The sequence below is a fragment of the Lamprobacter sp. genome (assembly GCF_034860625.1).
In the GTDB taxonomy this organism is placed as follows: domain Bacteria; phylum Pseudomonadota; class Gammaproteobacteria; order Chromatiales; family Chromatiaceae; genus Lamprobacter.
Genome location: NZ_JAYESN010000011.1, coordinates 1 through 55,955, shown reverse-complemented (window position 1 = coordinate 55,955; position 55,955 = coordinate 1). Strand labels below are relative to the sequence as shown.

The window sequence follows — 55,955 nt, the reverse complement described above, 5'->3', positions numbered from 1 at the left end:
ACAAGGAGGAGTTCGGTGTGCCGATCGCCAGCGTGCAGGAGATCGTGCGCGTGCCCGAGGAACTCACCCATGTGCCCAAGGCGCCTGCCTTCGTCGAGGGGGTGATCAATCTGCGCGGCTCGGTGCTGCCGGTGATCGATCAGCGCCGACGCTTGGGTCTGCCCAGGGTCGAGCGCAATGATCGGCAACGCATCATGGTCTTCCTGCTCGACGGCGTGCGGATTGGTTTCATCGTCGATGTCGTCGCCGAGGTGCTGAAGATCCCTCATGCCGCGATCGAGCCGGCGCCGCAGTTGTCCGCGGAGCAGGCGCAGTTGATCACCCGTGTCGCCAATATGCAAAAGCAAAAGCGCCTGATCCAGTTGCTCGACCCGACGCACCTGATCGCCCGTGAGCAGCGCCAGGAGCTGGCCAGCTTAGCCGATCAGGCCGAGGCTGAACCGCCAACAGCATGAAGGCACGGCCGTGATCAAGCTGCTGATCGTCGATGACTCGGCGCTGATGCGCCGACAGCTCAAGACCCTCTTCCAGGCCGAGGGCGACTTCCAGATCGAAGTCGCGCGCAATGGCGAGGAGGCGGTGGAGCTGAACAGCCGCTTCGAGCCGGATGTCATCACGCTCGACATCAACATGCCGCAGATGGATGGCCTCACTGCGCTGTCGCTGCTGATGGCCGAGCGTCCGGTGCCGGTGGTGATGGTCTCCTCGCTGACCGAGAAGGGCGCCCTCTCCACCTTTGAGGCGCTCAATCTTGGCGCCGTCGACTACATCCCCAAGCCCGATGGCACCATCTCGCTGTCGATCGCCGAGATCGAGCGCGAGATCATCGCCAAGGTGCGCGCCGCCGCTGGGGCGCATCTGAAGAAGTCGCGCGGGTTGGCGGCCCGCATCCGCGGCGATCTGAGCGTCTCCAAGGCGACGCAGCCGATGACACCGAAACGCTCACCACTGGTGATCGATCAGACCGCGAGCCGCGATGGGCTGGTGATCATCGGCGTCTCCACCGGCGGCCCGCGCACGCTCGAGGACATCCTGCCGAAGCTTCCGGCCAACTTTCCCTGGCCGGTGTTGGTCGCTCAGCACATGCCGCCGAGCTTTACCCGCCCGTTCGCCGATCGGATGAATGGCCTGTGCGCGCTCGAGGTGTTCGAGTTGCAGCGGCCGCAGCTGCTGGAGGCCGGACAGATCTGCATCGGCCGGGGTGGCGCGGATATGGTGGTGGTGCGCCGGGCGAACCGGCTGATGGTCAGCTCGCGCCCGGAATCCGCCGAGCATCTTTGGCATCCCTCGGTGGAATTGCTCGGTGAATCGGTGCTCCAGCATTGTGATCCGCAGCGCGTTATTGGCGTGCTGCTCACCGGCATGGGCTACGATGGGGCCGAGTCCTTCGCCGAGCTCAATCGCCGCGGCGCCCGCACCATTGCCGAATCCAAGCAATCGGCCGTGGTCTTCGGCATGCCGGCAGAACTGATCAACCGCGGTGGTGCCACCAAGGTGCTCTCGATGGAGCACATCGCCGAACAGATTATTCAGTGGGTCAACGCCGGCTAATCACACGAGACCAGCCAACACAGACCATGGGACTCAAAAAAGGCAAACCGACGCCGGCGACCGATGTGCCCGGCGAGCGTCAACAGGCGCGCGATCTGGACGGACTCTTGCACGCCCTGCAAGCTGAGGATCCACTCACGCGGCGCTGGGCGGCGCGTGATCTTGAGGCCCATCCAGAGGCCGCCGCCGCCCTGCTGACCCAACTGCGGCGCGAGCCGGAAAACAGTGTGCGCCAGGTGATCCTGACCGCACTGACCGGCATCGGCAACGAGACGGCGATCCAGGGCCTGATCGACTGTCTCTATCTCGAAGATGTGATGCTGCGGAATGCCGCGATCGAGGTGTTGAAGGAATTACCCGATCAGGTCGCCCCCTTCATGGGGCGGTTATTGAAGGACGCCGATCCCGATGTGCGCATCTTTGCCGTCGATGTGCTCGAATCCCTGCGGCATCCGCGCGTCGAGGAATGGCTGATCGAGGTCATCAGCGAGGACCCCCATGTGAACGTCTGCGCCACCGCGGTCGATCTGCTCGGCGAGGTTGGCAGCGATCAGGCCAAGGCTGCACTGGCATCCCTGAAGCAGCGCTTCGCCGAAGAGCCTTACATTCAGTTTGCCGCTGATCTCGCCCTCAAGCGCATCGAGGCCGACGAAGCCTGATGCTGAATCAACCGAGGATCAGCGACGAAGATTTCCAGAAGTTCAGGGAATTCTTCTATCGCAAGACGGGCATGCTGTTCGAGGACGGCAAACGTTACTTCGTCGACAAACGCCTGCTCGAGCGCATGGCGGCAACCGACAACGAGACCTTTCGCGGTTATTTTACCCTGCTGCGCTTCCAGGCCTCGGGCGCCGAATTGCAGGCGCTGATCAACCTGATGACGGTCAATGAGACCTACTTCTTTCGCGAGGAGTATCAGTTTCAATGTCTGGTCGGCTCGATGCTCACCGAGATCGTCGCGCGGCGCACCTCGACCAAGCCGATTCGGATCTGGTCGGTGCCATCGTCCTCCGGCGAGGAGCCCTATGGCATCGCCATCTACCTGCTCGAGCACTGGCCGCTACTGCGGCAGTGGGATGTCGAGATCATCTCCTCGGATATCGACACCCAGATCCTGAAACAGGCCAAGCAAGGTCTGTATAGCGATCGCGCCGTACAGCATGTACCGGAACCGCTGTTGAAGAAATACTTCCAGCGCGTCGGCACGCAGTATCAGGTACGGCAAACCTTACGCGAAGCAGTAGAATTCACCCAGGTCAATGTCAGCGATAGCGCCGACATGCGCAGCCACCGGCACTTTGATGTCATCTTCTGTCGCAATCTGCTGATCTATTTCGATGACATCTCGCGCAAGAAGACGGCAGAGTCATTCTTTGATGCCCTGAACCCCGGTGGCTTCATCTGCCTTGGGCACTCCGAGGCGATGAGCCGTATCTCGCCGCTGTTCGACATCCGGCGGTTTCCCGAAGCGATCGTCTATCAGAAACCCCTGGAGGCGCGATGAAACGCATTCTGGTCATTGATGACGCCGCCACAGTGCGCCTCTATCACCGTGAAATCCTTGAAAAAGCGGGGTTTATGGTCGACGAGGCGATCAACGGGCTGGAAGCCCTGGAAAAGCTCGAACAGGCGCCCTTCGATCTGTACCTGGTTGATGTCAATATGCCGAAGCTCGACGGCTATGGCTTCTTACGCGCACTGCGCCAGTTGGATGTACCTCAGGTCCCAGCGATCATGATCTCGACCGAATCCTCTGCCAGTGATCGCCACACCGCTCTGGTTGCCGGCGCCAATCTCTACATCCTCAAGCCGATCAAGCCTGAACAGCTGCTGGCCCATGTGCAAGGCCTGCTCGGGGAGTGGCAAGACTGATGACTCCATTACTGGAACAGTTCCTCAGTGAGTCGCGTGATGCCATCCAGTCCATTGGCGAAAAGCTCATGCAACTGGAGACCCGGCCCGATGACCAGGCGCTCATGGGCGAGTTGTTCCGGCTGGTGCATACGCTCAAGGGCAACAGCGGCCTGTTCGATCTGCCGGAGATGATCCGGGTCCTGCATGCGGCCGAGGACCTGATGGATACGGTCCGGGCCGGGCGCGCGACCTACTCGCAGGCGCTCGCCGACCAACTGCTCGAGGCGATGGACTTCGTCTTGGCCGTGCTCGACGAGATCCAGCAGGCCGATAGCGACAACCTGCCGGCCAATGCCGACCGCTCGGCGGCCGCCGTCGATCTGGCGCGCTCATTGCAGCAGCTCAAGCCCGATGATGACCCGTCAGAAGCCACCGCTGCCAGCCAAGTCCCGTCGACGGGCCAGCCTGCTGGTGCCTCGACCAGCGACTCGACCAGCCCGTCAGGGGCTGGGGCAGGAACCGGGCCAGCCACTGCTTCGGGGTCAATCCCGTCGGCAAACTCGGATCTCAGCGCCGCGCTTGCCCGGGTGCCGGAAGCCCTGCGCATGCAGCTGTATCGACAAACGCTCGCCGGCGAGACCTTCTTCTGGATCTGTTACGAGCCCGAGGAAGAGTGTTTCTTCAAGGGCGAAGACCCCTTCTTCCAGATCATTCAGGTCGACCGGCCGTTATGGCGCGCATTGAGTGCTCGTGAGCCCTGGCCAGATCCAGAGACCCTGGATGCCTACCGCTGTCTGCTGCGCTTCGAGTGCATCACTGCGATGGACCGCGACAGCCTTGCCGAGCATTTTCGCTATGTGCCCGATCAGGTCCAGGTCCGACCGATCACCCTAGAAGTCTTGCCGATCCCGACCGGCGCAGAACACGACGGCGTGCCCGTCGCCGATTATCTGCAGACTGCCAGCGAGCAGCTCGCGCAGGGCGACCTGCCGAGCCTGATCCAGAGCAGCCGTGTGCTGCTGGAGCTTGCAGCACCTGGCTTGCGCATCGCCTCGGCCATGCGCTGGCTGCTGCTGCTACTGGAAACGCAGCCCGAGGATCAGGCGCTGCCTGAAGCCTTGTTGGCGCGCATCCGCCAACTGGAGGACCCGATGGCGATGGCGGCGCTGCCGTCGGATTCGACGGCAGGCGCTCCGCCAGTCCAAGCGTCAACCCAGGCTGAAGCGCGACCAGAAGCGCAACCAACAGCCGATCAGCGAGACAGCCGCACCCCAGCAGAACAGCAGACCGGACGCTTGTCGATCGGCGAGCCCCTGGCCGGTATCCTGCAAACCCAGGCCGAGATCCTGGCGTTGGAAGATCACCCGGACTGGCTTCAGGGTCGCCTGCGCGCGGTTGCCGCCAGCCTGCGTGCGGCCTTCGGCAGCCTTGGCGATGAAGCCGCGTTGACGACCCTCCAGACGGCGCTGGAGCAGGCGCTGGAGCAGGACAGCCCGCATCCCTTGCGCGACTGGATTGAGGGACAGGGCACGCCTTACCTGGCCGCCATCGCCGAGGCCCCCGCTGCTGCCGATGCCTCCAGCCTGTCCGCTGCTTCCGCGTCGCTCGCCGACGCCGCCTCGTTCGAGACTTCAGCGACGCCTGCTTCCGCTGATGCCCCCTCGGCGACCGGGGTCAGCAAAGCCGCCGGCGCGGCCTCAAGCGTTCCAGGTGGCACCCAGGCCAGCAACACTGCAAGCGCCCCCACAGGTGCTCAAGCCGCGCCGCGCAAATTTGGCCGTCGGCTCGAGGACAACTACGCCGCACCCAGCGCGATCAAGGTCGATCAGGTCAAGATCGACACCATGATGAGCCTGATCGGCGAGATGATCGTCGCCAAGAATGCCCTGCCCTATCTCGCCGCCCGCGCCGAGAAGGTATTCGGCGTGCGTGATCTGGCGCGCGAGATCAAGGGCCAGTACAGCACCATCCATCGCATCGCTGATGAGATGCAGGACGCGATCATGCAGATCCGTCTGCTCCCGGTGTCCTTCGTCTTCCAGCGCTTCCCCCGGCTGGTGCGCGATACAGCGAAGAAGCTTGGCAAAGAAGTCCATCTAGTGATGGAGGGTGAATCGACCGAGGCCGACAAGAATGTCATCGAATCCCTGGCCGATCCGCTGGTGCACATCATCCGCAACAGCCTCGATCACGGCCTGGAGACAGCCGATGAGCGCCGCGCCGCCGGCAAGCCAGCGGCCGGGCAGCTGAGCATCCGCGCACGCTCGGAGTCGGATCGGGTGGTGATCGAGATCGCCGATGATGGTCGCGGCATCGATCCCGAGACCATGCGGCGCAAGGCCTACGAGAAAGGCATCATCGATGAGCAGACGCTGGAACGGCTCAGCGATCAGGAGGCGGTGAACCTGGTCTTCGCAGCGGGATTCTCGACCGCCGCCAAGGTCTCTGATCTCTCCGGGCGCGGGGTCGGCATGGACGTGGTGCGCAACGCTGTGGCACAGGTCAACGGCAGCATCGACCTGAAGAGCGAGCCCGGCAAGGGCACGCTCCTGCGCCTCTCGCTGCCGCTGTCGATGGCGGTGAGCAATGTGATGATCATCCAGTCCGCCGGGCAGCGCTTCGGTGTCGCCATGGATGCCGTCGCCGAGACCGTGCGCGTGCCCGAGACCAGCATTCAGACGATCAAGCAGCAAAAGACCACGGTCTTGCGCGGACGGGTCATGCCGCTGATGGCGCTCAACGATCTCTTGGGCCTAGGCGAGCCGCAGGTCGCCAATGACGACCGCGAGTTGGCGGTCTTGGTGGTGCGGATCGAGAACGATTTTCTCGGTATCATCGTTGACGACTGCCTCGAGACGGTGGATATCATCCTCAAGCCCCTCGCCGGTTTTCTTGGCAACATCAAGGGGTACGCCGGCTCCGCCCTGCTAGGCGATGGCTCGGTGCTCTTGGTCATCAACCCCAGAGGTCTACTGTGATGGGCATGGATATCCATGGAAATACCCTGGTTATTAGCGATATCCTAGGCGTCGAGGAGGCCGAGCCCTTGCTGGAGTGGCTGCTCGAACATCGCGATGGGCAGCTCGACCTCAGCACCTGTCACCATCTACACGCCGCCAATCTGCAGGTGCTGATGGCGCTGCGGCCAACCATCACATCCTGGCCGGATGATCCTGCACTCTCGGATTGGCTCAAAATCGCATTCGATGAAATGGAGTCTAACCATGCCTAAGACCATTCTCGTGGTCGATGATGCCGCCACCATGGTCATGAGCCTGAAGGCCAGTCTGGAGATCGCCGGCTTCAAGGTCGAGACCGCCAACGATGGTGTTCAGGCCATCGACAAGCTGAAAAGCGGCGTTAAGCCCGACCTCATCATCACCGATATCAATATGCCGAACATGGGCGGCATCGAGTTCATCGGTAAGGCACGCGCCCTGCCCGGCATGCGCTTCGTGCCGATCCTGGCGCTGACCACCGAGAGCCAGCAGGCCAAGCGCGATGAGGCGAAGAAGCTCGGCGCCACCGGCTGGCTGCTCAAGCCGACCAGTGGCGCGGATCTGGTCAAGGTCATCAAGCAGGTGCTGCCGGGTGCTTGAACGGCTATTGCGCAGGCTGCGCGACGCCGCAGCCGCGCTGCAACTCCCCGAAGACGCATCTCGCATAGAGCGCTTGCGCCGGTTGCAGCTCATCACTGCCGCGGCCATTGGGCTTGGCACGCTGCTGCTCGCGCTGTTGGTCTATGTCGGCCATGGCTGGCCACAGCAACTGGCGCAGAGGCTGCCGATCAGTGAGGCTGCGGCCCTCACGCTAACCCTTGCTGGGCTCTTGCTTATCACCCATGCACTTGCCGCCCTTCTGTTGTTTCGCGCCAGCTCCGGCATCCTCAACCGCGAGCAAGGGATGGTTGACCGCCAGCTCGAGAGCACCCAGCAAGCACTCAGCGCCAGCGCCGGCATCGACCAGGCCTTGCAAGACTATCTCGCGTTATCGGTGCGCGACAGCGAATCCTCGACCCTGACCCTGATCACCCGGGTCGACCAGTTGAATACCTCCGCGCAGAAGCTGCTCGACTACCTGCAGCACTCCGACAGCAATGCCAGCGACATGGCAACGGATATTCGCGAGGGGGTCGACGAGATGAACAAGATCGCCAGTTTCGTCCAAGAACTGCCGGACAAGATTCGCCAAAACAATCAGGCGGTGGAAAGCATCTTTTCAGAGATCAAGCATCTCGAGGGACTGGCTGGATCGATCAAGTCCATCAGTCGGCAGACCAACATGCTGTCGATCAATGCCGCCATCGAGGCCGCGCGGGCGGGCGAGGCTGGGCGTGGTTTTGCTGTGGTCGCCGCCGAGGTGCGCTCGCTGGCCAACCGCTCCGCAGAGGCCGCAGACACCATCCAATCCGGCCTTGATCACGCCTTGGGCGCGGTGAAGAAGAGTCTGAACGAGAGCGATCTAGCCAATGCCAGTCATGAGCTGGAACAGGCCAACCAGGTGGCCGTGGCCTTCGAGAAGCTGCAGCACAGCTACGAAGACATGCGTCAGTTCTACAAGACGCTGTTCACCGTAGTAACACGACACAATACCGAGCTCGCCGAGCAGATCGCCGACATGCTCGGGCTGTTGCAGTATCAGGATGTCGAGAGTCAACGGCTCAATCGCATCAAGGATGCACTGATGCAACGGCAAGAGCTCTATCTCGCCTTCGCCCAGCTCGCGGCCTCTGACGCCAAGCTTGACGACCAGCCAGACGACGCATCCGACGAAAAACTGCCACACTTGTCACAAGCCTTGCAGGCGTTGCTGGAGCAGTACCTGATGAAGGAGTCGATGCACAGCCATCCGGATCATGCCACCGAGGACAGCGAGGCCGACACGGGCCCCCGCATCGAGCTGTTCTGATAGCGCACCAACCTTATTGCCGTTCAACCGCCGCCACAGGACCCTCTATCATGACGCTGTCTCTTTCTCAGGTCCTCAGCAGCCATCAGGATGAACTGCTCAATCAGTGGTTGCACGATCTCTCCCAAACCGCTGCAGATTCGGGCTTAAACCCTGCGCATCCGGAGTTGATGGAGCCGCTCCGCGCGCTGTTCTGGGCCATCATCGCGCAACTCAACCAGGAACCTGCCCAGCAACCTATCCAGGCGCCATCTCAAGCATCGGCGCATGCGTCCGATCAGCCGGCACCGCTTCCGAGCGAACGCAGCGAACAGCAGGCGGCGCTAAAAACGGAACTGCAACAACTGATCGCCAAGCAGGCGCGCCTGCAGCGCAACCTATCCGATACCCTTGGCTTCCTGCTGCACCTCAAGCATCTGCTGCTGAAGGCACTGCTCGCCAACGAGGCGCAAGACCCAGCGGATCGCAGCATCCTCTGGCTGGACCAATGTTTCGAGCAGATCGCACGCCAGGCCTTCGACAGCGCCCTCGCCGAGCGCGATCGCTATATCTCCGAACAAAGCCTGTCGATCATGGAGCTGTCGACGCCGGTGCTGCGGCTCTGGCATCAGATCCTGCTGCTACCGCTGGTCGGCGTCATCGATACCGGCCGCGCGCGCCAGGTCACCGATCATCTACTCGAGGCGATCGCCAAATACGAGGCGCGGGTCACCGTCATCGACCTCACCGGCGTGCCGATCATCGACACCAGCGTCGCCCAGCACATCATGAAGACCGTGGATGCGGCGCGCCTGCTCGGCAGCCGGGTGGTGCTCACCGGCATCAGCCCGGAGGGCGCGCAGACCTTGACCAAGCTCGGCATCCGCTTCGGCGATGTCATCTCCCGCGCCAGCCTGCGCGCTGGGATCGCCGAGGCGCTGCTGATCACCGGTAAGCGCATCTCAGCGATGGACGGTGGCGCACGATGAAGATCCCGATCCTGCGCCTCGGCCGCATCCTGCTGGTCTCGATCCAGGAGGATCTCACCGATAACGAGGCGATGCAGTTCCAATCGGATCTGGTCAACAAGGTCGCCGAGATCGAGGCGCTTGGCGTCGCCGTCGATATCACCGCGCTGGATGTGGTGGACTCCTACATGGCGCGCGTCATCAACGACACCGCCAGCATGGTGCGCCTGCTCGGTGCCGAGGTGGTGATCTGCGGGGTGCAGCCCTTCGTCGCCATGACCCTGATCGAGATGGGCCGCGACCTGATCGGCGCCGACTGCACCTTCAATCTCGATCAGGGGCTCGAACAACTGAAAACGCGCATCGCCGGTCGGGGTGACATTCGTTTCGCCGGTGACGAGGATGAATGAGCCAGCGTCGATCGAGCGTATCCCCATCCGCACCCATAACGACATCGTCACCGCGCGCCATGCCGCGCGCGAACACAGTGCCCGGCTTGGCTTCGGCCGCGCCTATCAGACCCGGCTCGCCACCGCGGTCTCGGAACTCACCCGCAACGTCATCCAGTACGCCGGCGAGGGCTATTGCCTGATCGAGGATCAGGTCGACGCCCAGGGCTGCCGCATCCAGGTCACCGTCGAGGATCAGGGTCCGGGCATCCCCGATCTGGCGCTGGCGATGGCCGATGGCTTCAGCACCAGCGGCGGGCTTGGCGCTGGCCTCCCCGGCACCCGTCGGTTAGTCGACCATTTTCAGATCAGCTCCGAGCCAGGGCTTACCCGTATTGTCATCAGCATCCACAAAGCACTCTGAGATGATCGGCCAGCCGGCCTTGAATGAGACCTTGAATCGGGCCTTGAACGGGACCGCCGGCCGTCTCTTTTCGATCCGCACCGAGGCCGATGTGATGGAGGTTGCGCGCGGTGCCCGACAACTTGCCGAGCGTCTCGGCTTCAGCCAGGTGCATGCCTACCATCTGGCCATCGCGACCTCAGAGCTGGCAACCAACTTGGCGGTGTACGCAGGCGGCGGCACCGTGCGTCTGCGAGTCCTCGACGACACCGAGCAAACCGCCCGCATCGGCATCGAGCTGTCGGTCGAGGATCAAGGCCCTGGCATCCCCGACCTCGCGCTGGCCATGACCGAAGGCTATAGCACCGGCGCGCGTCTGGGCTGCGGCTTGCCCGGCGCCAGTCGGCTCATGGATGAGTTCAGCATCGACTCCTCGACACATCAGGGCACCCGGATTCGGGCGGTGAAATGGCGCCAGCCTGCGCCCAGGTTACCTGCGCATGCATCAACCGCGTCAGCAACAGCCGCACCCGCATCGACTGCGTCAGCGGCGATCGCATCCGCACCAACCGCGTCAGCAGGGACTCAGTCCAAGCGCACAGCACCCGGTCGGCAATCGTCGCCACGGACAGACCGATGAGCAGCCTTGTCGCCAATCTGGGCTTGGCCCTGCGTGCGATGCCTGGCGAATCCGTCTGCGGCGATCAGATCGGCGTCTGGCCACAGGCCGAGCACCGGCTCCAGCTCGCCTTGGCCGATGGCTTGGGACATGGCCAGGGTGCCCATCAGGCCGCCTGCAACGTCATGCGGCTGCTTGACGACCTGCAACCGCTCGCCATCAGCAGCCGCTTCCAATACTGCGATGAGGGCTTGCTGCACTCTCGCGGCGTGGCCTTGGCGATGGCCGATATCGATCTCCAAGCGCACTGCCTGACCCATGCCGCGGTCGGCAACATCCGCTCCCTGTTACTGCGTCATGGCAAGGTCAGGCGACTCGGCGCGGCGCGCGGCATCGTCGGCGCAGGCTACCGCGATCTCTATCCCGAACAGCATGACTTTCAACCCGGTGACTGGCTGGTGATGTTCTCCGACGGGATCAACGAGGACGCGCAGATCGCCGACGCCCTCAGCGGGGCCGAGCCCAGCGGGGCCACCCGGCAGGCCAGCAGCCAGGTCGCCGGGCGGACCAGCACCCAGGCCACTGGTCAAGCCATCGCCCAAGCCCTACTCGAACGCTGGGCCAGCGCGCACGATGATGCCTCTCTGCTCCTCTATCAGCATGTCTAACGCCGCTGATCAAGACCGAGGCGATGGCTGTTTGTGAAGCTGCAGCCCTCATCCGCTACCCCGATGCCTGACACCCCCGCTCAAACGCCCGCTGTGCCAGACGCGACGGACAGCATCGCCGAACGCTACGCGCGCGTCTTGCATCGGGCCGTGCTCGGCGCTGATCCGCTGGTGATCGAGACCGCCCTCGCCGAGGCCGCCGAGCTTGGGCGCGAGATGATGCGCGCCGAGATCACGCTGGAAGAGGTCAGCGAGATCCATCACGATGCCCTGGTCGCGCTCGCCCAAGCGCATCCGCAGTTGATCCTGGCGAAGGTTGCCAGCCGGATCACGGCGCCGCTGATGGAGGCCTACATGGCCTACAGCCTGACCTTTCGCGAACAGCTCGAGCATCGCACCAACGCCATTCTCAACGCCCGCATCGATCAGCTGCGGCGGCTGGAATCGATCGGCACCCTGGCGGCCGGCGTCGCGCATGAATTCAATAACATCCTCGGCAGCATCATCGGCTTCAGCGAGCTGCTGACCGATGAGATCGAAGCGGACGCACCCGGTAGCCAATACCTCAAGCACATCCTGCAAGCGAGTTTTCGGGCGCGCGATCTCACCGCTCGCCTGCTGACCTTCGCCCGTGACATGCCGGAGGTGCGCGAGCCGGTCGATGTGGTGGCGGTCGCCGCCGAGACCCTTGAGCTGCTGCGCGCGACCCTGCCGGTTAGCATCCGCCTGACACTCGAGGCCTCGGTCCCACAGGCTTGGATCATGGCCGATGCGAGCCAGATCCAGCAGATCATCATGAATCTCTGCATCAATGCCGCCGATGCGATCCAGGTTCGCGACGGTCGCATCCGCATCGGCATCGAACCCCGGATGCACGGCGCCCCGACCGAGCACCGGAGCGATCCACCGCTCGAACCCGCCCAGCCCCTCGTTCGCCTCAGCGTCAGCGACAACGGCGAAGGCATGACGGCAGAGACCAGAGCCCGCATCTTCGACCCCTTTTTCACCACCAAGGCGCCCGGCAAGGGCACCGGCCTCGGCCTCTCGGTCATCCATGGCCTGGTGACCAGCATGGGCGGTACCATCAGCTTGGAGAGCACGCCCGGCCTCGGCAGCCGCTTCAGTATCGATCTGCCAGCCTTGAGCGGATCACTCCAGCCGGCGGTACGAGAACCGGCGGCGCTTGATGAGAACGCGCCCGCAGCGCGCAATGAGAACGCACCCACGGTGCGCGATGAGAACACGTCCGCAGCGCGCAATGAGCACGCGCCTGCGGCGCTCAGCACAGCGACGGAAACCAACCACCATGACGACGATCCTGATTGTTGATGACGACGAACTCTTCCGCACCATGCTTGAGGCCATGCTGCGCAAGGAAGGCCATCAGGTACTCAGCGCGGTCAATGGCAGCGAGGCCTTGGCGCTGCTGCAATCCCAGTCACCAGACCTGATCATGACCGATATCCTGATGCCCGATGGCGACGGCATCGAGCTGATCACGGCGCTCAATCAGCAGCAACGCGGCATCCCGATCATCGCCATGTCCGGTGGGCGGCGCAACATCAGCCTCGAATTCAACCTGGAATCGGCCACGCTGATGGGCGTGAAGGCCACGCTGCCAAAGCCGTTCACCCGCGACAGGCTGCGCCAGGTGCTCGCCGACGCGCTGCAACCATGACCACCACCGCGAGCGCTGGCGAGACGCTTGGTCCCAGCGTCCTGGCGGTGGCGAATCGCAAGGGCGGCACCGGCAAGACCACCACCGCTGTCAACCTGGCGGCCGCCTTCGCCGCCGCCGGCAAACGCACCTTACTGATCGATCTGGACACCCAAGGCCATTGCGCCTTCGGGCTGGGTCTGCAGCCAACACCGGGGCAGCTCAGCGCGCATCACCTGTTTGCCGAGGCACCACCGACGCTGACCGAGCTATGCTGCAGCACGGCTTGGGACGGTCTGGACCTGGTGCCCGCCAGCACCGACTTTCGCCACGGACGCATCCGCGATGATGACCAAATCCTCGCCCGTGCCCTCGCCGAGCCGGCGATCACCGAGCGCTATGATCAGATCCTCATCGATTCGCCACCCTCGCTCGATCACCTCCTGTTCAACGCCCTCTCAGCCGCGCACTGGGCGATCATCCCGTTCGTCCCGCATCCTCTGGCTGGCGAAGGTGTCAAGCAGCTCTCACGGGTCTTCTTTCAGGTCGCCCTGCGCACCAACACCCGACTGCGCCTGCTCGGCGTGCTGCCGGTGATGCTCGACACGCGGATCGGACAGCACCGGCTGATCCGCACCCAGGTCGCGGGGCAATTCGGCGAACAGCGCGTCTTAGGCGGCATCCGCAACGACATCAAGCTCGCCGAGGCCTTCGCCGCCGGCCAGCCCGTGCGTGTCTACGCCCCGCGCAGCCGCGGCCAACAGGATTATCAGCAGGCGTTTGAGGCGATCGCGGCCTGTCTCCGGAATCCATCAATCGCCTGTCCGCGGGACGGCAGAAGCACTCGCCCGCAGCAGGCGTCTGAGCAATAGCACCGCAAGCGAGATCACCACTAGGATGACCAGACCGATGATCGCTTCGACCAGATTCTGCTCGAGCATGGATTCCCCAAGCAGCACGAAACCGGCGCCATAAGCGCCTGTGAGCAACATCGAGACCCCAAAATGTAGCTTCAGCGGGATGCCGGAAAAGCCAAGCAGATAGTTCTTGATGAACAGCGGCACACCGGGCGTGATCCGCAGCAGCAAGGTGAACTGCAAGGCGCTGCGCTGACGACCGTCAAACGAGGGCAAGCGGTAGCGGGTACTCGCCAACAGGCGTTCCAGATACGGACGCAGCCCGCTATGGGCGATCCAGTGGCAGAGCAAGAGGTTTGCGGCCAAGGCCAGGAGCGAGCCCAACAGTCCGAGCGCGGTTCCAAACAAGGCGCCGGTCAGCACGAAGAGTGGCGTGATCGGGAAACCGAGGGCCGGTAGCACGGCCATCAGCAGGAAGAAGGAGAGCGGGTCGGCCTCACGTTTCCAGTCAAGGATCAGCTCATAGTTCCAGAACAGCCAGAGCGCCAGCAAGAGCGCGATGATCAGCGCCGTCGTCAACAGCACCGCACCGAGCAGTGAGCGGTTGCCCCACCAGGATGCGCTAAGCCGTTTCATCCCAGGCCCTGTTGCTGATCAAAGCAGCGATTCGACTGCACATCGGTCCGCCGGTCTTCGACATCATGAGCAGGCTCAGAACGCTTAGCGTCGCGCTTGCGGGCTAGTCGGGTCGATGACGATAGACGGACTTATCCAGATGCTTCACCAGGTAGTAGCCGCCGATCAGCGTTGCGAGCAGCGCCGCCATGCCAATCATGTACATGGCCGGGTCACCCTTACCCTCAAGGTCCAGGACCACCACCTTGCGCGAGAGCGCCGTAATCGCGATCAATAGCATCATCTCCACATGCACCGACTTATCGACCATGTACATGTAGATGCTGGCCATCAGCTCGACCGCGATGAGCACGATCAGGAACATGCCGAAGACCTCGAACAGCTCGTTGAGACCGAGCAGGAAACCGTCGGTGCTGATCAGATCCTGATAGAGGATGAAACAGAGCTCGATCAGCGCGATCACCGAGACTAGGGCAATCAATAGCAGCAGCACAAAGGCGAGACTGCGCTCGAAGTAATGGAAGAGCGCATGCAGAATTGGATGCTTAGGCTTAGGCCGGGCGACACCAAACAACTCCAGCGCCGGCAGTGACGCAGCGCCGTCATCGACCGCCCCTGGCGCCAGCTCGGACTGAGTATCCAAGCCATCGCCACCGGCAGGAACGATGCGGACCAAGGCGCCAGCCTGGGCAAAAGCGGCATGCAAACGGGCCGCAAGCGCACCATCGATGCCGCGCTTAATGGTGACAGCGCTACCGCTAAAGAGCTGTGCAACCGCGTCGTCGGTCAGCTTGAAGAGTGCCTTGACGCGTGCACGGGCCTTTTTAGGGTCGGTGCCGGGGGTCAGCTCGCCGGCAAACTCGAGGTCGAATCGCGTTCCGCTCATGCTGGCCACATCAACCCTGCGGGCGCATGTGCGGGAACAGCAGCACGTCGCGGATCGACGCCGAGTCGGTAAACAGCATCACCAAGCGGTCGATGCCGATGCCCTCACCCGCGGTTGGCGGCAAGCCGTGCTCCAGCGCACAGATATAGTCGGCATCGAAGTGCATGGCCTCTAGATCACCGGCGTCCTTCTCGGCGGCTTGCTGGCGAAAGCGCTCGGCCTGATCCTCGGGGTCATTCAGCTCGGAGAAGCCATTCGCGATCTCGCGGCCAGCGACGAAGAACTCGAAGCGATCGGTCACGAACGGATCAGTGTCGCTCTGCCGAGCCAACGGCGAGACCTCGGTCGGATAGGCCGTGATGAAGGTGGGCTGCATCAACTTCGACTCGACAGCCTTCTCGAAGATCTCGGTCTGCAGCTTACCGAGACCATAGCTGTCTTTGACATGGATGCCGAGGCGCTCTGCGACAGCTCGGGCGCGCTCCAGGGAGTCGAGATCCTCGCCACTCAGGTCCGGATTGAACTGCAGGATCGACTCGCGCAGAGTCAGGCGCGCGAATGGCTGCGCGAGGTCGTAGGTTTCGCCCTGATAGCTGATCTGAGTGGTCCCCAACACGCGCTCGGCAAGCGCTGGCAGCAGGGTCTCGGTCAGGTCCATCAGCTCATGGTAATCCGCATAGGCTTGATAGAGCTCGAGCATGGTGAACTCCGGGTTATGACGCGTCGAGAGGCCTTCGTTACGGAAGTTACGATTGATCTCATAAACGCGCTCGAAGCCGCCAACCACCAGGCGCTTCAGGTAGAGCTCGGGCGCAATGCGCAGGAACAGCTGCATATCGAGCGCGTTGTGATGGGTGACGAAGGGCCGCGCGACGGCTCCGCCTGGGATCGCCTGCATCATCGGCGTCTCGACCTCGAGGAAGGCGCGCTCATTCAGGAAATCGCGGATCGCCTGCACCAGCTGCGTGCGCACGCGGAACGTCTCGCGCGTGACCTCGTTCATGATCAGGTCGAGGTAGCGCTGCCGATAACGGCTCTCGGTATCAGCCAGCCCATGCCATTTCTCGGGCAGTGGCCGCAAGGACTTGGTCAGCAGCCGCAGCTGATCGACCTTGAGCGACAGCTCGCCGGTCTTGGTCTTAAATAGCTGGCCGGAGGCGCCGACGATATCGCCAATATCCAGCTCCTTCTTGAACCAGGCGTAGTCATCGGTACCGAGTAGATCACGCTGCACAAACAACTGGATGCGCCCGCTCATGTCCTGCAGATGGGCAAAGCTCGCCTTGCCCATCACCCGCCGGCTCATCAAACGGCCGGCAACCTTGGCGCGCACGTTGCGTGTCTCAAGCTCGCTGCCCTCCATCTCGGCATACTGCGCATGCAGCTCACCGGCCACCAGGTTGCGGCGGAAATCGTTCGGGAAGGCGATGCCCTGCTCGCGGATGGCGTTGAGCTTCTCGCGCCGTTGGGCGATCAGCTTATTTTCATCCTGCTCCAACTGCGCGGACGCCTCGTGGCGGTCATTTGGCTGCATCTGGCTCATAGCTCCAACACTCTCTCAAGGGCAACCGCAGCAGCCCGATTTCAAAGCCCACTCTTCAGGCTCGCTTCGATGAAAGGATCAAGCCCTCCATCAAGCACGGCCTGGGTATTACCGGTCTCGACATTGGTGCGGAGATCTTTGATCCGGGATTGATCCAGCACATAGGAGCGGATCTGACTGCCCCAGCCGATATCGGACTTGCTCTCTTCCAGCGCCTGCTGCTCGCTGCGGCGCTTCTGCATCTCCAGCTCATAGAGCTTGGCCTTGAGCTGCTTCATCGCCTGGTCCTTATTGGCGTGCTGCGAGCGGCCATTCTGACATTGGGTGACGGTGTTGGTGGGGAGATGGGTGATGCGCACTGCGGATTCTGTCCGGTTGACGTGCTGTCCACCAGCGCCTGAGGCACGATAGACGTCGATGCGCAGATCCGCGGGATTGATCTCAATCTCAAATGAGTCGTCGATCTCCGGTGAGACGAACACCGCGGCAAACGAGGTGTGGCGTCGATTACCAGAATCAAACGGCGACTTGCGCACCAGTCGATGCACGCCGGTCTCGGTACGCAGCCAGCCGAAGGCGTGATCGCCCTGGACCGAAACCGTGGCCGATTTGATCCCCGCCACATCGCCTGCCGAGACTTCGGTTAGCTCGGTCTTGAAGCCGTGCGCTTCAGCCCAGCGCAGATACATCCGCAGCAGCATCTCAGCCCAGTCCTGCGCTTCGGTACCGCCGGAGCCGGCCTGGATATCGATGAAGGCATTCTTCGGGTCCATCTCGCCCGAGAACATGCGCCGAAACTCAAGCTCGGCGACGTGTTTGTCGAAGCCTTGCAGATCGGCGAGCAGGGCCTCGACCGTCTCGGCATCCTTTTCATCGGCGGCCATCGCCAGCAGATCATCGGCATCAGCCAGGCCGTCATCGAGCGCTTGGATGCTCTCAACAACGCTCTCGAGCGAGGCGCGCTCGCGCCCTAGCGCTTGGGCGCGCTCGGGATCGGACCAGACCTCAGGCTCTTCGAGCTCGCGTTGGACCTCGGTCAGGCGTTCTTGCTTACCGGCGACGTCAAAGATACCCCCTAAGGAGCTCGAGGCGCCCCTTGAGGTCAGCAATCTGCGCGCGAATCGGGTTGATGTCTTCCATGAGGGTCTCCGCTAGGTGAATAACAGCCGATTGTACCCCAGCCCGAGCGACGACCGCAGCGTCATCCAGCCATACCCCATCGATCGTCTATACTCAAGTCAGCCCCTATTGTTGAGAGGGAGTGATCGTCTCATGGCTCGCCTTCCGCGCTTTGTGTTACCCGGTTTTCCGCAGCACGTCATCCAACGTGGCAACAATCACCAAGCCATCTTGCGCGATGAGGAGGATTATTGGTTCCTGTGGGGACGGCTGCGCGATGCGGCAGCCAAGTTCCAATGCGAGATCCACGCCTATGTGCTGATGCCAGACCACTTTCATCTGCTGCTCACACCCTGGCAGCAGGATGGTATCGGCAAACTGATGCAGTACACGGGCCGATACTTCGTGCAACACGTCAACGGCCGCTATCAGCGCAAGGGGACCCTGTGGGAAGGGCGCTACCGAGCGACCTTGCTCGACCCCCAAGCATGCTTATTGCCAGTCAGCCGTTACATCGAGACTAATGCAGTGCGTACTGAGCTGGTCAGCACGGCGGAGGATTACGACTGGTCAAGCTATGCGGCCAATGCATTGGGGGTCGAGGACGAGTTGGCCATCCCGCATCCGGTCTACCGGGCGCTTGGTGACAATTTGTCGCAACAACAGCAGGCCTACCGCGCGCTGTTCGAATATCCGCTTAGCCAGAAGCTGGTCGATCGCATCAGGGCCGCGACCAACAAGGCCTGGGTACTCGGTGATGAGCGCTTCTGCCAGGCCATCGAGGATAAACTCAATCGCCGGGCTAAACCTCGGCCTCGCGGCGGTGACCGCCGCTCGGCTGCCTACCGGCGTGCACTGGAGCAGCCGGCGACTTTACACTAGGCGGCCCTGTCGCCGTGCTAGCCGCTTGAGAGAAGTCCATGTCGAAGATCCACGTCGCCCGCCCGCATCACCTTGGACTTGAGGCAGCGCGCGCCGAGGTTGAGCGGATCGCCGCCCGCGTCCGCGACGAGTATGGCGCGGACTATCACTGGCACGGCGATGTGCTGCACTTCAAACGTTCCGGCCTCTCGGGCCAGATCGCCGTCGCGGAGGACGGCATGGACCTCAGCATTCAACTGGGCCTGCTGTTGAGCGCGATGCGGGGGCAGATCGAAGCGCGCCTCACGCGCAAGATCGATGAGGTGCTCGCGCGCTACTGAAGCCCAAGCCAGCCGCAACCGCCGAGCGCTCATCCAGCCTCAAGCCAGGTTTCGTCAGTGCTAACAGCGTCATGGAAAACCATGAGCCGCTGTCGAGAAATCTGATCGATCGCCCTGACTGAAAAGCGCTTTTCGACAGGACTCGTCTTGTTTTTCTGCGTCATCCAGCCTATCCTCTCTAGTCATAGGGGGAAAGCTGGCGCGGGGGACGGCGTCTGTTCGCAGGCGCCGGCGCCAGTATGTTTTCGAGTAGCAGGCTTATACCAGGCATCGAGGCAACGCGATGAGCACGCAAGAAGACAGCCGGTCTTGGGGGGCCGATCCAAAGCCAGTCATCGATCGTCGTCAGTTCCTTGGCGCCCTAGGCGGCGCAACCGCTGCGTTGCTGCTTGGCACCACCATGCCGAGCGAGGCTGCGCTCAGACCAACGCTCCAGAGCCAAGTCATCCGACTCGTCAAGCGTCAGCGCGAGGAAGGGATCATCCGCGCCGATGAGAGAACAGCCTGGTCGGTGTACGACTTCACAGGCGCCAAGAAGCTGGTCTCCATCAACGAAGAGGTGCCACACCAGGCGGCCAGCATGCTCAAGCCCTTCGTTGCGCAGGCCTTCTTCTACAGCATGCAGGAACAGGGCTCTAAGCTGCGCTATACCGCGGCAATCCGCAACAGCATGGAAGCGATGATCCGCGATAGCAGCAATACCGCCACCACCGAGATCATGCAAATCGTGAGTCGGTACAACGGCGGCAACGGACCTAAGGATGTGGAACGCGTGCTCAAGCGGCATGCACCCGGCGTGTTCCAGCAGACCAGCATCGTCGAGTACATCCCGGCGAACGGACGCACCTATCGCAATCTGGCCTCAGCGCACGACTACAGCCGCTTCCTCTGGGCGCTTTGGCATGACCGCATGCCTTATGCCAATGAGATCCGGCGCATCATGGGACTCCCCAACCACAATCGCATCACGCGCAGGGTGAGCAACATCCCATCGACGGTGCGCCTTTACCATAAGTCGGGTTCAACCGCCATGCTCTGCGGAGCGATGGGGATCGTCGAGAGCAAGGACCGGCGTGGTCGTCAGCGCGCTTATACCTTCATCGGCATCATCCAGAAAAGCCAGCGCACCAACCACTACAGCACTTGGATTACCAATCGCAGCAACGCCATCCGCGCGGTATCAGGGCTGGTCTACGATTACATGCGCGAGCAGCATCAGCTCGTCTGATCCTCGGCATCGGCGCCTGTCAGCGCGCTACCGCGAGCACACTACAGCTCACGCAGGCCCAACACATCCTGCATGTCGAACTGACCGCGTTCGTGCTCGGCGATCCAACGCGCGGCCCGGCAGGCGCCACGCGCAAAGGTCATGCGATTGGTCGCCTTATGGGCAATCTCCACCCGCTCTCCATCAGCGGCGAACCAGACGCTATGCTCGCCAACGGTATCCCCGGCGCGGATGGTCTCAAACCCGATGGTCTGTCGCTGACGCGGACCGGTCTGGCCCTGGCGCCCGTAGACGGCGACCTCCCCGAGGTTTCGACCAAGCGCATCCGCGATCACCTCACCCATGCGCAGTGCGGTTCCAGAGGGCGCATCGACCTTATGCCGGTGATGGGCCTCGATGATCTCGATATCGACATCCTCGCCCATCACGCGCGCAGCGAGGTCGAGCAGCTTAAAGCAGAGATTCACCCCGACACTCATGTTCGGAGCCACCACCACAGCGGTATCAATGGCCGCTTCGCTAATGGTCTCACGCTGCTCAGGGGTGAGCCCGGTGGTGCCGATGACCATGCGGCAGCGCGCATCGCGGCAAAGCTCGACGTGATGCATGGTCGCCCATGGCGTGGTGAAGTCGATCAGGACATCGAAATCCGCCAGCACCTCATCCAGATCAGGGCGGATCGGGGCGCCAATAGGCCCGATTCCGGCCAGTTCTCCGGCGTCAACCCCCACCAGGGCACTATCCGACTGCTCGGTGGCCGCGGTGACACGGAGGCCTTCGGTCGCCTGCACAGCGCTGACCAGAGTCCGCCCCATTCGGCCGCCGGCGCCGGCGACGGCTACACGAATCGATTCCATGCGTCTTCTCCCGGGCTAGAGGCCCATCTTTTCGAAAAAGTGCTTAACGCCGTCGAGCCAGGAGCTTGACTGTGGACTATGGTGCTTGCCACCCGCGGCCACACTGTCTTCAAACTCACGCAAGAGCTCCTTCTGACGCTCGGTGAGGTTGACTGGCGTTTCGACGATCACACGGCACAGCAGATCACCCACCGGGCCACCACGCACGGGCTTCACACCCTTGCCGCGCATCCGGAACAGCTTACCGGCCTGGGTGCCAGCGGGTACCTTGAGCACCACCTTGCCGTTCAGGGTCGGCACCTCGAGTTCACCACCGAGGGCCGCGGTCACGAAGCTGATCGGCACCTCGCAGAACAGATGGCTCTCCTCCCGCTTGAAGATGGGATGATCTTCAACCACGACCTGCACATACAGATCACCTGGCACACCACCATGCTCGCTGACCTCGCCCTCCCCGGCCAGGCGAATGCGATCGCCGGTATCAACGCCGGCAGGCACTTTGACGGAGAGCGTCTTTTCCTCTTTCAGCCGGCCAGCACCGCGACAGTGTCGACAGGCCTCTTCGACCACCTTGCCGGTACCGCGACACCCCGGACAGGTCTGCTGGATGGAGAAGAAGCCCTGCTGCATCCGCACTTGACCAGCACCGCGACAGGTCGGGCATTCCTTCGGGCGCGTACCCGGCTTGGCGCCACTCCCGCCACAGTGATGACATTCGACGGTGGTTGGGATACGAATCTTGACATCCTTGCCGGCAACCGCCTCTTCGAGTGTCAGCCCAAGGTCATAGCGTAGATCCGCGCCACGAGCGGTGCGACGACCACCGCCACGGCCGCCAAAGATGTCACCAAAGACATCGCCGAAGATGTCAGAGAAGCCGCCACCCGCGAAGTCGCCAGGGCCGCTCCCGAAGCCACCCTGGCCGCTCACGCCGGCATGCCCAAACTGGTCATAGGCGCTGCGTTTGCGGGCATCGGTCAACACATCGTGCGCCTCCTTGGCCTCTTTGAACTTGGCCAAGGCATCGGCGTCATCCGGGTTTCGATCCGGATGATATTTCATGGCAAGACGCCGAAACGCCTTCTTGATGTCCTGCTCACTGGCATTTCGGCTCAAGCCGAGGACGTCGTAGTAATCGCGCTGGGACATTCGCGTAATCGGTCAGTCGTTGGAAAAGTGATCAGAGCCAGGTCATCGAAAACGAAACGGCGCGTAGGCCTGCGCCCACGCGCCGTAGCTCGGCCTGAGCGCAGGCGTTCGGGATGTCGAACGGCGCTTAGTGCTTGTCGTCCTTGACCTCTTCGAATTCAGCATCGACGACGTCGCCGGCCTCGGCCTTGGCGCTCGCGCCAGCCGAAGCGGCCTCACCGGACGCACCACCTTGATCCTGCGAGTAGAGGCGCTCGGCCATCTTACCGGAGGCCTCACCTAGGGCCTTGGTCAAGGACTCGATCTTATCCTTGTCCTCGCCCTTCATCGCCTCCTCAAGCTCCTTGATGGTGCTCTCGATGCGATCCTTCTCGCCGGCCTCGAGCTTGTCGTCGCCGAGCTGCTCCATCGATTTCTGCGTCGCATGGATCATCGAGTCGGCCTGATTACGCGCGCTCACCAGCTCGTGGAACTTGCGGTCGTCCTCGGCATGCGCCTCGGCATCCTTGACCATGCGCTCGACCTCGTCATCCGAGAGCCCTGAGCTGGCCTTGATGACGATCGACTGCTCTTTGCCGGTGGCCTTGTCCTTAGCATGCACATTCAGGATACCGTTGGCGTCGATATCGAACTTGACCTCGATCTGCGGCACGCCGCGTGGAGCTGGCGGAATATCCGAGAGATCGAAGCGCCCGAGCGACTTGTTATCGGCAGCCCGCTCACGCTCGCCCTGCAGCACATGCACAGTGACAGCGGTCTGATGATCATCGGCGGTCGAGAACACCTGGTTCGCCGAGGTCGGGATGGTGGTGTTCTTCTCGATCAACTTGGTCATGATACCGCCCAGCGTCTCGATGCCGAGCGACAGCGGGGTGACGTCGAGCAACAGCACGTCCTTGACGCCACCACCTAGCACGCCGCCCTGGATCGCAGCACCCACGGCCACCGCTTCGTCCGGATTCACATCCTTGCGTGGCGCTTTGCCGAAGAACTCCTCGACCTTGGCCTGCACCTTGGGCATGCGCGTCTGGCCGCCAACCAGGATCACCTCGTTGATGTCGCCGGCACCAATGCCGGCGTCTTTCAGTGCCGTGCGGCAAGGCCCGATGGTGCGATCAACCAAGTCCTCGACCAGTGACTCCAGCTTGGAGCGGGTCAGCTTGACATTGAGATGCTTCGGTCCCGTCTGATCCGCCGTGATGTAGGGCAGATTGATATCCGTCTGCTGACTCGAAGACAGCTCGATCTTAGCCTTCTCAGCGGCCTCTTTCAGGCGCTGCAGCGCGAGCGGATCATTGTGCAGATCGACGCCCTGCTCCTTCTTGAAGGTCTCGGCGAGGAAATCGATGATGCGCAGGTCAAAGTCTTCGCCGCCGAGGAAAGTATCACCATTGGTCGAGAGCACCTCGAACTGATGCTCGCCCTCGATCTCGGCGATCTCGATGATGGAGATATCGAAGGTGCCGCCACCGAGGTCGTAGACCGCGAGCTTTTGATCGCCGCGCTTCTTATCCATGCCATAGGCAAGCGAGGCCGCCGTCGGCTCGTTGATGATGCGCTTGACATCGAGACCGGCGATACGCCCGGCATCCTTGGTCGCCTGGCGCTGCGAGTCGTTGAAGTAGGCCGGCACGGTAATGACCGCTTCGGTGACCTTCTCTCCGAGGTAGTCCTCGGCGGTCTTCTTCATCTTCTGCAGGATCTTCGCCGAGATCTCCGGCGGGGCCATCTTCTTGCCGTTAGCCTCGACCCAAGCATCGCCGTTGTCAGCCTTGACGATCTTGTACGGCACCATGTCCTTGTCCTTGCCGACCACCTGATCTTCGAAGCGCCGTCCGATCAGGCGCTTGATCGCGAACAGGGTGTTGGCCGGATTGGTGACCGCCTGGCGCTTAGCCGACTGCCCCACCAGAACCTCACCATCGCTGTTGAAGGCGACGATACTGGGGGTGGTGCGATCACCCTCGGCATTCTCGATCACCTTTGGCTTGTCGCCCTCCATGACGGCGACGCAAGAATTGGTTGTACCAAGATCGATACCAATGATCTTTCCCATGGTCTGTCTCCACTAAAACTTTGTGTTGCTATTCGTTGTCGATTGGATTGCCCTAGCCAACCGCCGATTGGCGAAGGAATTGGGGCAAAACCCTGTGATTCTCAAGCGTTCTCGATGGCCGGCTGGCGTCTTGGCCAGGACAACCGAGACGCCCGTTGATATCGCGCAATCAGGCGGCCTGTGACACCATCACGAGCGCCGGGCGGACCAATCGACCATTGAGCAAGTAGCCACTTTGGACCACATTCACCACGGTGTTCGGCGGCACGTCGGAACGCGGCTGCATCGACATCGCCTGGTGATACTCGGGGTTGAACGGCTCACCCTCGGGATCAATGCGCTCGACGCCAAACTTGGTCATCACATCGCGCAGTAGCTTGAGGGTCAGCTCGGTCCCTTCACGCAGCTTCGAGACATCCGCATCCGGTGCCGCGGCCGCAGCCTGACCAAGCTCGAGACTGTCGCGCACCTGCAGCAGCTCCTTGACGAAGCCCTCAAGGGCGAATTTATGCGCATTCTCAAGCTCTTTCGCTTGCCTTCGCGACATATTCTCCATCTCGGCGCGCAGCCGCAGAGCCTGATTGTGAGCCTCATCGGCCTTCGCCCGCGCATCCTCCAGGAGCATACTCAGCTCAGCCGGGTCCTGCGCGGAGGTCGAGGCCTCAGTGTCATCGAATGCATCCGAATCCTCAGTCGCATCATTCAGGTCGGCGTCGATGTGAACATCCACATCATAGGACAACGACACTGACTCCGATCCTTGCGTTTGCCCTGGCGCGCCTGGCTGCTGCTCTTCGTACTCCTTCGTCATCTCATACCTCCCACCAGACCGGGGTGCGAGCCGCAAGCGCCTCGCCGACCCTAGAGACCTGGCCTCTGCGATGGATTGTTGATGAGTTCTCAGCGCTCAACGACCACGCAGGGCTGCTGCCAGCAGCTTTGCTGTCACGTCGACCACTGGAATCACCTGTTGATAGTTCATGCGCGTCGGGCCAATAACACCCAACACGCCCAACACCTGATCCTCGACCCGGTAGGTGGCGGTCACCACGCTACAGTCGTCGAGCAATTCGTAGCCAGACTCTTCTCCAATGAAGATCTGCACCCCTTCAGCCTCGATGCAGCGGTCAAGCAGATCCAGAATCTGTCGCTTTTCGTTAAAGGCGTCAAACAGCGCCTTGAGCCGCTCCATGCTGGAGAGCTCGGTAAATCCCATCAGGTTGGTCTGGCCCGCAATCATCACATCATCCTTGTGCTCTGCGGCCTCGACGACGCGCTGCGCCATCATCACCGCCCGCATCATCTGCTCATCCATGTGCGCATGCGTTTGTTTCAGATCAGCCATCAGCTGGCGACGCACCTCGCGCATCTCATGACCATTGAACAGGCGCGTCAAAAAATTCGACGCCTGCTCCAACTGCGAGGCCGATAATGGCTGCTCGGTCTCGAGGATGCGGTTGTGCACCTCACCATCACCGGTGACCAAGATCGCTAATACACGCCGGCCCGAGAGCTGCACGAACTCGATCTGCCGGAACACCTCGCGCTCATGCCGCGGCACCATCACCAGGCCCGCCAAGTGGGTCACCCCTGACAGGGCTTGCGACGCCGTCTGGATCAGGGTAACCGTATCCGTGCTGCGCGAGAACTGCTCGCGCAGCATCGAGACATCGGCCTCTGTCAGCGGTGCGACTTTGAGCAGACTATCGATGAATAATCGATAGCCCGATGCCGTTGGCACCCGCCCGGCAGAGGTATGAGGCGATGACACCAGCCCCAAGTCCTCGAGATCCGACATCACGTTGCGCACCGTTGCCGGACTCAGATCAAGGCCGGTGTCGCGCGCTAGGGTCCGCGAGCCGACGGGCTGACCGTCACGAATATGGCGCTCGACGAGGACCTTTAGGAAGTGCAGCGCGCGCTCACTGACTTGGCCCTCCGCAAAGCGGCTACTAGCTCGAGAGTCCATTGACACGCGATTTTCACTCACTGGAAGCTGAACGAAACCTATCGGATCTCGGAAAACCCATCAGAATCTCGGACAAGAAATCGGCTGTTAGCACTCTAACCAAACGAGTGCTAACACGGCCAATCTAAGGTGCCGGCGGAGCGATGTCAAGAACCTCCGCATTGGCGCGCGCGATGCCGCATGCTAACGTTGGCGTTATTGCTTACTCGCCGCGATCCGCGCCATTCGCGACTGTTCGCGACTAGCCCGCTTCTTCTTCTGTCCTCGCCTGCTCAGGGTCGCTCGCCATCCATGGCCTGGTTTCAGAACGTCGGCATCATCGCCAAACAGCATGACGATGCGCGCGTTGCCGCAACGGTCGGCCGCGCCATCAACCTGCTCAGCGCCCAGGGGGTGCGGACGCATGTCGAACAGGACACCGCCACTTTGCTGCAGCGTGCCGATGGGGTCAGCATCGATCGTATCGGCGAGCGCTGCGACCTGGTGCTGGTCGTCGGCGGCGACGGCACCTTCCTGCACGCCGCCCGCGTGCTGGCAGAGCACGATGTGGCCCTCGTCGGCATCAACCTTGGACGCCTTGGATTTTTGGTCGATATCCTGCCCGATGAGATCGAGCCACGCCTGGAGCAGATCCTGAGTGGCGCCTACGACGCCGACACCCGTATCCTACTGGACGCCCGAATCGGCGACCAGACGGCACCCGAGCGCGCACTCAATGATGTGGTGATCCACAAATGGAACTCGGTTCGCATGATCGAGTTCGAGACCTATGTCGATGGGCAGTTCGTCAACGCCCAGCGTTCCGACGGACTCATCGTCGCCACCCCGACCGGCTCCACCGCCTATGCCCTCTCTGGCGGCGGCCCGCTGTTGAACCCGCGGCTTGACGCCCTGCTGCTGGTCCCAATCTGCCCGCACACCCTGAGTAATCGACCCCTGGTGGTGCCAGGCGGCAGCCGCATCGAGATCCGCATCTGCAACCTGGAGCCAGAGCAGGTGCGCCTGACCTGCGACGGACAGGTCGACCTGCCCCTAGAGACCGGCAGCGCGATCCAGATCGAGCGAAGCCCGCGCCGGGTGCGTCTACTGCACCCGCGTGATCACGACCACTACCGCATCCTGCGCGCCAAGCTCGGCTGGGGCGGCCACACCCACTCGAACACGCCGTGCTGATTCAGATCACCGTCCAAGACCTCGTCATCCTCAGCCAGCTTGAGCTTGAGCTGGCATCGGGGATGACCGCGCTCACTGGCGAGACCGGAGCCGGCAAGTCGATTCTGATCGACGCACTGGGCCTGACCCTGGGCGACAAGGCCGATGCGAGCATGATCCGCAGCGGCTGCGAGCGCGCCGAGATCAGCGCCAGCTTCGACGTCTCCGGCAATTCGGCCGCTCGCGACTGGCTCGCCGAGCAGGCGCTCGACGACGACAACGACTGCCTGATTCGGCGTGTGCTGGCGCGCAATGGACGGGCGCGCGCCTTCATCAATGGCCGTGCCGCAAGCAGTGCACAGCTGCGCGCGCTCGGCGAGCTGCTGGTCGATATCCATGGACAGCATGCCCATCAATCACTGCTGCGCCCAGCGGCCCAGCGCAGCCTGCTCGATGGTTATGCCGATCATCCAGCACTCACCACGGAGGTCGCCGCGCAGTATCGGCAATATCGGGATCTTGATCAGCGTTGGAAGACACTGGAGGCGGCCCGGTCCGAGCGCGAGGAACGCCTCGAGCTGCTGCGCTTTCAGCTCGAGGAGCTTGACGCCCTAGCGCTAGGCGAGCATGAGCTTGATGCGCTGGATGCCGAGCAGCGTCGGCTTGCCAACCAGGGCCAGCTACAGCAGTCCGCAGCAAGCCTGGTCGAGCTACTCTATGAGGGCGACCCATCACTGCGTGATAGCCTGGGCCGCGCCAGCGCCGACCTCAACAGCCTGAGCGCAATCGACCCCAATCTGGTTGAGACGCGCGAACTGATCGACGCGGCAACCGTGCAGATTGAAGAGGCAGCCGCCAATCTTCGACACTATCTCGAAGGTCTCGAGATGGACCCGGCACGCCTTGGCATCGTCGAGCAGCGCATCGGCCGCATCCAGGATCTCGCGCGCAAATATCGCATCACGCCCGAGCAGCTGATCAGCTTCACCGCTGAGCGGCGCGACGAGCTGGAGCACTTGGAGCAGGCCGACCAATCACTCGACGCGCTCGCCGCTGAGCGCGAGCAGGCCCGTGGAGTCTTGCTCGAGCGTGCTGAGGCGCTGAGTGCGGCGCGGCATGAGGCAGCGGCTCGCCTCGGCGCCACAGTGACCGCTGCGATGCAGGATCTCGGCATGACCGGCGGCCACTTTCAGGTTGAGATCAAGACGGGCAAGGCCGAGTCAATCAATGCCCAGGGGCTCGACAGCATTGCCTTCTTGGTCAGCGCTAACCCTGGACAACCGCTGCAGCCCTTGGCCAAGGTCGCCTCCGGCGGTGAGCTTTCACGCATCAGCCTGGCGATTCAGGTTGCGACGGCCGAGATCGGTGGCATTCCAACCCTAGTCTTCGACGAGGTCGATGTCGGCATCGGCGGTGGCGTTGCCGAGATCGTCGGGCGGCTCCTGCGCCGCCTCGGTGAACGCCGGCAGGTGCTCTGCGTCACCCATCTAGCCCAGGTCGCAGCGCAGGCGCATCAGCATCTGCGCGTGAAGAAGTTCACGAAAGCGACACAAACCTTCACCGAGATCAGCCCACTCGATACCGAGCAGCGCGTCGACGAGGTCGCACGCATGCTCGGCGGCACCGAGATCACCACAACCAGCCGCGCCCACGCGGCTGAGATGCTAGGTCTCCGGTGATCCACCTCAAGCTTGAACAAAAGCGCACTCCCCACAGCGACCTTCTCCAAAGGCGCTCGACAGCAGGCATATGGCCTGCTTTTGCAGCGCTTCAGCCTGTCCGCTCATCCGAGCCCGAATCACCCGCAGTCTCCTCCGCCGAGGATGGCCCAGATTTGGGGGTGGGCTTACGGATGATCCCGGGTTGTGGCGCCGGCCCCTCGCCATCGCGAAACAGCCAGACGAAACCGCCGATCATTGCAATGAAGGCGAGTGCAAGGAAGATATTGGTCCAAAACATGTCGGCATCCAGGGCGATCTACCGCAATGGCGACCGCCTGTTTGGTTGAGTGTGAAGCGCAGAATCTGGAGCGCAGAATGTAAAGCGCGGCCGGTGCTTGAAGGGATTGCTCAGTATAGACGCTCGCCTCGGTCGACGCTCAATCCGCGACAACGATGCGATCACCGAGACGCATCCGCTGGTAGACGAACTTCGCGTCCTCGTGGCGCAACCGCACGCAGCCATGCGATTCGGGATGGCCGGTCACGTAGCCTTCATGGACGAAATACGGCCCCCTGAATTGCAGCGAATAGGGCATCGGTGTGGGTCGATCAAAGGCGTTGGTATAGCTGCCCGAACGCTTGTTGATCTGCTTCGACTGAACCTGGTAACGGCCCTTGGGCGTCGGGTGCGCAGGGGTTCCCGACGAGATCGGACCCGTCCACACCAATTGATCGTCCTCGAAGTAGTTGAAGCGCTGGGTCGCCAGACGGATATCCAGCTGCCGCTTCTCAGCACTGGCTAAGGCGGCGGGATCAGGCGGAAGCGGATTGACTTCCTGGGAGACCGGCGCTGTCGATTCCGCACCGAGATCGGCTGGCCCCTGGAGAGGCGCAGATTGAGCGCCGCCCGTAAGGCCCTCGTCGGACTCCGGCAGATTCGACGGCAAGGGCGGATAGGGCTGCGAGGCGCAGCCCGTCAGCAGCACAATCCCTAGCAAGGCCAAAAGAGCAAGGTAAGGCATCTGACGGTGGGGCATCGGAGTTATCTCGCGCAAGCCTGATCTGCAAGCACGAAGGTCTTGGGCGATGAGTGTCAGCATTGATTGACTATTATCAAACCGATTTGGTGCGGTTTTTCGATAATAACCCCATGCAGATGCCTGTCCAACATCCCAGCGAGCCGGCCAAAGCGCACAAGCGAGCGCGGCTGCGTCCAGCCAACCATGGCCGCCGCATCCTTCGCGAGAAGCGTACCATTAGGGCCATGCTCAGCATCTACTGCCAGGCCCACCACGCGGGCCAAGGCGCGACAAGTCAGCGCTGTGAGGAATGCGACCAGCTGCTGCACTATGCCCATCAACGCCTCGACAATTGCGTGTTCGGCGAGTTGAAGCAACCCTGCAATCAGTGCAGCCTGCACTGCTACAGCAAAAGCCTGCGTCCACGGCTCATCGAGGTGATGCGCTACGCGGAGCCACGCATGGCCCTGCGCTATCCGCTGTTAGGCATCCTGCATCTGCTCGACAAACTGCGCGCCCGCTGACCGATCAGCCGATCGGCGATACCCCAAACAAGGTCTTGTGCGCCCAGAGCAAGAAGAACAGATAGAGCGCCAGCCCTGCGCCGAGCGCAATCCAATCGTTGAATCGGCCGGCGGGCGCTCCCGGTGCTGGAACCGGGGCGCGGCGCTTCAGGGAGATGCGATCCGCGACCGCCCACGCCAAAAAGCCGCCAAACAGCAGCAGGTCAGCCAAGGTGCCGTTTGCGAGAAGATGGGCCAAGGCCCAGATCTTGGTGGCCAGCAACATCGGATGTTTGCTCGTCTGCTGGATTCGCCCGGGCAGGTAGGCCGCCAACAACAGTACAAAGACAGGCACCATCAGCAACAGCGTGATGTGGCGCGTCCAGATCGGCGGTTGGTAGAAGACGACGGGATCAACCGCCAAGCGCGCCTGAGCGTAGCCGATCACAATGAGATAGAGGCCCAGCAGCGCGATCAGCCCGTAGATCGCCTTCCAGGCAACCGGGCCAAGCCGAGCCGCCATCTGATCGCGCCAATTAGCATCGATGATCGATACCGAATGCACGCCGAGAAACAGGATCAGTCCAAGAATCAACCAGAGCATAACTTGAGATCTCGCATCATTTCGAAGAGAGGCGCTCCAAGGCGCAAGGAACCTGAGAGCCGGAGTCAGTGCTAGAGTACCCTATTGAGGCCAATCACCCTGCCGACGCCCGCCGCGACCGATGCAAGGCGATAAACAGGAACCGCCGACCCATGACCGAGACTCCGATCACCTTGAATGAGCTAGACCAACTCCCGGAAGGGCTGCTCGAGCTCAACAGCGCCGAACTGATCTCAACGCTCGACGGACCGACGCTGATCCATCTTGACGGTGAGCGCAAGCCGTCCTTGTTCGTGTCAGTGCTGATGCACGGCAATGAGCCGGTCGGTTGGGACGCCGTGCGTCTGTGGCTTGGTCAATGTCTCGAGCGCCATGGCGAGCTGCGTCTTCCACGCGCCATGAGCCTGTTTATCGGCAATGTGCGCGCGGCGGCAGCGAATGCACGACATTTGCCCGATCAGCCGGATTTCAACCGGGTCTGGCCCGGCACTGACGAGCCTGCATCCGCCACCCGACAGCTCATGGCCGAGGTGGTCGCGCGGATGGCGCAGCGGGGCGTCTTCGCTAGCATCGACCTGCACAACAACACGGGGACCAATCCGCACTACGCCTGCGTCAACCGCATCGACAACCGCTACCTGCACCTGGCTCGATTGTTCTCGCGCACGGTGGTCTATTTCGTGCGGCCAACCGGCGTTCAATCACAGGCCATGGCTCAACTCTGCCCTGCGGTCACGCTGGAATGCGGGCGGGTCGGTGAACGACACGGGGTCGAGCACGCGAGAGCCTTTATCGATGCCTGCCTCCATCTATCAGAGCTGCCTGAGCATGCGCTACCGGCACAGGATATCGACCTCTTTCACACCGTCGCCCGGGTGACCATCCCAGAGCAGATTCGCTTCGGCTTTCCGCCGCATGAGGCCCAGTTGGTTCTTTCCCCGGAGCTCGAGCGATTCAACTTCCGCGAGCTTCCTGCCGGAACCGCCTTTGCACGGGTGCGCGAAGGTGGTCACCTCGAGGTGCGCGATGAGCATGGCCGCCTTGTCACCGACCACTACTTCGGCATCGAGGAAGGCGAGCTAAAACTGCGCGAGCCGGTAACACCTTCGATGCTGACGGCCGATGCAACCGTGATTCGCCAGGACTGCCTGTGCTACCTGATGGAACGCTACGACCAGCACCTGCCGGCGCGGCACTGACCTCGTCCTATTCGGCCACCACCGCCACCGGGCCATCAAGGTACTGCTCGCTGCCATGGCGGAGAAAGGCCGCCGCCCGATAGAGTCCGACCAGCGTCTTGGCATCTGTGATGGTGCCATTGAGACACCATTCGAGCACCTGATCGAGCGCGGCCCAATGCACCTCGATCACCTCATCAGCCCCATGCCCGAGATCGACCTCGCTCAAGCCACGGGCCAAGAAGAGATGGATGACCTCGGCAAACACGCCCGGTGAGCTATGCAGGTGGCCGAGCGAATCCCAGGTCGCCGCGACCAGCCCAGCCTCCTCGGCAAGCTCGCGCTCGGCAGTGACCGCTGGGCCTTCGCCGGGATCGAGCTTGCCAGCGGGCAGCTCCCACAGCCAGCCCCCGGCAACATGGCGATACTGTCGCAGCAGACAGACGCGGCGGCGATCGTCGATCGCGACCGCGGCCGCTCCGCCAGGGTGGCGGATGACTTCAAGATCGACACGACGACCGTTCGGTAGGCGCACTCGCTCAATGCCTACGTCGATAATCTTGCCCTGAAACATCCGGCGTCGGGTGACCTCAGCCGTGTCATCGATCGGTGCATCAACGCTCAATATCTGAACCTAGAAGCAGAACAACCAAGCCTACAGAATATTACCAGGAGCCCCATGAGGCAAAGGCCGAAGGCAAAAGCCGGCAATCCAGCGACCAAACGACAATGCCGGGCCACAACCTATCAGCAAGACCGGCGGCCACGGTAACGCTACTGTCATCGCATGGACATAGAATGCGCCGCATCAAACCGGATTGAACGTCACGGGACACTGCTTATGCCAACCGTCATGATCGTCGATGACGAACCCGATATCCGAGAAGTGATGCGTTTTGCGCTTGAGGAGGCTGGCTTCCGGGTGCTTGAGGCCGGCCATGCCGATGATGCGCGCAAGCTGCTCACCGAAGGGCCTGGCCTGGTGCTGCTTGATTGGATGCTGCCTGGACGTTCCGGGCTCGAGCTCGCCGCGCAGCTCAAACAGAGCCCAAAGTCGCGCAACATTCCGATCATTATGGTCAGCGCACGCGGGGAGGAGGAGGACCGGGTCAAGGGACTGGATACCGGCGCTGACGACTACATCACCAAGCCCTTCTCGCCGCGCGAGATGGTGGCACGGGTGAACGCGGTCTTGCGCCGCAGCAAGCCAGACGAGATCAGCGATCAAACCGAGATCGGTGGACTGATGATCGACAATATCAGCCATCGCGTCAGCGCCAATGGCATCGCTATCGAGATCGCCCCAACCGAGTATCGGCTGCTGCATTTCTTCATGACACACGCTGACCGCGCCTTCAATCGCTCGCAGCTGCTCGATCAGGTCTGGGGCGACCAGGTCTATGTCGAGGAGCGCACGGTCGACGTCCATGTCCGCCGCCTACGTAAGGCGCTCGAGAAGACCGGTCACGAGCATCTGCTGCAAACAGTTCGCGGGGTTGGTTACCGCTTTTCGGACAAGTGAAGGCCATGCGCTCATGAGAAACAGCACAGCCTTCGAGCTCGGACTGGTCATCGTTGGCGGCCTTGGTTCCGCCCTGCTCATCGGCCTTGGCCTCGGCTGGGCCGAGTCACTGCTGATCGGGCTCTGTGTGCTGCTCGCCAGGCATGCCTGGAACCTGTTTCGATTGGCGCGTCTGATTCGACGTCAACATCGCCTCGTGCCACCTTTCCCTAGCGGAATCTGGGGCGACATCTATCGCGCCATCGGCCAATACCAGCAGCGTGGCCGCAAAGGGCGTAAGCGCCAGCTCCGCTTCTTTCGCCGCTTTCGCGAAGCAGCCAACTCCGTACCTGACGCCTTAGTGGTCTTGGACAAGAGCCGCCGCATCGAATGGGCTAATCCGGCCGCGCAGGTGCTCATGGACGTGCATTGGCCGCCTGACGACGGCAAACAGCTGTCCGAGGTCTTCGACCATCCGGAACTCGCCAGCTACATCGTCGCTGGCGAGTACGCCCGGCCACTCGAAGTCGCGCCCACCCATAACCGCTCCATCATGCTCAGCATCCGCGTCGCGCCCTTCGGCGAGCGCAAGAAACAGCGTTTGGTGGTCGGCCGCGATATCACCAAGGTGTTCCATCTGAATCTGATCCGGCGCGACTTCGTCGCTAATGCCTCGCATGAGCTGCGCACGCCACTGACCGTGATCACCGGTTTCTTGGAGACCCTAGCCGATTCCGCCCAGACGCCAGCGGGCCATCGCCGGCCACTCAATCGGATGCAACACCAGGCCGAGCGCATGCGCAGCATCATCGAAGACCTGCTGACCCTCTCGCGGTTAGAGATGGACGAGCAGGCTGTCGAGGTTGGCCCGGTGGATGTGCCCTGCGAGCTGGAGCAGATCGTTGCCGATGCCTCCGCACTCAGCAGTGGTCGGCACCAGTTCCAGATCGAGATCGATAGCGACCTGATGTTGATCGGAAAGGACTCGGAGCTGCGCAGCGCGTTCTCCAACATCCTGTTCAATGCCGTCAAGCACACACCGCCGGGCAGCCAGATCCAGCTGAGCTGGGCGCAAACGGCGAGCGGGCCGGTGTTCCGGGTCACCGACAACGGCCCCGGCATCGCGCCAAAGCACATCCCAAGGCTCACCGAGCGCTTCTACCGGGTGGACAAGGCACGCTCACGGGAGTCGGGCGGCACCGGACTCGGGCTCGCCATCGTGAAGCACGTCCTGAGCCGGCATGAAGCAAGGCTCGCGGTTGCCAGTGAACCTGGCCAGGGCACCAGCTTCAGTTGCCATTTTCCGCCAGCGAGCACACTGAGTGCAATCCAGCTTGAACGTCAGCGCCAGCAAGCGCACCAGACCAGCAGCCTTGCCGCGACCCAGCCTTCGGTTTGAGCACACCTTCCGTTTGAGCCCGGTTGAGCCTGGGACGCTATCTGACGTCCGCCGGGCGCTGCTCCGGGGTCAGGGTCTTGATGGACAGCGCATGCAGCTCGCCAGAGGCGATCTGCGCCTTCACCGTATCCATCACCAGCCGCTGCTTCTTGATTGGGGTCAGACCAACAAAGGCATCGCTGACGACGATCGCCTCGAAATGACTCCCGTCGCCCCTGACCTCGACCTCCGCCCCCGGGAGGCCACTGCGGATCAATTGAGCTACTGCTTCGATTTCCATGGTCTTGACTACTCGCTTGTCGATGGGCCATCAGGGCCCAGTACTAAGGGTGTCGGCTATGTTGGGCTGCAAACGCCATCGCCCAAGAGCCGATCAGCCCTTGCGTCCATGACCCCAAGCGTCCATGAGCCAAGCCGAATCAGCCTTCGAGGCTTTCCATACGGATACGCACCACCTCACCCGAGGTCCCGTCGTAGGTCTCGATCCTTGCGATGGCGCGGTTCATCGCCGCCTCTTCGATGCGATGGGTGAGCAGGATCAGGGGCACCTTGATCTCGCCTTCAGCCGGCTCTTTCTGCTTGATTGCTTCGATACTGATGCCCTCCTCGCTCAAGATGCCAGCGATGGCAGCCATGACGCCGGGCCGATCCAGCGCGGTGATGCGGAGGTAATAGGCGGTCTCGACCGCCTCGATCGGCAGCACTGGGGTATCCGCCAGCTCATCGGGCTGGAAGGCCAGGTGTGGCACCCGATTGGTTGGATCAGTGGTCAGCGCTCGGACGAGGTCGACCACATCAGCCACCACTGCCGAGGCAGTCGGCAGCGCGCCGGCGCCGGCGCCATAGTACAGCGTCGGCCCCACCGCATCGCCCTTGACCAGTACCGCGTTCATCACCCCATCGACGTTCGCGATCAGTCGCCGGTGCGGGATCAGCGTCGGATGCACGCGCATCTCGATACCCGCCGTGGTGCGACGGGTGATCCCGAGATGCTTGATGCGATAGCCGAGCTCAGCGGCAAAGGCGACATCCTGCGGCTCGATCTTTGCGATACCCTCGGTAAAGGTCTTGTCGAACTGCAGCGGGATACCGAAGGCCAGTGAGCTCAGGATGGTCAGTTTGTGCGCCGCGTCGATGCCTTCGATATCAAAGGTCGGGTCCGCCTCCGCGTAACCGAGCCGCTGCGCCTCGGCCAGCACATCGGCGAACTCGCGGCCCTTATCGCGCATCTCGGTAAGAATGAAGTTGCCGGTACCGTTGATGATGCCGGCAATCCACTCGATCCGGTTCGCGGCCAAGCCCTCGCGGACGGCCTTGATGATCGGGATCCCACCGGCGACGGCGGCCTCGAACGCGACCATAACGCCCTGCGTCTGAGCTGCGGCGAAGATCTCATTCCCGTGCGTGGCGATCAGCGCCTTGTTGGCGGTAACCACATGCTTGCCGTTGTCGATCGCCTTCAGCACCAACTCGCGCGCGGGCGAATAGCCACCGATCAGCTCGATGACGATATCGACATCGGGATCATCGACCACCGCGAAGGCATCATCACTGATGCGCTCGATCTGCCCCAAACCCTTGATTCGCTCTGGATCGTACTGACGCGCGGCGGCATGGGTGATCCGAATCGCACGCCCGGCGCGGCGCGCAATCTCGTGGGCATTCCGCGTCAGCACGGTAACCGTGCCACCGCCAACGGTGCCCAATCCCAGCAGACCGATCTTGACCGGTTCCATAGGCTCTCCTCAGTGCTCTACGCTGAACGCGGCAATACCGCCGCGCATGATGGCTTTACCCTCAACCAGTACGGGCATCCTCGCGAAACATCTGCTTGATGCCACGCACCGCCTGACGGGTACGATGTTCGTTCTCGATCAGACTAAAGCGCACATGGTCATCGCCATAGTCGCCAAAACCAATGCCAGGCGAGACCGCAACCTTGGCATCACGCAGCAGCTTCTTCGAGAATTCCAGCGAGCCCATCTCCCGGTAAGGCTCGGGGATGCGCGCCCAAACGAACATCGTCGCCTTCGGGCGATCGACCGGCCAACCGGCCTCATTGAGCCCATCACAGAGGCAATCGCGGCGGCCCTGGTACATATCCCGGATCTCGGCCACGCAGTCTTGCGAGGACTCTAAGGCATGAATGGCCGCGACCTGGATCGGCGTGAAGGTGCCGTAGTCTAAATAAGACTTGATCCGCGCCAAGGCGGCGATCAGCTGCGGATTGCCGCACATAAAGCCAATGCGCCAGCCCGGCATGTTGTAGCTCTTGGACATCGAAAAGAACTCGACCGCGATATCTTTGGCCCCAGGCACCTGCAGGATCGAGGGGGCCTTGTAGCCGTCGAAGACGATGTCGGCATAGGCGATGTCGTGCAGCACCCAGATACCATGCTCGCGGGCGATCTCGACCACCTGCTCAAAGAAAGGGAGCTCTACGCACTGAGTAGTTGGGTTGCCGGGGAAGTTGAGCACCAGCATCTTCGGTCGCGGCCAGGAGTCGAGAATGGCACGGCGCAGCTCGTCGAAGAAATCGACCTCGGGGGTCAACTGGACATGGCGCACATCGGCGCCCGCGATGATGAAGCCGTAAGGATGGATTGGATAGGCCGGGTTCGGCACCAATACAGTGTCACCAGCGCCCATGGTCGCCAGCGCCAGATGCGCCAGGCCCTCTTTAGAGCCGATGGTGACAATCGCCTCGCTGTCCGGGTCCAGTTCGACATCAAAGCGATCCAGATACCAGCGCGAGATCGCGCGGCGCAGCCGCGGGATGCCACGCGAGACCGAGTAGCGATGGGTGTCGCGTCGCTGCGAGGCCTCAACCAGCTTGTCGACGATGTGCCGCGGCGTCGGCTGATCTGGATTGCCCATGCCGAAGTCGATGATGTCCTCACCTCGTGCTCGGGCCGCAGCCTTCAACTCGTTGACGATATTGAAGACGTAGGGGGGAAGCCGCTCGATGCGGCGGAAACTCGGCTGCGGGGCGACCACGGGAACCTCGATGGCATAGTGAGGGTTAATCGAGAGAGTGTACCGCCGACCCGCTTGGATCAAAAGCGGATGGCGTGCAACCTCCTTGTGCCTTGACCTGTTCCGAGGGCGGAGTGGACCCATCTTCAGGGTTTGATGGACCTGCAAGCGATGGACCTGCAAGGCCCGTCTTGAGTTGATCGCGCTCAACCTTAGGTTAGCGCGAGTTTAACGAGTAAAATACTCAGAGATAAAGTGAGCGTTCGGTGCCAAGCCAGGCCCGAGGGCCCCATCCGGAGTCAGCATGGCGTTACGCATCAAGAGTCACTGGTGGAACGACGAGCAACAACGCTCGCTCAGCGAGATCGGCGGGGCTCTCGCCTTTATCGGCTGGCGCATCGCGGTCGACAAGGCCATCTCATTACACTGCGAGCGCTTCGTCTATCGCGACGACGCCCAGCGCCTTGAGGTGATCCAGGAATATCTCGTCTTCCTGATCCAGATTGCCGACCGCCTCAGCCACGATCTCCTCGACGACGCACAACGCCGAGACCTAATCACGGCCTTCGCGAAAAAGCTCGTCGAGCATGTGCAAGATAACAGCCAGGATCTGCTCGGTCCCGGCGACTATGGCTCGCCCTTCCTGAGCCGACTCAACGCGCGCTCTGAGGAGTACGCCGAGTTCCAGCTCGACGACGAGGGACCGACCTACCCCTTCCTGCGCCACCTCGGCTTCGAGATCCAACAACTGATGGGGCGCGAGGAGGAAAATCGCTGGATCATCGATCAGGTGATGGACAAGGACGGCTGGGATGCCTACAAGCGTTTCGCCAAGGCCTTTCGCGACCTGTTCGAATAATCGGCACCGGCTCGCGGCTGATTCGCCCTCGGGCATTTACGCTTATCGCGAGGGCGGCAGATGGCCTTCGCTTGCTCTACAAAGGCAGCAAACCATCATGGTCCTGGATTTCGCTCAGCTCTGCGACCTCATCGAGATCACACCATCAACAGCTCCATCTCAGCCAGCCCGAGTCAGCACCGACGCATCTGCACAGGCATCCACAACTGCAGCCATACAGGCAACCGCAGCCGCACCGGCAACCGAGGCAAGACCCCGCCAGGCCAGGCGTGCCGAGTTTACCGGGGTCAACACCCTCGCCCTCGCCGGGCCCACCGAGCTCTGTTTCGCCGAGCACGCGGATCAGGCCGAAGCGGTCAGCAGCAGCCATGCCGGTGCCGTCATCGTTCCGCCTGACTTCCCGGCCGTCGAAGGCCCCGAACTGCTGCGAACCGAGCGGCCCCGGGAGCGTTTCTTCCGTGTCGCCGAGCAGTTTGTTCCGCGACCTAGCACCCCGAGCATCCACCCCAGCGCCGTCATCGAGGCGAGTGCCAAGCTCGCCGATGGGGTCTCGGTCGGCCCCAATGCCGTGGTCGGCGCCGATGTCTGCATCGGCCCCCGCTCGGTGATCGGCGCCGGCAGCGTGATTGAGCGCAACGTCCGCATTGGCGCCGACTGTCTTCTCGAGGCCAATGTCAGCATCCAGCGCGACTGCAGGGTTGGCGACCGCTGTATTCTGCACTCAGGCGTGGTGATCGGCGGCGAGGGTTTCGGCTTTGTCTGGGACGGCAGCGCCCATCGCAAGGTGCCACAACTCGGGCGCGTCGTCCTTGAAGAGGATGTCGACATCGGCTGCAACAGCTGCGTGGATCGCGCCACGCTCGGCGAGACCCGCATCCGCCGGGGTACCAAGATCGACAATCTGGTTCAAATTGCCCACAACACCGACATCGGCGCCCATGTCATCCTGGTCAGCCAATCTGGTGTCGCCGGCAGCAGCCGCCTCGGCACTGGCACTGTCGTCGCCGGCCAGGTTGCCATCTCTGATCATCTTGAGATCGGCGCTGGCGCCCGCATCGGCGGGCAAGCAGGCGTCACCAAAGACGTCGCTGCCGGGGCCAGCGTCTTCGGCACCCCAGCCCGACCGATGAAGCAGACCCTGCGAGAGCTTGCCGCCCTCGCGCAACTCCCTGCGCTGATCAAGGCCCTCAAGGGCTGGCGCGCCGAGCTGACCGAGCTGAAACAGCGGATATCCGAGCTGGAGAAGGCTGAGCGCAAACCCTGACCATAAAAAAACCCCGCCAGGGGCGGGGGAACACGACAAGGAGTCAGAGAGCCTGATTGAAGCTCCCCAGACTTCGAGAGTCGCTCGAACACAAAGTTCGCGCCCGAGGCAGGATCAACACCAGATGAAAATTAGGGGATTCCCCCTCCGCGCCAACACTCGAACTCGACATCTAGGCTTACATCTAGATGTAAATTTAGATATAAATCGAGATATAAATCTAGATGTGAAAGCGCCAACTTTGTGCTATCGTCAAACCGTTAATGGAGAGGTCTCAACGCGCCGCCGCACCACCCCTTCCGCGGTATCGGCCCGAAAAGGATTCATCCGTAGATGACACCTCAGCTACCGCTCTTCGCACATGCCAGTAACGGCCGTTGAACCGGCGCTGCTGGACGCAGCAAGAAACGCTCGAGGACCCAAGGCCACTCCAGAATCAATCCGGTGTCTTGGTGCTGAGCGCGCTAAACGCCCAACCTCGCGCCCTGAATTCCATCATCCTCCGTGATGAGTCGTTCCGTTTTATCGATGTTCCCCTAGGAGCCCAAGCCCAACCGCTGAGCGATCCCTTCGCCAGAACAGGGCTAGGCGACCACTGCGACGTCTCGCGGCAGCGAGCCAACGCACCCTGGTCCCATGCAATGAGGTAGTGAATGAGCGTTAGAATTTCTGGAGACTTTCTTGCGTTGGACAATCGCATCAAACGCCTGATCAATCAGCAGGCACAGGCGATTCAAGCCAGCTTCCCTGGCCGCGACTACGAGATCGGGGCACGTATCGCCGAAGAGTTCGACCAGCTCAACGGTCACCGAGTCCGCTTCGAGCTGGTCGTCACCTCGCCCGAACGGCAGCAAATCATTGTCCGTGAGGCCCAAAAGAAGGCCGAGGAATCGATCAAGTCCGCATTCTCGAGCCTGAAGTCGAAGTTACGCCGACTCGGCGCGCGCCGACCTCAGCAGGCAGCCTCCCCCCCGGCCTCACTGCCCGCCGCAAGCACCTAAGGCCGCCCGCTGCCAGAGCCGCCGCCGCCGAGGTGCTGTTTGTCACCGACTGAAACACACCCCAGTTTGTGTTTGGGCAGCGTCTACCTGCCTCATTCCCAACCACTCCTATCCTAACCACTCTTGCAGGAGACCCAGGATGAAGATTGGAATCATCGGCGGCACCGGCTTCGTCGGCAGCTACATCATCGATGCCTTGTTGCAGGCAGACCATGAGCTGCGCGTGTTGACTCGGCCTGGCAGCGAGCACAAGCTCAATGCACAGCCCAACTGTACGGCGGTGCCCGGCGATGTCGCCAACGAGGCCGACATTCGCGACTGCCTGAGCGGCACCGAGGCCGTGATCTATTTGATTGGCATCTTGCGTGAGCTGCCGCAGCAAGGCATCACCTTTGACGCCATGCAGCGACGCGGCGCCGAACGCAGCATCGCGGTGGCCGAGGAGCTTGGGGTCCAGCGTTTCTTATTGATGAGCGCGAATGGCATTGATGCTGCTCAGCCAGAGGATCAGACCCCTTATCAGACCACGAAGCTGGCCGCCGAAGACCGACTCAAGCAGTCAACCCTGCGGTGGACCATCTTCCGCCCCTCGGTGATCTTCGGCCCGCCGCGGGGCCGCATGGAGTTCTGCACCCAGCTGAAGGCCGAGTTGATCGATAGCCCAGTGCCTGCGCCACTATTCTTCGCCGGCCTCTCTCTGCTCGACGCAGGCGGCTTCCGACTCGCCCCGGTGCATGTCGAAGATGTTGCCAACGCCTTCGCCACCGCCCTGACACGCGAAGACACCATCGGTCAGACCTATGCACTCTGCGGACCCGACAGCCCAAGCTGGAAGGAGATTCTGAAAGCCTTGGCGACCGCCAGCGGTAAGTCGAAGCTGATGTTGCCAGCGCCTGCGCTGGTGCTCGAGCCGGTCGCCGCCCTGCTTGGCCGTTTCAGCTGGTTCCCGGTCACCCGCGATCAGCTTCGCATGTTGCTGGCCGGGAATACCTGCAGCGACGATGGGCTAGCGCGACTTGGAATCGCCGGACGCGCATTCGACCAGAACAGTCTGAGCTATCTGGCCAGCCCATAGCGATGCGCTCTTCAGACGCGCTCGGTGGCGGGACGATGCTGGTCTGGACGAAGCTTCGGCGTGAAGTAGACATCAGCATCGTCCAGGTCGACATCCCGGCCTTCGCCATCGACTAAAGGCTGATCATAATCCTTCCATCCCCGGACACCGCTCTGTAGCGAGACGACATTGCTGTAACCGAGCACCTGCATCGAATGCGCTGCGAGGATGCTGCGATTGCCAGAGCGGCAGACGACGACGATCTCACGGTCGCGAGCGCGCACCAGCTCCGGCTCGGTCTCTTCGTAATCCCACTCGCAAGCCGACTCCAGGATGCCGCGCGGCACGTTCATCGAGCCGGCGATGTGCATGGCGTTGAACTCGTTCGGCTCACGCACGTCCAGGATCAGCAGATCAGGGTTGGCCTGAAGCCGCTCTTCGAGGTCCCAAGGCATGATCTCGCGGACATCGGTCAGGCAGTTGCTGACCAGTTCGAGAAAATTCTTCATTGATCCTATAAACCTAAAAAGATCATTTCAACCGCAGATGAGGCAGATGCGCGCAGACTGAATGTTAAAAACAAGGCCCTAGCGGATTAGGTTGATTTCCGGTCGCAGAGCCCCTGCTCGACCGCGAGCACGGCGGCCTCGACACGCGAGCGCATCTTGAGCTTGCGCAGGATGGACTTCACATGCAATTTCACGGTGCCCTCGGAGATCCCCAACTCGTTGCCGATCACCTTGTTGCTCTGCCCCCCCGCCAGATGGCACAGGATCTCCATCTCGCGCGGCGTCAGGTCCGAGAAGGTGACGGCTGGCTCCTGCACAACCGACTCCTGCCGCACCGCACGCGCCAAAGCCCCGGTGAGTTCGGGTGCGACGATGGTCTGTCCAGCAATGATCCCCCGCAAGGCGGCCACGAGCTCGTCCGGCTCCATATCCTTGAGCAGATAGCCATTGACGCCGGCCTGTAGGGCATTGACGACATCGCGCTCATCCGTGCTGGTGGTCAGCATCGCGACTCGGCGCTCGATCCCTTCTCGCTGCATCTTGCGCACCAGATCGATCCCATTCTCACCCGGCATCCGCAGGTCCATCAGCACCACATCCGGCGCGCAATCTCGGGCCAGCCGCAGCCCGACATCGCTATCGCCAACGGCATCGATCACCTCGATCCCGCGTCGCTCCAGCAGCTCGAGCAGGCCGATGCGAAACAAGGCATGGTCATCGATCAGCAAGACGCGCATGAGCTGACCTACGCGGTCGCGGCGCCGCGCGCAGTAGGATTGAACACCAACTCGATGCGAGTCCCCTCGCCCGGCTCACTCTCGATCGTCAGCGCTGCGCCGATGCGCCGTGCACGTTCCTCTAGGATCGACAGCCCGATATGCTCACCTGGATGACCACTGCGCCTTGGGGTGCTGAAGCCGATACCATCATCCTCGATCAGTAACACATACTCGCCGGTTTGCTCGCGGGTCAGCAGCACACGCACCGTTTGCGCCTGCGCATGTTTACGCACATTGGTCAGCGTTTCCTGGACAATCCGCATGATCTGCAACTCCTCGGCGGCCGAGAGATCGAAGGGTCGGCAGCCCATCTGAAAGGCAGCATGGATACCGGTCCGCTGGCCAAAACGACGCGTGATGTCTTGCAGCGTTGGAATCAGCCCGCGCCGATCCAAGGGTGCGCGAAAGCTCCCAAGCAACTCGCGGAGCTCACCATGGGCCTCATCGATGCCGTTACGAATCCGCGATAGGTCCACCCGCGCCTCGTCTGGGATCGCATGCCCCTCTAGCGCATCCGCCAGCATCCGTACCTGCAAGCGCAGGCTGGCTAAGGTCTGCGCCAAGGAATCATGCAGCTCATGGGCAAGCGAGCTGCGCTCCTCCAAGATCGACAGGCGCTGTGCCTCATGGTCGGAGCGGTACTTGGCGATCGCTACACCGATATGTTGACCGATGGTCGCGAGCAGATCGAGAATGTCTTCCCGCCGACTAATCCCCGAGCGCTCGATGAAGATCGAGTAGGCGCCGAGCAGCTCATCGTGGTGCTTGAGCGGGACCGTGACCACCTCCAGCTCGTCGCTCTCGAACATCCGCCGACCATAGACCCGCGAGCAGTAGCGCAGATCATTGTCGCAGACGATCTCGCCTGGGCAGAGCACCGTGCCGCAGAGACAGAGGTCGACCGGCGCCATATCCTGCTCGCGCACCAAGTCATCATCCAGACCAATCGAGCCGACCAGACGCGGACTACCATCAGCCGCAACCAGCCGCGCCGTGGCGGCGCGGCCGTTGACCATCTCTTTGAGTGTGCGCAGAAAGCGCAGCAGTAGCGCGTCCAGACTCTCGGCGCCGGCGATCTCAGCGGCGACATCGTAGAGGATCTTCAGGGATGCGGTCTTCTGCGCCAGCCGCATGGTCTGGCGTGCGACGCGCGTGTCCATGTCTTCATAAAGCTCGGTCAGCTCCGCGTTCAAGGCGCCGATATCGCGCGCCATGCTATCCAGCACACCCACGTTTGACAGTGAGCGGCTCGCGCCGGGCTCGCCCTGACAGACCCGGGCCACTGCATCCTCAAGGCTGACCAAGGGCATCAGCAGCTGGCTCTTCAGCCGCACCGCGGCGAAGACGGCGGCGAGGAGCCCAGCCAACAGGAAGCCCAGACAGAGCCATTTTGGCCAAGCCTGTCCTGGCAGGGCAAGATTGACCAGCAACAAGCTCAATGCTCCCAGCAACGCAATGGCCACCATCGCCAGCGGCCAGGCGAGCCGCGCCGAGAGCAGGATCTGGACAGGATTCCGCCCCTTACCAGGGCTGCCCTGCGGAACCCCACCCTGATGCGGCGCATCCGTCGAAACAGGCCAACGGCCTTCCAAGCGCCTTCGCGCATCAAACATCATCGACACCAGAGGCAGCCTCGCGCTCACGTTGCTGCAGCTCCCACATCGCCGCATAGGTGCCTCCCTGAGACAACAGACTGCGGTGCGCACCTTGCTCAATGACACGGCCCTGATCCATCACCAAGATGCGATCCGCATCGACCACGGTCGAGAGCCGATGCGCGATCACCAGCGTGGTGTGATCCTCCGACACCTCGGCCAGCGTCTGCTGGATCGCCTGCTCGGTGCGGCTATCCAGTGACGAGGTAGCCTCATCGAAGATCAGGATACGCGGTCGTTTGAGGATCGCCCGGGCGATGGCGACTCGCTGCTTCTCACCGCCGGAGAGCTTGAGGCCGCGCTCGCCAACGACGGTCTCCCACCCCTCGGGCAGGCTGGCGATGAAATCAGCGATATGCGCCAGCTCGGCCGCGCGCTGGATCTCGGCCTCGGTCGCGTCCGTTCGACCATAGGCGAGGTTGTAGCGGAGGCTGTCGTTGAACAAGACCGTGTCCTGCGGCACCACGCCGATCGCCGCGCGCAGGCTGTCTTGATGAACGCCGCGGATATCCTGATCATCGATCAAGATCCGCCCCTGCTGCGGGTCATAGAAGCGAAACAGCAGTCGCGCCAAGGTCGATTTGCCAGCGCCGCTGTGGCCAACGACGGCCACCTTTTCGCCAGGATCGATATGGACATCGACCTGGTGCAAGATGGCGCGCTCCGGTTGGTAATGGAAGCTGACGCCCTCAAAGCGCACCGCGCCCTTGTTCAGCACCAGCGCCGGCGCCCCTGGCGCGTCGGTGATCTCAGGCGTGCGTTCCAGCAGCTTGAACACTAGATCCATATCGGCGAGTGCGTACTTGATCTGCCGATAGACGATGCCGAGAAAGCCGAGCGGGATAAACAACTGCAGCATAAAGGCGTTGACCAGCACCAGATCGCCGATGCTCATGCTGCCGTTGACCACGCCCTGAGCGGCATAGACCATGATCAGCGTGACGCCAATCGCGATGATGCTGCCCTGACCGAAGTTGAGCAGCGACATCGAGGACTGGCTCTTGACCGCGACGTCCTCCCACTGCGCCAGGGTGTTATCGTAGCGATCGAGCTCGAGGCGCTCGTTGCCGAAATACTTCACCGTCTCGTAGTTGAGCAGGCTATCGAAGGCCTGGGTATTGGCGCGCGAATCCAGCACATTCATCTGCCGTCGATAGTCCATGCGCCACTCGGTGATCGCAAAAGTGAAGCCAATGTAGACCAACACCGTGCCAAAGGTGACCAGGGCAAAGATCAGCTGGTACTTGGTCAGCAGCACCGCGGCGACCAAGGTGAACTCGACCAGCACCGGGATGACGCTGAACACCAAATAATTGAGAATCGTCGCAATCGAACGCGTGCCACGTTCCAGATCCCGACTCAAGGCCCCGCTCTGGCGGCCAAGGTGATAGCTGAGCGAGAGTTGGTGCAGATGGGTGAGGACCCGGGTGGAGAGCCGGCGCATGGCGCGAAAGCGCACCCGCGCAAATACCACATCGCGCAACTCGTTGAACAGCGAACTGCTCAACTTAAGCGCGCCATAAGCCATCAGCAGCCCGATGGGCAGCACCAGCACCTGCTCTCTCGCCTGCTCGAAGGCATCGACGATCTGCTTGAGCAGGATCGGCACCCCGACATTAGCAAACTTGGCCAAGACCAGACAGCCAAGCGCGATCAGCGCGCGACCACGGAACTCGGCCAAATAGGGCAAGATGCCGCGGAGATTCTGGCGATCGCGTCGGTCTGAGTGGACGCGTTCGGTGGCTGCATGGATTCGAATCATGGGCGATGCGGCTCGGGCGAGAGAAGAAAGCCGACCAAGCCGGTAAGGCCAGGTTCGGTTGGAAGGTTTGGTCGCAAGCCAATGGAATCTATAAAACCGCAGATGGCACAGATTAAAATAGGATAAAACAAGGCTCTAGCAGGTTTAGCAAGGCCGTCTAGCAGCTGAGGCCGTGATGCGTTGCGGCGTATTGAAATCTCTGCGTGAATCTGCGTAATCTGCGGTTCAGATGCGCTTTTTAGGATCAACCCTTAGCCGGCTGCGCGAGCGCAGCCGGCTGCTTGCAACACGAGATGAGGTCTCATGATGTCAGAACCCATGCTGGAAGGCACCGGCTGCAGTATGCACGAGCCTTATGCCCTGCAGGTGCTCGGGCCGGACATGGAACCGGAGTTTCCAGATCGATGCGTGGTGATCGTCGAGCCAACCGAGCAGTGCCGCAGCGGCATGTATGTCTTCGCCGAGGTCGAAGGCGTGCGTTGGTTTCGCCAGTATCGACGCGATGATCAGGGGCGTGAATGGCTGATCGCACTGAACAGGCACTTCCCTGAGATCGAGCTCAGTGGCCTGGAATGGAAAGTGCTCGGCATCATCATTCAGCGCAACATCCGCCGCCAGATCAAGCACTACGAGTATCGTGACGCCGGCCAGGTCGCGACATCCACCGCGGCGCCCATCAACGCCGTTGACATCACCCTTGAAGGCGCATAAACACCGATCCAGCCGCGGCATAGGCTGCCTAGCAGTGTCTGGATCGCAATCGGCGGTGCCGATCGCGCGGTTGCTGTGGATGCTAGTCGCGCTGACCACAGTGCTGATCGGCTGCAGCGAGGCCCCCAGTGGATCGACGGCCAGTCGCAGCAGGGCGCCGGCGTCCAAGCCGACCGATGCAACCACAACAACCTCCGCGCCGACAGCCGACGCCGCGACCACAGCACAGCTGGTCACCGCCATCACTGCCGAACGCGCCTCGGTCTCGATGCAGCACGAGCGCCCTGGTAGTCTGCGGCTGCGTCGGTTGGTGCGGCTGCACAGTCAGGAAGAAGGCCGCATCATCGCGCTCGCGGTGTTCGAAGGCGATCCGGTCCAGCAAGGGCAAACCTTGCTGCGCCTCGAAGACGACCTGCTGCAGGCCGAGCTGAATGCAGCCCGCGCGACAGCCGATCAAAAACGGCTCGACCTGAAGCGGCTTGAGGCCTTAGCTGGACGTGGCGGCGCCTCCGACGATGAGATCGCCCAGGCCCGCACGGCGGTCGCGGTCGCCGAGGCGCAGGCCCAGGTGCTCGAGACGCGACTGGCGTTCACCAAGATCCGCGCACCCTTTGATGGTCTGCTGACCGCTCGCCTAGTCGAGCCCGGCGACTTCGTCGCCAAGAATACCCACCTACTCAGCGTCGCCGACCCCACATCACTGATCGCCGAGGTCTTGGTCTCGGAGCTGGTGTTACCACAGCTGTCAGTCGGCGACGCGGTTCAGATCCGCATCGATGCGCTGGGCGGAGACAGCTTCCCCGGCACGATCCTACGCATCCATCCAACCCTCTCCGAGAGCGGACGTCAGGCCAAGGTCGAGGTCGCCTTCGAGCAGATCCCAGAGGGCGCACGCTCCGGACAGTTCGTACGCATCAGATTCAGCAGCCGCGAGATGGCGCGTCTCATGGTCCCCTTCCGCAGCATTCGTCAAGAGCGCGCGGGCCCTTTCCTTTGGGTCATCGACGCCGACGGCAAGGCGGCGCGCCAAGCGGTCGAGACCGGCCTACGCATCACTGATCAAGTCGAGATCCTTGCCGGCCTCGAACCGGGCACCCAGGTCATCACCCGCGGCTTCCTCGGACTCGCCGCTGGCGACGCGGTGCGCATCATCGAGTGAGCATGCGGACAAATAGTCCGTATAATCCCTTTTTTTCCTGGCTTTGCTCGGGTGACTTCAGTCTGACACTGTTGTCCTTTACACTTCTTGGCAAACCGGCGACCACCCTTTTGGACGAACGGATGCCAACTGCTCCAGCCTATTTCATGTGCCGAACGGATCTGAACAGCATGGCCGCTAGCACCGAGTACGGGGCAAGCGCGTGAGTGAAGAACGCGCCAGCACCGGCTTAAACGGGCTGCTCGAGCGTCTGCCACCGTCGCTGCGCGCCAATGTGCCACTCCTGTTACTGGTGGGCGGAGCGGCCTTGGTGGCGCTGATCACGGCGTTGGTGCTCTGGACGCGTGCCCCGGATTACCGGGTCTTGTTCAGTAACCTGAGCGAGGCGGATGGCGGGCGCATCATCAGCGAGTTGGATACGCGCGGCGTGCCCTATCAGTTCAGCCAGGGCGGCCAAGCGCTGCTGGTGCCGGCGAATCAGGTACACCCTCTACGCCTGCAACTGGCGGAGCAAGGTCTGCCACGCGGTGGGAATGTCGGCTTCGAGCTGATGGACACCCAGGCGTTCGGCATCAGCCAGTTTGCCGAGCAGGTGAATTTTCAGCGCTCGCTGGAAGGCGAACTCTCGCGCTCGATCGAGTCGATGGGCGCGGTGGAAAAGGCGCGCGTGCATTTAGCCATGGCACGGCCCTCGGTGTTCGTGCGCGAGCGCGAGCCGGCCAAGGCGTCGGTGGTGCTGACGCTATTTGGTGGACGCTCGCTGAGCGAGGAGCAGGTCAGCGCGATTCGGCATCTGGTGGCAAGTAGTGTGCCGGAGCTAACAGCGGCTGAGGTCACCATTGTCGACCAGCGCGGTCAGATGCTCTCGCGGGACCCGAATCCGAACGATCTGAATGCCCAGCAATTACTGTACCGGGATGAGGTGGAGCGCTCCTATCAACAGCGCATCGAGAACATACTGGCGCCGATCTTTGGCCGCGACCGCGTCCGCGCACAGGTATCGGCGCAGATCGATTTTTCCCATCGCGAAGAGACCATGGAGCGGTTCGGGCCGAATCAGCCGCCGAATGATTCCGCAATCCGTAGCCGGCAGTCGAACGTCAGCTTTAGTGGCGATGAAGACAAGCTGGTCGGCGGAATCCCGGGCGCACTCAGCAATACCCCACCGGGTGTCGCGGCCTCGCCGATTGAGCTAGCGCCACCAGATGACCAGGATGATGGGGACGCGCAGGCGGATCAGGACGGTCCGCCGCCGGAACCGATGGAAACCAGCCTGCAGCGCGAGGACGTGATCAATTACGAGGTCGACCGCAGCGTAGCGCATCTGCGCAAGGAGCGCGGCCTCGTGGAGCGGCTGTCGGCGGCGGTGGTGGTGGACTATCGCATTCAACGCAACGACGCCGGCGAGCTGGAAACGGTTGCGCTGACGCCAGAAGAGTTGACACAGGTGGAAGGGCTGGCGCGCCGGGCCATGGGCTTCTCGGCAGAGCGTGGCGACACCATTGAAGTGGTCAACAGCGCGTTCAGCCGGCACGATGAAGTAGCGATGGAGTGGTGGCAAGACCCCGAGGTGATGCAGCTGGTGGTGGTCTTTGGCGAGCCGCTACTGTGGCTGTTTCTGCTGTTGCTGGCGTACCTGTTGCTGCTGCGGCCGTTCATCAAACACTACACCCGGCCGCCGGAGCTGGAGGCCGCGACCAGCGAGGGGGTGAATATCCAGGTGGGCGATGGTGAAGAGGGCGAGGGCGAGGACGAGGACGAGGCTGGTGTCGACGGAGATTCAACGGCTTACAAGAAGTCTGCGCGCCGCAACAAGGCGCTCGGCTATCAGGAGAAACTGGCTGATCTGCGCAACACGGCACAGACTGACCCACATATTGTCGCGCTGATTGTGCGCAACTGGTTGAAGCAATGAGTACTAACGCAGACGAAGCGAAATCGAAGGCCCTATTCGATAGCATGAGCGGCGCGCGCCGCAGCGCGATTCTGGTGTTGGCCTTGGATGACGATAGCGCAGCGGAGGTGTTCAAGCGCCTCTCACCACAGGAGGTGCAAGAGGTCAGCACGGAGATGACCAAGCTGGAACAGGTGTCCCACGCGGAAATGAACGCGGTGCTGGACGCCTTTATGCGCGAGCAAGAAGAGTACGTCGCGCTCAGTAATTCAAATGATCATATTCGCTCGCTGCTCAGCAAGGCACTGGGTGAAGAACGCGCCGCGAGCTTGCTGGAGGATATCTTCGAGAGCCGCGGTGGTTCTGGCATCGACACGCTGAACTTCATCGAGGCACCGATGGTCGCAGAACTCATCCGCGATGAGCATCCGCAGATTATCGCGACGGTATTAGTCCATCTGGAGCGGCGCCAAGCAGCGTCGGTATTGGAATTGTTCGACGAAAAGCTGCGCAACGATATTGTGCTGCGCGTTGCAACCTTCAGCGGCGTGCAGCCGGCGGCCTTGCAGGAACTCACCGAGGTACTTACCGGCATGCTTGATGGCCAGACATTGAAGCGCAGTAAGATGGGTGGCGTGCGCACGGCGGCCGAGATTCTGAATCTGATGAATAGCTCACAGGAAGAGTCGGCGATCGAAACGGTGCGCGCGCACAGCGAGGATCTGGCACAGAAGATCATCGACGAGATGTTCCTGTTCGAGAACCTCATCGAGCTGGACGATCGCAGCATCCAGCTGTTGCTGAAAGAGATCGATACCGACAGCCTGGTGGTGGCCTTGAAGGGCGCGCCGGAGAATCTGGTCGAAGCCTTCTTGCGCAACATGTCGTCGCGCGCATCGGAGATGATTCGCGAGGATATGGAGGCCCGCGGACCCATGCGCGTCTCGCAGGTGGAAGCCGAGCAAAAGGCGATTCTGCAGGTGGCGCGTCGCCTAGCGGAGAGTGGCGAGATCATCATTGGCGGTGGCGACGACACCTATGTCTGAGGCGGACGCCAAGATCAGACGCGAAGAGGATGTGCCCTGGCAGCGCTGGCAGATGACGGAACTGAGTGCGCTGCGGCAGCAGACAGCGGACAAGCGTCGGGTGGTGGCTGGTTCAGGTTCACGTTCGACAGCACGCGCTTCGGCTGGCGGCGCAGCGCAGCCTGGGCCTGCTCAGACCCAGACCCTTGGCACGGCGGCTGCTCGCCCTGATGCGTTGGGCTCAGGTGCCGCGGCGGGCGCTGGCGCTCCAGCAAAGGCCAAGGCTCAAGGCACGCCGGGCCAGCAAGGCGAATCGAAAGCGCGAGGCAAATCGGCGCAGTCGGCTGAGACGGGCAAGCCCCCGCGCCAGGCAAACGCCCAGAAGCAGGCCCTAGAGGCCGAGCGTCAACGGGCACTTGAGACCGCGCGCAAACAAGGCCATGCCCAGGGCGTCAAAGCGGGCCATGCCGAAGGTTTGAAGACCGGACATGCCGAGGGCTACGCCAAGGGCCTGGAAGAAGGCCAAGAGGCGGCGCGCCAAGCATGGGCGCAGCAGGTCGACAAGACGCTGAAGCCGGTACGGAATCTTGCGCTGCAGTTTAGCGATGCGCTGGCACTGCTGGATGAGGAGATGGCGAAGGACTTGGTTGAGCTGGCGCTAGCGACCGGCCGACAATTAGCTGGCGAGGCGTTGGATGCAACACCCACCTATGTCGTGGACTTGGTGCGAGGGCTCTTACACAGCGAACCGGCGATGCACGGCAAACCGCGGCTTTGGCTGCATCCGCAAGACCATGATCTGGTGAGCGAGTATCTGGGCCAAGAGCTGGAGGCTGCCGGCTGGGCGCTGCAACCGGATGATCAGGTGAGCCGCGGCGGCTGCCGCGTGACCAGTGCCTCGGGCGAGTTGGATGCGACCTGGGAGTCGCGCTGGCAAACGGTTCGGCAGCAGGTGCGCGGTCGTCGCTCAGCGAGCGAGCAGAGGGCAGCAGCGCAGGCGCTATTGGATGCGGCTGAGGCGGATGACGAGCCGGAGGCACGCGCTGAGGAAGCCACCGCATCGCGAGCGAACGGATGAGCCTGTCTATCGAGAACCCGCATACGCAGCGCTGGCATCAGTCGCTTCTGCGGGTCCGCGGACGCATCGAGAGCATCCCGCCATGGCGCGCCAGTGGGCGAGTGATGCGCGCCACCGGCATGGTCATCGAAACGGTAGGGCTCCAAGTTCCGCTCGGTGGCGGCTGTTTGATCGAACTCCCCTCCCCTTACGGTGATGGTGAGCAGCGCTTTGCTGAGGCGGAGGTGGTTGGCTTCGCGGACGAGAAACTATTCCTGATGCCGCTGGCAGCGATGACCGGCCTGCAACCTGGCGCCCGGGTCTTTGCGCTGGGTGAGGGCACGCGCAGCAACGCGCGCCGATTTCCGCTGGGCGAGACCTTGCTGGGACGGGTGGTGGATGGCAACGGCGAACCGCTCGATGGACTGGATGCGCTAGATGATGCGCCCCACGGGCATCTGACGGTGCCTCCACTCAACCCCCTCGCACGAGCGCCGATCGCGGAGCAGATCGATGTCGGTATTCGAGCAATCAATGCGCTGCTGAGCGTGGGCCGCGGCCAACGCATGGGCCTGTTTGCGGGCTCGGGTGTCGGCAAGTCGGTGTTGTTGGGGATGATGGCGCGCTATACGCGGGCAGATGTGATTGTGGTGGGACTGATCGGCGAGCGCGGCCGCGAGGTACAGGACTTTATCGACAATATCCTTGGCGAGCAAGGCCGGCGCCGAGCGGTGGTGGTGGCCGCGCCGGCGGACACCTCGCCGCTGCAGCGACTGCAAGGCGCGGCCTATGCGACACGGCTGGCGGAATGGTTCCGCGACCAGGGGCTGGCGGTGCTGCTGATTATGGACTCGCTAACGCGTTTCGCGATGGCGCAGCGCGAGATTGCATTAGCCGTGGGTGAGCCACCGGCAACCAAGGGGTATCCGCCCTCGGTCTTCGCGAAGCTGCCGCTCTTGGTGGAGCGCGCCGGAAATGCGGCGCGCGGCGGCGGCTCGATAACGGCCTTTTACACGGTACTGACAGAGGGCGACGATCAACAGGACCCAATCGCAGACGCGGCACGCGCCATTCTCGACGGCCATATCGTGCTGTCGCGGGCGCTGGCGGATGCGGGGCACTATCCGGCAATCGATATCGAGGCCTCCATCAGCCGGGCGATGACAGCCATTGTAGATGATCGACAGCAACGTCAAGCACAGCGATTTAAACAATTGTTCTCGCGCTATCAGCGCAATCGCGATCTAATAAGCGTTGGTGCGTACAGCCCAGGGCATGATCCTGGCCTAGATGAGGCGGTGCAGCGGTATCCGCATCTTGAGGGTTTTTTGCAACAGGGAATCGAAGAGGCTGCCAGCATAACGGACGCAAGGCAAGCGCTATCGACAACGGTCGGGCGTTAGAGCGGCAGTGGGTTGCTTGGCCTAGACTAGACGAACAGTCGGCAGAGTGCCCCATGGAACCGCCTGCACATCTGCTCAAAGAACAGAGCTGAAAGGACATCACTGATAAGGACAGAACAGCATGACGGCAGTGGAGGAGATTGATGACGGCGCAAAGCCCTCTTGAAATGCTGACCGATCTCGCTCGGGAAGCGCGCGATCAGGCTGGACATGCCCTGGCCAGCGAACGCAACAATGAGCGGATGGTCGCCCAGCAGCTCGAATCGCTCGGCACCTATCGCGCAGAGTATGCGCAGCGGCTGCAGCAAGCGATGTGTGAGGGGATCGACCCGGCGACGATGCAGAATTATCAGCAGTTTCTGGGCGCGCTCGACGATGCGCTAGGACGCGCGAAAGACGCCTTGGCGGCCCAGCAGCAGCGGGTGCTGAAATCGCAAAAACGGTGGCAGAATGAACAGTCTCGGCTATCCTCTTATAATACGCTGACAACCCGACGTCTCCTGCAGGAACAGCTTGCAGAGCACCGCCGAGAGCAACGGCTCAATGACGAGTTGGTCACAAACCGAGAGGTGCGGCGTCGGTTACAACAACAAGATGCCTGAGCCAACCCAAATCACCTCAATCTCCCAGACTGACCGCATCACCTGGCTAAAAGCCTTCTAAATCCCACACGGGAAACGGGGAATACCCTGATGGATATTCAGCAGCTACTTGCAACGGCTACTAGCCAGACGTCAACGGCGAAGTCGATACCACCGGTTGCTGCTGAGCGGCCAGGGATCTTCGCGCATCAGATGGCGTTGGCAGCGCTGCGGACAGAAGTCAGGGCCGATGCAGAGGCGGCATTGGCGAATACCGCAACCGCGGAGACGGCTCTAGCGGATGTGCTGACAACGACGACTGGCGAAGAGGAAGGTTCAAAGGACGTTTTTGACGGCACTTTCGATAGCATTTTCGGCAGTATCAGTGACCAAACTGCCGGCAACGGCCAAACCCTGAGCGAGCGTCTTTCACTCAAGCAAGGCGATCAACTTCCCCTTGAGCAGGGCGAACAGTTGCTCGTCTTGCTTGCCCAAAAGCTTTCACCGGAAGCTAGCAGGGAGCTAATGGCCCAGCTCAGCACAGAGCTTGCAGCTCAGCTTCCTGCTGCTGAGAGCGAGGCGGCGCTCGAGACGTTCATGCAGAGCCTTAGCACTGAACAACTTGACGCACTCTTCGCTCAGTTCGCCGATCAGGTTACGCCTGACGCCTTCGGCGAACTGCTCGTGCGCCTCGCCGATCAGGTGCCCCCTGACGCCTTCGGCGAACTGCTCGCGCGCCTCGCCGATCAGG

The 55,955-nt window shown here is 62.1% G+C and carries 58 protein-coding genes (1 of these 58 running past the window's edge); 38 read left to right on the top strand and 20 right to left on the bottom strand.

Going from position 1 to position 55,955, the window contains the following annotated elements; all coding sequences use genetic code 11:
* The 17 genes from VBE63_RS04865 to VBE63_RS04785 form a co-directional block, all read left to right on the top strand.
* Positions 1 to 455, top strand: partial view of a chemotaxis protein CheW gene (locus VBE63_RS04865; RefSeq protein ID WP_323681871.1) — the 3' portion only. It extends 1,150 nt beyond the left edge of the window; 455 of the gene's 1,605 nt are visible here — the last part of the coding sequence; its start codon lies beyond the left edge, outside the window; the stop codon is at positions 453 to 455.
* A 10-nt stretch (positions 456 to 465) separates the two neighbouring features.
* Complete coding sequence (cheB, locus tag VBE63_RS04860) at positions 466 to 1,551, top strand: chemotaxis-specific protein-glutamate methyltransferase CheB (RefSeq protein ID WP_323681870.1); 1,086 nt, start codon at positions 466 to 468, stop codon at positions 1,549 to 1,551.
* 26 nt (positions 1,552 to 1,577) lie between these two features.
* Entirely contained in the window at positions 1,578 to 2,210 is a 633-nt protein-coding gene (locus VBE63_RS04855; RefSeq protein WP_323681869.1) for a HEAT repeat domain-containing protein, read from the top strand.
* Positions 2,210 to 3,055 carry a protein-glutamate O-methyltransferase CheR gene (locus tag VBE63_RS04850; RefSeq protein WP_323681868.1) on the top strand — a complete coding sequence of 282 codons (846 nt, stop codon included), beginning with the start codon at positions 2,210 to 2,212 and terminating at the stop codon, positions 3,053 to 3,055. The genes VBE63_RS04855 and VBE63_RS04850 overlap by 1 nt, the downstream gene beginning before the upstream one ends.
* On the top strand, positions 3,052 to 3,423 hold the full coding sequence (locus VBE63_RS04845) for a response regulator (RefSeq protein WP_323681867.1): 372 nt from the start codon (positions 3,052 to 3,054) through the stop codon (positions 3,421 to 3,423). Before VBE63_RS04850 ends, VBE63_RS04845 begins: the two co-directional genes overlap by 4 nt.
* Complete coding sequence (locus VBE63_RS04840) at positions 3,423 to 6,383, top strand: chemotaxis protein CheA (protein ID WP_323681866.1); 2,961 nt, start codon at positions 3,423 to 3,425, stop codon at positions 6,381 to 6,383. The genes VBE63_RS04845 and VBE63_RS04840 overlap by 1 nt, the downstream gene beginning before the upstream one ends.
* Positions 6,383 to 6,637, top strand: coding sequence for a hypothetical protein (locus VBE63_RS04835; protein WP_323681865.1), 255 nt, complete (start codon positions 6,383 to 6,385; stop codon positions 6,635 to 6,637). Before VBE63_RS04840 ends, VBE63_RS04835 begins: the two co-directional genes overlap by 1 nt.
* Positions 6,630 to 7,004: a response regulator gene (locus VBE63_RS04830; RefSeq protein WP_323681864.1), complete on the top strand. Its 375-nt coding sequence runs from the start codon at positions 6,630 to 6,632 to the stop codon at positions 7,002 to 7,004. The genes VBE63_RS04835 and VBE63_RS04830 overlap by 8 nt, the downstream gene beginning before the upstream one ends.
* A complete protein-coding gene (locus VBE63_RS04825; protein WP_323681863.1) occupies positions 6,997 to 8,313 on the top strand; it encodes a methyl-accepting chemotaxis protein in 1,317 nt (438 codons plus the stop codon). The genes VBE63_RS04830 and VBE63_RS04825 overlap by 8 nt, the downstream gene beginning before the upstream one ends.
* A 50-nt stretch (positions 8,314 to 8,363) precedes the next feature.
* Complete coding sequence (locus VBE63_RS04820) at positions 8,364 to 9,281, top strand: STAS domain-containing protein (protein ID WP_323681862.1); 918 nt, start codon at positions 8,364 to 8,366, stop codon at positions 9,279 to 9,281.
* The gene (locus tag VBE63_RS04815) at positions 9,278 to 9,670 is read left to right on the top strand and encodes an STAS domain-containing protein (protein ID WP_323681861.1); all 393 of its coding nucleotides are present in this window, start codon (positions 9,278 to 9,280) and stop codon (positions 9,668 to 9,670) included. The genes VBE63_RS04820 and VBE63_RS04815 overlap by 4 nt, the downstream gene beginning before the upstream one ends.
* Positions 9,663 to 10,073, top strand: a complete 411-nt coding sequence (locus tag VBE63_RS04810) for an anti-sigma regulatory factor (RefSeq protein WP_323681860.1) — start codon at positions 9,663 to 9,665, stop codon at positions 10,071 to 10,073. The genes VBE63_RS04815 and VBE63_RS04810 overlap by 8 nt, the downstream gene beginning before the upstream one ends.
* Before the next feature lies 1 nt (position 10,074).
* Complete coding sequence (locus VBE63_RS04805) at positions 10,075 to 10,692, top strand: anti-sigma regulatory factor (protein ID WP_323681859.1); 618 nt, start codon at positions 10,075 to 10,077, stop codon at positions 10,690 to 10,692.
* Positions 10,689 to 11,339, top strand: coding sequence for a SpoIIE family protein phosphatase (locus tag VBE63_RS04800; RefSeq protein ID WP_323681858.1), 651 nt, complete (start codon positions 10,689 to 10,691; stop codon positions 11,337 to 11,339). The genes VBE63_RS04805 and VBE63_RS04800 overlap by 4 nt, the downstream gene beginning before the upstream one ends.
* Positions 11,340 to 11,402: 63 nt before the next feature.
* Entirely contained in the window at positions 11,403 to 12,668 is a 1,266-nt protein-coding gene (locus VBE63_RS04795; RefSeq protein WP_323681857.1) for a sensor histidine kinase, read from the top strand.
* Complete coding sequence (locus tag VBE63_RS04790) at positions 12,646 to 13,017, top strand: response regulator (RefSeq protein WP_323681856.1); 372 nt, start codon at positions 12,646 to 12,648, stop codon at positions 13,015 to 13,017. Before VBE63_RS04795 ends, VBE63_RS04790 begins: the two co-directional genes overlap by 23 nt.
* Positions 13,014 to 13,868, top strand: coding sequence for a ParA family protein (locus tag VBE63_RS04785; protein WP_323681855.1), 855 nt, complete (start codon positions 13,014 to 13,016; stop codon positions 13,866 to 13,868). Before VBE63_RS04790 ends, VBE63_RS04785 begins: the two co-directional genes overlap by 4 nt.
* Here the strand turns inward: VBE63_RS04785 and VBE63_RS04780 are convergent.
* The 4 genes from VBE63_RS04780 to prfB all read right to left on the bottom strand — a co-directional run bounded on the left by VBE63_RS04780 (position 13,809) and on the right by prfB (position 18,058).
* Positions 13,809 to 14,489, bottom strand: coding sequence for a TVP38/TMEM64 family protein (locus VBE63_RS04780; protein WP_323681854.1), 681 nt, complete (start codon positions 14,487 to 14,489; stop codon positions 13,809 to 13,811). The genes VBE63_RS04785 and VBE63_RS04780 overlap by 60 nt on opposite strands.
* Positions 14,490 to 14,592: 103 nt before the next feature.
* The gene (locus VBE63_RS04775) at positions 14,593 to 15,375 is read right to left on the bottom strand and encodes a phosphate-starvation-inducible PsiE family protein (RefSeq protein ID WP_323681853.1); all 783 of its coding nucleotides are present in this window, start codon (positions 15,373 to 15,375) and stop codon (positions 14,593 to 14,595) included.
* A gap of 10 nt (positions 15,376 to 15,385) precedes the next feature.
* Positions 15,386 to 16,909, bottom strand: a complete 1,524-nt coding sequence (gene lysS / locus VBE63_RS04770) for a lysine--tRNA ligase (RefSeq protein WP_323681852.1) — start codon at positions 16,907 to 16,909, stop codon at positions 15,386 to 15,388.
* A 50-nt stretch (positions 16,910 to 16,959) separates the two neighbouring features.
* Positions 16,960 to 18,058 (bottom strand): peptide chain release factor 2 gene (prfB, locus tag VBE63_RS04765; RefSeq protein ID WP_323681851.1). Its coding sequence is split into 2 segments (ribosomal slippage): positions 16,960 to 17,982 and positions 17,984 to 18,058, totalling 1,098 coding nucleotides; the frame shifts between segments, so codons are not numbered across the junction.
* Between the two features lie 132 nt (positions 18,059 to 18,190).
* Between prfB and VBE63_RS04760 the strand changes: the two genes are divergently transcribed.
* From VBE63_RS04760 to VBE63_RS04750, 3 genes are all read left to right on the top strand, one after another.
* On the top strand, positions 18,191 to 18,919 hold the full coding sequence (locus tag VBE63_RS04760; RefSeq protein WP_323681850.1) for a transposase: 729 nt from the start codon (positions 18,191 to 18,193) through the stop codon (positions 18,917 to 18,919).
* 38 nt (positions 18,920 to 18,957) lie between these two features.
* A complete protein-coding gene (locus VBE63_RS04755; RefSeq protein WP_323681849.1) occupies positions 18,958 to 19,239 on the top strand; it encodes a polyhydroxyalkanoic acid system family protein in 282 nt (93 codons plus the stop codon).
* A 283-nt stretch (positions 19,240 to 19,522) separates the two neighbouring features.
* Positions 19,523 to 20,467: a serine hydrolase gene (locus VBE63_RS04750; RefSeq protein ID WP_323681848.1), complete on the top strand. Its 945-nt coding sequence runs from the start codon at positions 19,523 to 19,525 to the stop codon at positions 20,465 to 20,467.
* Positions 20,468 to 20,508: 41 nt separating this feature from the next.
* On the opposite strand, the gene dapB is transcribed toward VBE63_RS04750, so the two are convergent.
* From dapB to hrcA, 5 genes are all read right to left on the bottom strand, one after another.
* Positions 20,509 to 21,324 carry a 4-hydroxy-tetrahydrodipicolinate reductase gene (gene dapB, locus VBE63_RS04745; RefSeq protein ID WP_323681847.1) on the bottom strand — a complete coding sequence of 272 codons (816 nt, stop codon included), beginning with the start codon at positions 21,322 to 21,324 and terminating at the stop codon, positions 20,509 to 20,511.
* A gap of 15 nt (positions 21,325 to 21,339) precedes the next feature.
* Positions 21,340 to 22,473 (bottom strand): molecular chaperone DnaJ, encoded by a 1,134-nt coding sequence (gene dnaJ, locus VBE63_RS04740; protein WP_323681846.1) that lies wholly within the window; start codon positions 22,471 to 22,473, stop codon positions 21,340 to 21,342.
* 127 nt (positions 22,474 to 22,600) lie between these two features.
* Positions 22,601 to 24,529 (bottom strand): molecular chaperone DnaK, encoded by a 1,929-nt coding sequence (gene dnaK / locus VBE63_RS04735; protein WP_323681845.1) that lies wholly within the window; start codon positions 24,527 to 24,529, stop codon positions 22,601 to 22,603.
* A gap of 169 nt (positions 24,530 to 24,698) precedes the next feature.
* Complete coding sequence (grpE, locus tag VBE63_RS04730) at positions 24,699 to 25,340, bottom strand: nucleotide exchange factor GrpE (protein ID WP_323681844.1); 642 nt, start codon at positions 25,338 to 25,340, stop codon at positions 24,699 to 24,701.
* A 96-nt stretch (positions 25,341 to 25,436) separates the two neighbouring features.
* Positions 25,437 to 26,498: a heat-inducible transcriptional repressor HrcA gene (gene hrcA, locus VBE63_RS04725; RefSeq protein WP_323681886.1), complete on the bottom strand. Its 1,062-nt coding sequence runs from the start codon at positions 26,496 to 26,498 to the stop codon at positions 25,437 to 25,439.
* A gap of 291 nt (positions 26,499 to 26,789) precedes the next feature.
* Here hrcA and VBE63_RS04720 point away from each other — a divergent pair, with 291 nt between their 5' ends.
* Positions 26,790 to 27,671 (top strand): NAD(+) kinase, encoded by an 882-nt coding sequence (locus VBE63_RS04720; protein ID WP_323681843.1) that lies wholly within the window; start codon positions 26,790 to 26,792, stop codon positions 27,669 to 27,671.
* The gene (recN, locus tag VBE63_RS04715) at positions 27,665 to 29,329 is read left to right on the top strand and encodes a DNA repair protein RecN (RefSeq protein ID WP_323681842.1); all 1,665 of its coding nucleotides are present in this window, start codon (positions 27,665 to 27,667) and stop codon (positions 29,327 to 29,329) included. Before VBE63_RS04720 ends, recN begins: the two co-directional genes overlap by 7 nt.
* Positions 29,330 to 29,420: 91 nt before the next feature.
* Here the strand turns inward: recN and VBE63_RS04710 are convergent, their stop codons facing one another.
* Positions 29,421 to 29,609 carry a hypothetical protein gene (locus tag VBE63_RS04710; protein WP_323681841.1) on the bottom strand — a complete coding sequence of 63 codons (189 nt, stop codon included), beginning with the start codon at positions 29,607 to 29,609 and terminating at the stop codon, positions 29,421 to 29,423.
* A 139-nt stretch (positions 29,610 to 29,748) separates the two neighbouring features.
* Positions 29,749 to 30,348, bottom strand: coding sequence for a L,D-transpeptidase (locus tag VBE63_RS04705; protein WP_323681840.1), 600 nt, complete (start codon positions 30,346 to 30,348; stop codon positions 29,749 to 29,751).
* Between the two features lie 113 nt (positions 30,349 to 30,461).
* Between VBE63_RS04705 and VBE63_RS04700 the strand changes: the two genes are divergently transcribed.
* Positions 30,462 to 30,854, top strand: coding sequence for a nitrous oxide-stimulated promoter family protein (locus VBE63_RS04700; RefSeq protein WP_323681839.1), 393 nt, complete (start codon positions 30,462 to 30,464; stop codon positions 30,852 to 30,854).
* A gap of 4 nt (positions 30,855 to 30,858) precedes the next feature.
* Here VBE63_RS04700 and VBE63_RS04695 read toward each other — a convergent pair whose 3' ends face one another.
* Entirely contained in the window at positions 30,859 to 31,437 is a 579-nt protein-coding gene (locus VBE63_RS04695; RefSeq protein WP_323681838.1) for an NnrU family protein, read from the bottom strand.
* A gap of 152 nt (positions 31,438 to 31,589) precedes the next feature.
* Between VBE63_RS04695 and VBE63_RS04690 the strand changes: the two genes are divergently transcribed.
* Positions 31,590 to 32,636 carry a M14 family metallopeptidase gene (locus VBE63_RS04690; RefSeq protein ID WP_323681837.1) on the top strand — a complete coding sequence of 349 codons (1,047 nt, stop codon included), beginning with the start codon at positions 31,590 to 31,592 and terminating at the stop codon, positions 32,634 to 32,636.
* 7 nt (positions 32,637 to 32,643) lie between these two features.
* Here the strand turns inward: VBE63_RS04690 and VBE63_RS04685 are convergent, their stop codons facing one another.
* Positions 32,644 to 33,189, bottom strand: a complete 546-nt coding sequence (locus VBE63_RS04685; protein ID WP_323681885.1) for an NUDIX hydrolase — start codon at positions 33,187 to 33,189, stop codon at positions 32,644 to 32,646.
* A 267-nt stretch (positions 33,190 to 33,456) separates the two neighbouring features.
* On the opposite strand from VBE63_RS04685, the gene phoB reads away from it, so the two are divergent.
* Complete coding sequence (gene phoB / locus VBE63_RS04680; protein WP_323681836.1) at positions 33,457 to 34,137, top strand: phosphate regulon transcriptional regulator PhoB; 681 nt, start codon at positions 33,457 to 33,459, stop codon at positions 34,135 to 34,137.
* Between the two features lie 13 nt (positions 34,138 to 34,150).
* On the top strand, positions 34,151 to 35,515 hold the full coding sequence (gene phoR, locus VBE63_RS04675) for a phosphate regulon sensor histidine kinase PhoR (RefSeq protein ID WP_323681835.1): 1,365 nt from the start codon (positions 34,151 to 34,153) through the stop codon (positions 35,513 to 35,515).
* A 37-nt stretch (positions 35,516 to 35,552) separates the two neighbouring features.
* Here phoR and VBE63_RS04670 read toward each other — a convergent pair whose 3' ends face one another.
* The 3 genes from VBE63_RS04670 to alaC all read right to left on the bottom strand — a co-directional run bounded on the left by VBE63_RS04670 (position 35,553) and on the right by alaC (position 38,512).
* Positions 35,553 to 35,795 carry a BolA family protein gene (locus VBE63_RS04670; protein WP_323681834.1) on the bottom strand — a complete coding sequence of 81 codons (243 nt, stop codon included), beginning with the start codon at positions 35,793 to 35,795 and terminating at the stop codon, positions 35,553 to 35,555.
* Positions 35,796 to 35,934: 139 nt separating this feature from the next.
* Complete coding sequence (locus VBE63_RS04665; RefSeq protein ID WP_323681833.1) at positions 35,935 to 37,251, bottom strand: homoserine dehydrogenase; 1,317 nt, start codon at positions 37,249 to 37,251, stop codon at positions 35,935 to 35,937.
* Positions 37,252 to 37,312: 61 nt separating this feature from the next.
* Entirely contained in the window at positions 37,313 to 38,512 is a 1,200-nt protein-coding gene (gene alaC / locus VBE63_RS04660; protein ID WP_323681832.1) for an alanine transaminase, read from the bottom strand.
* 283 nt (positions 38,513 to 38,795) lie between these two features.
* Between alaC and VBE63_RS04655 the strand changes: the two genes are divergently transcribed.
* From VBE63_RS04655 to VBE63_RS04640, 4 genes are all read left to right on the top strand, one after another.
* Positions 38,796 to 39,350 carry a hypothetical protein gene (locus VBE63_RS04655; RefSeq protein WP_323681831.1) on the top strand — a complete coding sequence of 185 codons (555 nt, stop codon included), beginning with the start codon at positions 38,796 to 38,798 and terminating at the stop codon, positions 39,348 to 39,350.
* Between the two features lie 97 nt (positions 39,351 to 39,447).
* On the top strand, positions 39,448 to 40,614 hold the full coding sequence (gene lpxD / locus VBE63_RS04650; protein ID WP_323681830.1) for a UDP-3-O-(3-hydroxymyristoyl)glucosamine N-acyltransferase: 1,167 nt from the start codon (positions 39,448 to 39,450) through the stop codon (positions 40,612 to 40,614).
* A 653-nt stretch (positions 40,615 to 41,267) separates the two neighbouring features.
* Complete coding sequence (locus tag VBE63_RS04645) at positions 41,268 to 41,615, top strand: Fis family transcriptional regulator (protein WP_323681829.1); 348 nt, start codon at positions 41,268 to 41,270, stop codon at positions 41,613 to 41,615.
* A 139-nt stretch (positions 41,616 to 41,754) separates the two neighbouring features.
* Positions 41,755 to 42,690, top strand: a complete 936-nt coding sequence (locus VBE63_RS04640; protein ID WP_323681828.1) for an NAD(P)H-binding protein — start codon at positions 41,755 to 41,757, stop codon at positions 42,688 to 42,690.
* An 11-nt stretch (positions 42,691 to 42,701) separates the two neighbouring features.
* Here the strand turns inward: VBE63_RS04640 and VBE63_RS04635 are convergent, their stop codons facing one another.
* From VBE63_RS04635 to VBE63_RS04620, 4 genes are all read right to left on the bottom strand, one after another.
* A complete protein-coding gene (locus VBE63_RS04635; protein WP_323681827.1) occupies positions 42,702 to 43,178 on the bottom strand; it encodes a rhodanese-like domain-containing protein in 477 nt (158 codons plus the stop codon).
* A gap of 86 nt (positions 43,179 to 43,264) precedes the next feature.
* On the bottom strand, positions 43,265 to 43,915 hold the full coding sequence (locus tag VBE63_RS04630; RefSeq protein ID WP_323681826.1) for a response regulator: 651 nt from the start codon (positions 43,913 to 43,915) through the stop codon (positions 43,265 to 43,267).
* 8 nt (positions 43,916 to 43,923) lie between these two features.
* The gene (locus VBE63_RS04625; protein ID WP_323681884.1) at positions 43,924 to 45,573 is read right to left on the bottom strand and encodes a sensor histidine kinase; all 1,650 of its coding nucleotides are present in this window, start codon (positions 45,571 to 45,573) and stop codon (positions 43,924 to 43,926) included.
* The gene (locus VBE63_RS04620; RefSeq protein ID WP_323681825.1) at positions 45,563 to 47,374 is read right to left on the bottom strand and encodes an ABC transporter ATP-binding protein/permease; all 1,812 of its coding nucleotides are present in this window, start codon (positions 47,372 to 47,374) and stop codon (positions 45,563 to 45,565) included. The genes VBE63_RS04625 and VBE63_RS04620 overlap by 11 nt, the downstream gene beginning before the upstream one ends.
* Positions 47,375 to 47,680: 306 nt before the next feature.
* Here VBE63_RS04620 and VBE63_RS04615 point away from each other — a divergent pair, with 306 nt between their 5' ends.
* From VBE63_RS04615 to VBE63_RS04580, 8 genes are all read left to right on the top strand, one after another.
* The gene (locus VBE63_RS04615; RefSeq protein ID WP_323681883.1) at positions 47,681 to 48,085 is read left to right on the top strand and encodes a S24 family peptidase; all 405 of its coding nucleotides are present in this window, start codon (positions 47,681 to 47,683) and stop codon (positions 48,083 to 48,085) included.
* Positions 48,086 to 48,119: 34 nt separating this feature from the next.
* Complete coding sequence (locus VBE63_RS04610) at positions 48,120 to 49,244, top strand: efflux RND transporter periplasmic adaptor subunit (protein WP_323681824.1); 1,125 nt, start codon at positions 48,120 to 48,122, stop codon at positions 49,242 to 49,244.
* A gap of 202 nt (positions 49,245 to 49,446) precedes the next feature.
* Positions 49,447 to 51,159 carry a flagellar basal-body MS-ring/collar protein FliF gene (gene fliF / locus VBE63_RS04605; protein ID WP_323681823.1) on the top strand — a complete coding sequence of 571 codons (1,713 nt, stop codon included), beginning with the start codon at positions 49,447 to 49,449 and terminating at the stop codon, positions 51,157 to 51,159.
* Entirely contained in the window at positions 51,156 to 52,184 is a 1,029-nt protein-coding gene (gene fliG, locus VBE63_RS04600) for a flagellar motor switch protein FliG (protein ID WP_323681822.1), read from the top strand. The genes fliF and fliG overlap by 4 nt, the downstream gene beginning before the upstream one ends.
* Entirely contained in the window at positions 52,177 to 53,241 is a 1,065-nt protein-coding gene (locus VBE63_RS04595; RefSeq protein WP_323681821.1) for a flagellar assembly protein FliH, read from the top strand. The genes fliG and VBE63_RS04595 overlap by 8 nt, the downstream gene beginning before the upstream one ends.
* The gene (fliI, locus tag VBE63_RS04590) at positions 53,238 to 54,623 is read left to right on the top strand and encodes a flagellar protein export ATPase FliI (protein ID WP_323681820.1); all 1,386 of its coding nucleotides are present in this window, start codon (positions 53,238 to 53,240) and stop codon (positions 54,621 to 54,623) included. The genes VBE63_RS04595 and fliI overlap by 4 nt, the downstream gene beginning before the upstream one ends.
* Before the next feature lie 143 nt (positions 54,624 to 54,766).
* Positions 54,767 to 55,225, top strand: a complete 459-nt coding sequence (fliJ, locus tag VBE63_RS04585) for a flagellar export protein FliJ (protein ID WP_323681819.1) — start codon at positions 54,767 to 54,769, stop codon at positions 55,223 to 55,225.
* 90 nt (positions 55,226 to 55,315) lie between these two features.
* Positions 55,316 to 55,955 (top strand): hypothetical protein (locus VBE63_RS04580; RefSeq protein ID WP_323681818.1); only part of this gene is annotated, 640 nt, incomplete at its 3' end.

Bases quoted from the DNA above. Each gene is read 5' to 3' on its own strand.
- VBE63_RS04855 (WP_323681869.1), top strand. From the start codon at position 1,578: ATGGGACTCAAAAAAGGCAAACCGACGCCGGCGACCGATGTGCCCGGC.
- VBE63_RS04850 (WP_323681868.1), top strand. From the start codon at position 2,210: ATGCTGAATCAACCGAGGATCAGCGACGAAGATTTCCAGAAGTTCAGG.
- VBE63_RS04845 (WP_323681867.1), top strand. From the start codon at position 3,052: ATGAAACGCATTCTGGTCATTGATGACGCCGCCACAGTGCGCCTCTAT.
- VBE63_RS04840 (WP_323681866.1), top strand. From the start codon at position 3,423: ATGACTCCATTACTGGAACAGTTCCTCAGTGAGTCGCGTGATGCCATC.
- VBE63_RS04835 (WP_323681865.1), top strand. From the start codon at position 6,383: ATGGGCATGGATATCCATGGAAATACCCTGGTTATTAGCGATATCCTA.
- VBE63_RS04830 (WP_323681864.1), top strand. From the start codon at position 6,630: ATGCCTAAGACCATTCTCGTGGTCGATGATGCCGCCACCATGGTCATG.
- VBE63_RS04820 (WP_323681862.1), top strand. From the start codon at position 8,364: ATGACGCTGTCTCTTTCTCAGGTCCTCAGCAGCCATCAGGATGAACTG.
- VBE63_RS04815 (WP_323681861.1), top strand. From the start codon at position 9,278: ATGAAGATCCCGATCCTGCGCCTCGGCCGCATCCTGCTGGTCTCGATC.
- VBE63_RS04810 (WP_323681860.1), top strand. From the start codon at position 9,663: ATGAATGAGCCAGCGTCGATCGAGCGTATCCCCATCCGCACCCATAAC.
- VBE63_RS04805 (WP_323681859.1), top strand. From the start codon at position 10,075: ATGATCGGCCAGCCGGCCTTGAATGAGACCTTGAATCGGGCCTTGAAC.
- VBE63_RS04800 (WP_323681858.1), top strand. From the start codon at position 10,689: ATGAGCAGCCTTGTCGCCAATCTGGGCTTGGCCCTGCGTGCGATGCCT.
- VBE63_RS04795 (WP_323681857.1), top strand. From the start codon at position 11,403: ATGCCTGACACCCCCGCTCAAACGCCCGCTGTGCCAGACGCGACGGAC.
- VBE63_RS04790 (WP_323681856.1), top strand. From the start codon at position 12,646: ATGACGACGATCCTGATTGTTGATGACGACGAACTCTTCCGCACCATG.
- VBE63_RS04785 (WP_323681855.1), top strand. From the start codon at position 13,014: ATGACCACCACCGCGAGCGCTGGCGAGACGCTTGGTCCCAGCGTCCTG.
- VBE63_RS04780 (WP_323681854.1), bottom strand. From the start codon at position 14,489: ATGAAACGGCTTAGCGCATCCTGGTGGGGCAACCGCTCACTGCTCGGT.
- VBE63_RS04775 (WP_323681853.1), bottom strand. From the start codon at position 15,375: ATGAGCGGAACGCGATTCGACCTCGAGTTTGCCGGCGAGCTGACCCCC.
- lysS (WP_323681852.1), bottom strand. From the start codon at position 16,909: ATGCAGCCAAATGACCGCCACGAGGCGTCCGCGCAGTTGGAGCAGGAT.
- VBE63_RS04760 (WP_323681850.1), top strand. From the start codon at position 18,191: ATGGCTCGCCTTCCGCGCTTTGTGTTACCCGGTTTTCCGCAGCACGTC.
- VBE63_RS04755 (WP_323681849.1), top strand. From the start codon at position 18,958: ATGTCGAAGATCCACGTCGCCCGCCCGCATCACCTTGGACTTGAGGCA.
- VBE63_RS04750 (WP_323681848.1), top strand. From the start codon at position 19,523: ATGAGCACGCAAGAAGACAGCCGGTCTTGGGGGGCCGATCCAAAGCCA.
- dapB (WP_323681847.1), bottom strand. From the start codon at position 21,324: ATGGAATCGATTCGTGTAGCCGTCGCCGGCGCCGGCGGCCGAATGGGG.
- dnaJ (WP_323681846.1), bottom strand. From the start codon at position 22,473: ATGTCCCAGCGCGATTACTACGACGTCCTCGGCTTGAGCCGAAATGCC.
- dnaK (WP_323681845.1), bottom strand. From the start codon at position 24,529: ATGGGAAAGATCATTGGTATCGATCTTGGTACAACCAATTCTTGCGTC.
- grpE (WP_323681844.1), bottom strand. From the start codon at position 25,340: ATGACGAAGGAGTACGAAGAGCAGCAGCCAGGCGCGCCAGGGCAAACG.
- hrcA (WP_323681886.1), bottom strand. From the start codon at position 26,498: ATGGACTCTCGAGCTAGTAGCCGCTTTGCGGAGGGCCAAGTCAGTGAG.
- VBE63_RS04720 (WP_323681843.1), top strand. From the start codon at position 26,790: ATGGCCTGGTTTCAGAACGTCGGCATCATCGCCAAACAGCATGACGAT.
- VBE63_RS04710 (WP_323681841.1), bottom strand. From the start codon at position 29,609: ATGTTTTGGACCAATATCTTCCTTGCACTCGCCTTCATTGCAATGATC.
- VBE63_RS04705 (WP_323681840.1), bottom strand. From the start codon at position 30,348: ATGCCCCACCGTCAGATGCCTTACCTTGCTCTTTTGGCCTTGCTAGGG.
- VBE63_RS04700 (WP_323681839.1), top strand. From the start codon at position 30,462: ATGCAGATGCCTGTCCAACATCCCAGCGAGCCGGCCAAAGCGCACAAG.
- VBE63_RS04695 (WP_323681838.1), bottom strand. From the start codon at position 31,437: ATGCTCTGGTTGATTCTTGGACTGATCCTGTTTCTCGGCGTGCATTCG.
- VBE63_RS04690 (WP_323681837.1), top strand. From the start codon at position 31,590: ATGACCGAGACTCCGATCACCTTGAATGAGCTAGACCAACTCCCGGAA.
- VBE63_RS04685 (WP_323681885.1), bottom strand. From the start codon at position 33,189: ATGTTTCAGGGCAAGATTATCGACGTAGGCATTGAGCGAGTGCGCCTA.
- phoB (WP_323681836.1), top strand. From the start codon at position 33,457: ATGCCAACCGTCATGATCGTCGATGACGAACCCGATATCCGAGAAGTG.
- phoR (WP_323681835.1), top strand. From the start codon at position 34,151: ATGAGAAACAGCACAGCCTTCGAGCTCGGACTGGTCATCGTTGGCGGC.
- VBE63_RS04670 (WP_323681834.1), bottom strand. From the start codon at position 35,795: ATGGAAATCGAAGCAGTAGCTCAATTGATCCGCAGTGGCCTCCCGGGG.
- VBE63_RS04665 (WP_323681833.1), bottom strand. From the start codon at position 37,251: ATGGAACCGGTCAAGATCGGTCTGCTGGGATTGGGCACCGTTGGCGGT.
- VBE63_RS04655 (WP_323681831.1), top strand. From the start codon at position 38,796: ATGGCGTTACGCATCAAGAGTCACTGGTGGAACGACGAGCAACAACGC.
- lpxD (WP_323681830.1), top strand. From the start codon at position 39,448: ATGGTCCTGGATTTCGCTCAGCTCTGCGACCTCATCGAGATCACACCA.
- VBE63_RS04645 (WP_323681829.1), top strand. From the start codon at position 41,268: ATGAGCGTTAGAATTTCTGGAGACTTTCTTGCGTTGGACAATCGCATC.
- VBE63_RS04640 (WP_323681828.1), top strand. From the start codon at position 41,755: ATGAAGATTGGAATCATCGGCGGCACCGGCTTCGTCGGCAGCTACATC.
- VBE63_RS04635 (WP_323681827.1), bottom strand. From the start codon at position 43,178: ATGAAGAATTTTCTCGAACTGGTCAGCAACTGCCTGACCGATGTCCGC.
- VBE63_RS04630 (WP_323681826.1), bottom strand. From the start codon at position 43,915: ATGCGCGTCTTGCTGATCGATGACCATGCCTTGTTTCGCATCGGCCTG.
- VBE63_RS04625 (WP_323681884.1), bottom strand. From the start codon at position 45,573: ATGATGTTTGATGCGCGAAGGCGCTTGGAAGGCCGTTGGCCTGTTTCG.
- VBE63_RS04620 (WP_323681825.1), bottom strand. From the start codon at position 47,374: ATGATTCGAATCCATGCAGCCACCGAACGCGTCCACTCAGACCGACGC.
- VBE63_RS04615 (WP_323681883.1), top strand. From the start codon at position 47,681: ATGTCAGAACCCATGCTGGAAGGCACCGGCTGCAGTATGCACGAGCCT.
- fliG (WP_323681822.1), top strand. From the start codon at position 51,156: ATGAGTACTAACGCAGACGAAGCGAAATCGAAGGCCCTATTCGATAGC.
- VBE63_RS04595 (WP_323681821.1), top strand. From the start codon at position 52,177: ATGTCTGAGGCGGACGCCAAGATCAGACGCGAAGAGGATGTGCCCTGG.
- fliI (WP_323681820.1), top strand. From the start codon at position 53,238: ATGAGCCTGTCTATCGAGAACCCGCATACGCAGCGCTGGCATCAGTCG.
- fliJ (WP_323681819.1), top strand. From the start codon at position 54,767: ATGACGGCGCAAAGCCCTCTTGAAATGCTGACCGATCTCGCTCGGGAA.